General features: G+C 41.9%; 56 protein-coding genes, 2 tRNA genes and 2 pseudogenes (1 of these 60 running past the window's edge). 4 read left to right on the plus strand and 56 right to left on the minus strand.

Annotated features, from left to right (window positions below; all coding sequences use genetic code 11):
- Positions 1-101: 101 nt before the first annotated feature.
- The 5 genes from HMPREF2926_RS08830 to HMPREF2926_RS08850 all read right to left on the minus strand — a co-directional run bounded on the left by HMPREF2926_RS08830 (position 102) and on the right by HMPREF2926_RS08850 (position 6602).
- Complete coding sequence (locus HMPREF2926_RS08830; RefSeq protein ID WP_070587433.1) at positions 102-1028, minus strand: ATP-binding cassette domain-containing protein; 927 nt, start codon at positions 1026-1028, stop codon at positions 102-104.
- A 10-nt stretch (positions 1029-1038) separates the two neighbouring features.
- Complete coding sequence (locus HMPREF2926_RS08835; protein WP_003004369.1) at positions 1039-2106, minus strand: ABC transporter ATP-binding protein; 1068 nt, start codon at positions 2104-2106, stop codon at positions 1039-1041.
- Positions 2107-2117: 11 nt separating this feature from the next.
- Positions 2118-3044: an oligopeptide ABC transporter permease OppC gene (gene oppC, locus HMPREF2926_RS08840; protein WP_049475082.1), complete on the minus strand. Its 927-nt coding sequence runs from the start codon at positions 3042-3044 to the stop codon at positions 2118-2120.
- On the minus strand, positions 3044-4543 hold the full coding sequence (locus HMPREF2926_RS08845; protein WP_049475083.1) for an ABC transporter permease: 1500 nt from the start codon (positions 4541-4543) through the stop codon (positions 3044-3046). Before HMPREF2926_RS08845 ends, oppC begins: the two co-directional genes overlap by 1 nt.
- Before the next feature lie 73 nt (positions 4544-4616).
- Positions 4617-6602, minus strand: coding sequence for a peptide ABC transporter substrate-binding protein (locus tag HMPREF2926_RS08850; RefSeq protein ID WP_070465015.1), 1986 nt, complete (start codon positions 6600-6602; stop codon positions 4617-4619).
- Between the two features lie 205 nt (positions 6603-6807).
- Here HMPREF2926_RS08850 and HMPREF2926_RS08855 point away from each other — a divergent pair, with 205 nt between their 5' ends.
- Positions 6808-8049 carry a serine hydrolase gene (locus HMPREF2926_RS08855; RefSeq protein ID WP_049475085.1) on the plus strand — a complete coding sequence of 414 codons (1242 nt, stop codon included), beginning with the start codon at positions 6808-6810 and terminating at the stop codon, positions 8047-8049.
- A gap of 58 nt (positions 8050-8107) precedes the next feature.
- Here the strand turns inward: HMPREF2926_RS08855 and sufB are convergent, their stop codons facing one another.
- The 9 genes from sufB to HMPREF2926_RS08900 form a co-directional block, all read right to left on the minus strand.
- Complete coding sequence (sufB, locus tag HMPREF2926_RS08860) at positions 8108-9520, minus strand: Fe-S cluster assembly protein SufB (RefSeq protein ID WP_003010279.1); 1413 nt, start codon at positions 9518-9520, stop codon at positions 8108-8110.
- A gap of 32 nt (positions 9521-9552) precedes the next feature.
- Positions 9553-9987, minus strand: coding sequence for a Fe-S cluster assembly sulfur transfer protein SufU (gene sufU, locus HMPREF2926_RS08865; protein ID WP_003010276.1), 435 nt, complete (start codon positions 9985-9987; stop codon positions 9553-9555).
- On the minus strand, positions 9974-11200 hold the full coding sequence (locus tag HMPREF2926_RS08870) for a cysteine desulfurase (RefSeq protein WP_070587435.1): 1227 nt from the start codon (positions 11198-11200) through the stop codon (positions 9974-9976). Before HMPREF2926_RS08870 ends, sufU begins: the two co-directional genes overlap by 14 nt.
- 9 nt (positions 11201-11209) lie before the next feature.
- Positions 11210-12472 (minus strand): Fe-S cluster assembly protein SufD, encoded by a 1263-nt coding sequence (gene sufD / locus HMPREF2926_RS08875; protein ID WP_003004052.1) that lies wholly within the window; start codon positions 12470-12472, stop codon positions 11210-11212.
- 66 nt (positions 12473-12538) lie between these two features.
- Positions 12539-13309 carry a Fe-S cluster assembly ATPase SufC gene (gene sufC / locus HMPREF2926_RS08880; RefSeq protein WP_003004238.1) on the minus strand — a complete coding sequence of 257 codons (771 nt, stop codon included), beginning with the start codon at positions 13307-13309 and terminating at the stop codon, positions 12539-12541.
- Between the two features lie 131 nt (positions 13310-13440).
- Positions 13441-14598 (minus strand): glycosyltransferase family 4 protein, encoded by a 1158-nt coding sequence (locus tag HMPREF2926_RS08885; RefSeq protein ID WP_070587438.1) that lies wholly within the window; start codon positions 14596-14598, stop codon positions 13441-13443.
- A complete protein-coding gene (gene mecA, locus HMPREF2926_RS08890) occupies positions 14595-15332 on the minus strand; it encodes an adaptor protein MecA (RefSeq protein WP_070587441.1) in 738 nt (245 codons plus the stop codon). Before mecA ends, HMPREF2926_RS08885 begins: the two co-directional genes overlap by 4 nt.
- A 134-nt stretch (positions 15333-15466) precedes the next feature.
- Positions 15467-16303, minus strand: a complete 837-nt coding sequence (locus tag HMPREF2926_RS08895) for an undecaprenyl-diphosphate phosphatase (protein ID WP_070587444.1) — start codon at positions 16301-16303, stop codon at positions 15467-15469.
- 108 nt (positions 16304-16411) lie between these two features.
- Positions 16412-18319 (minus strand): DUF2207 domain-containing protein, encoded by a 1908-nt coding sequence (locus HMPREF2926_RS08900; protein ID WP_070587446.1) that lies wholly within the window; start codon positions 18317-18319, stop codon positions 16412-16414.
- Between the two features lie 117 nt (positions 18320-18436).
- Between HMPREF2926_RS08900 and HMPREF2926_RS08905 the strand changes: the two genes are divergently transcribed.
- Together HMPREF2926_RS08905 and HMPREF2926_RS08910 are read left to right on the plus strand one after the other, a co-directional pair.
- Entirely contained in the window at positions 18437-20011 is a 1575-nt protein-coding gene (locus HMPREF2926_RS08905) for an ABC transporter substrate-binding protein/permease (RefSeq protein ID WP_070587449.1), read from the plus strand.
- Positions 20011-20751 (plus strand): amino acid ABC transporter ATP-binding protein, encoded by a 741-nt coding sequence (locus HMPREF2926_RS08910; RefSeq protein ID WP_003010256.1) that lies wholly within the window; start codon positions 20011-20013, stop codon positions 20749-20751. The genes HMPREF2926_RS08905 and HMPREF2926_RS08910 overlap by 1 nt, the downstream gene beginning before the upstream one ends.
- A 120-nt stretch (positions 20752-20871) precedes the next feature.
- Here the strand turns inward: HMPREF2926_RS08910 and HMPREF2926_RS08915 are convergent, their stop codons facing one another.
- The 39 genes and pseudogenes from HMPREF2926_RS08915 to truA all read right to left on the minus strand — a co-directional run bounded on the left by HMPREF2926_RS08915 (position 20872) and on the right by truA (position 51812).
- Entirely contained in the window at positions 20872-21087 is a 216-nt protein-coding gene (locus HMPREF2926_RS08915; protein ID WP_003004771.1) for a capsule biosynthesis transcriptional regulator, read from the minus strand.
- Between the two features lie 108 nt (positions 21088-21195).
- Complete coding sequence (locus tag HMPREF2926_RS08920; protein WP_031576451.1) at positions 21196-22089, minus strand: SPFH domain-containing protein; 894 nt, start codon at positions 22087-22089, stop codon at positions 21196-21198.
- Positions 22090-22199: 110 nt separating this feature from the next.
- Positions 22200-23450, minus strand: coding sequence for a threonine ammonia-lyase IlvA (gene ilvA, locus HMPREF2926_RS08925; protein WP_049488677.1), 1251 nt, complete (start codon positions 23448-23450; stop codon positions 22200-22202).
- Between the two features lie 76 nt (positions 23451-23526).
- Positions 23527-24549 carry a ketol-acid reductoisomerase gene (gene ilvC, locus HMPREF2926_RS08930; protein WP_070587451.1) on the minus strand — a complete coding sequence of 341 codons (1023 nt, stop codon included), beginning with the start codon at positions 24547-24549 and terminating at the stop codon, positions 23527-23529.
- A gap of 68 nt (positions 24550-24617) precedes the next feature.
- A complete protein-coding gene (gene ilvN / locus HMPREF2926_RS08935; RefSeq protein WP_003010242.1) occupies positions 24618-25094 on the minus strand; it encodes an acetolactate synthase small subunit in 477 nt (158 codons plus the stop codon).
- Positions 25087-26787 carry an acetolactate synthase large subunit gene (locus HMPREF2926_RS08940; protein ID WP_070587454.1) on the minus strand — a complete coding sequence of 567 codons (1701 nt, stop codon included), beginning with the start codon at positions 26785-26787 and terminating at the stop codon, positions 25087-25089. Before HMPREF2926_RS08940 ends, ilvN begins: the two co-directional genes overlap by 8 nt.
- Before the next feature lie 188 nt (positions 26788-26975).
- Entirely contained in the window at positions 26976-27575 is a 600-nt protein-coding gene (locus tag HMPREF2926_RS08945) for a response regulator transcription factor (protein WP_049485788.1), read from the minus strand.
- Position 27576: 1 nt separating this feature from the next.
- Positions 27577-28674 carry a sensor histidine kinase gene (locus HMPREF2926_RS08950; protein ID WP_070587457.1) on the minus strand — a complete coding sequence of 366 codons (1098 nt, stop codon included), beginning with the start codon at positions 28672-28674 and terminating at the stop codon, positions 27577-27579.
- Complete coding sequence (locus HMPREF2926_RS08955) at positions 28671-29411, minus strand: ABC transporter permease (RefSeq protein ID WP_070587459.1); 741 nt, start codon at positions 29409-29411, stop codon at positions 28671-28673. The genes HMPREF2926_RS08950 and HMPREF2926_RS08955 overlap by 4 nt, the downstream gene beginning before the upstream one ends.
- Entirely contained in the window at positions 29380-30297 is a 918-nt protein-coding gene (locus HMPREF2926_RS08960) for an ABC transporter ATP-binding protein (RefSeq protein WP_070587462.1), read from the minus strand. Before HMPREF2926_RS08960 ends, HMPREF2926_RS08955 begins: the two co-directional genes overlap by 32 nt.
- A gap of 72 nt (positions 30298-30369) precedes the next feature.
- Entirely contained in the window at positions 30370-30561 is a 192-nt protein-coding gene (locus HMPREF2926_RS08965; RefSeq protein ID WP_070587464.1) for a hypothetical protein, read from the minus strand.
- 135 nt (positions 30562-30696) lie between these two features.
- Positions 30697-31251, minus strand: a complete 555-nt coding sequence (locus tag HMPREF2926_RS08970; protein ID WP_070587467.1) for an SP0191 family lipoprotein — start codon at positions 31249-31251, stop codon at positions 30697-30699.
- Between the two features lie 283 nt (positions 31252-31534).
- Positions 31535-33199, minus strand: a complete 1665-nt coding sequence (locus HMPREF2926_RS08975; RefSeq protein ID WP_070587469.1) for a DAK2 domain-containing protein — start codon at positions 33197-33199, stop codon at positions 31535-31537.
- A gap of 2 nt (positions 33200-33201) precedes the next feature.
- Positions 33202-33567: an Asp23/Gls24 family envelope stress response protein gene (locus HMPREF2926_RS08980; protein ID WP_003004393.1), complete on the minus strand. Its 366-nt coding sequence runs from the start codon at positions 33565-33567 to the stop codon at positions 33202-33204.
- A gap of 142 nt (positions 33568-33709) precedes the next feature.
- On the minus strand, positions 33710-33898 hold the full coding sequence (rpmB, locus tag HMPREF2926_RS08985) for a 50S ribosomal protein L28 (RefSeq protein WP_001140948.1): 189 nt from the start codon (positions 33896-33898) through the stop codon (positions 33710-33712).
- Positions 33899-34016: 118 nt separating this feature from the next.
- The gene (locus HMPREF2926_RS08990; protein ID WP_014712935.1) at positions 34017-34712 is read right to left on the minus strand and encodes a LiaF transmembrane domain-containing protein; all 696 of its coding nucleotides are present in this window, start codon (positions 34710-34712) and stop codon (positions 34017-34019) included.
- Positions 34713-34716: 4 nt separating this feature from the next.
- The gene (locus HMPREF2926_RS08995; RefSeq protein ID WP_003004160.1) at positions 34717-35163 is read right to left on the minus strand and encodes a LytTR family DNA-binding domain-containing protein; all 447 of its coding nucleotides are present in this window, start codon (positions 35161-35163) and stop codon (positions 34717-34719) included.
- A gap of 300 nt (positions 35164-35463) precedes the next feature.
- Entirely contained in the window at positions 35464-35775 is a 312-nt protein-coding gene (locus HMPREF2926_RS09000; protein WP_049471759.1) for a LiaF transmembrane domain-containing protein, read from the minus strand.
- Between the two features lie 200 nt (positions 35776-35975).
- Positions 35976-36048 (minus strand) — tRNA-Thr (locus HMPREF2926_RS09005).
- A 46-nt stretch (positions 36049-36094) separates the two neighbouring features.
- Positions 36095-36406, minus strand: a pseudogene (locus HMPREF2926_RS09010) (GNAT family N-acetyltransferase); the annotation flags it as partial.
- 21 nt (positions 36407-36427) lie between these two features.
- Positions 36428-37213, minus strand: coding sequence for an ABC transporter permease (locus HMPREF2926_RS09015; RefSeq protein WP_070587475.1), 786 nt, complete (start codon positions 37211-37213; stop codon positions 36428-36430).
- A gap of 1 nt (position 37214) precedes the next feature.
- Entirely contained in the window at positions 37215-38033 is an 819-nt protein-coding gene (locus HMPREF2926_RS09020; RefSeq protein ID WP_070587478.1) for an ABC transporter permease, read from the minus strand.
- 1 nt (position 38034) lies between these two features.
- The gene (locus HMPREF2926_RS09025) at positions 38035-39027 is read right to left on the minus strand and encodes an ABC transporter ATP-binding protein (protein WP_070587481.1); all 993 of its coding nucleotides are present in this window, start codon (positions 39025-39027) and stop codon (positions 38035-38037) included.
- Between the two features lie 380 nt (positions 39028-39407).
- Complete coding sequence (locus tag HMPREF2926_RS09030) at positions 39408-39815, minus strand: hypothetical protein (RefSeq protein ID WP_014712923.1); 408 nt, start codon at positions 39813-39815, stop codon at positions 39408-39410.
- A gap of 53 nt (positions 39816-39868) precedes the next feature.
- Positions 39869-40267, minus strand: coding sequence for a hypothetical protein (locus tag HMPREF2926_RS09035; protein WP_021154464.1), 399 nt, complete (start codon positions 40265-40267; stop codon positions 39869-39871).
- A 37-nt stretch (positions 40268-40304) separates the two neighbouring features.
- Positions 40305-40652, minus strand: coding sequence for a hypothetical protein (locus HMPREF2926_RS09040; RefSeq protein ID WP_021154463.1), 348 nt, complete (start codon positions 40650-40652; stop codon positions 40305-40307).
- A gap of 67 nt (positions 40653-40719) precedes the next feature.
- Positions 40720-41274 carry a histidine phosphatase family protein gene (locus HMPREF2926_RS09045; protein WP_021154462.1) on the minus strand — a complete coding sequence of 185 codons (555 nt, stop codon included), beginning with the start codon at positions 41272-41274 and terminating at the stop codon, positions 40720-40722.
- A 55-nt stretch (positions 41275-41329) separates the two neighbouring features.
- Positions 41330-42265, minus strand: a pseudogene (locus tag HMPREF2926_RS09050) (alpha/beta fold hydrolase).
- Between the two features lie 83 nt (positions 42266-42348).
- Positions 42349-43230, minus strand: a complete 882-nt coding sequence (locus tag HMPREF2926_RS09055) for a class II fructose-bisphosphate aldolase (protein WP_003004573.1) — start codon at positions 43228-43230, stop codon at positions 42349-42351.
- A gap of 344 nt (positions 43231-43574) precedes the next feature.
- Positions 43575-44027, minus strand: coding sequence for a hypothetical protein (locus tag HMPREF2926_RS09060; protein ID WP_070587483.1), 453 nt, complete (start codon positions 44025-44027; stop codon positions 43575-43577).
- A gap of 80 nt (positions 44028-44107) precedes the next feature.
- Positions 44108-44193: transfer RNA gene (locus HMPREF2926_RS09065), tRNA-Leu, on the minus strand.
- 124 nt (positions 44194-44317) lie between these two features.
- On the minus strand, positions 44318-45931 hold the full coding sequence (locus HMPREF2926_RS09070; RefSeq protein ID WP_070587485.1) for a CTP synthase: 1614 nt from the start codon (positions 45929-45931) through the stop codon (positions 44318-44320).
- A 173-nt stretch (positions 45932-46104) separates the two neighbouring features.
- Complete coding sequence (locus HMPREF2926_RS09075; RefSeq protein ID WP_070587488.1) at positions 46105-46800, minus strand: B3/B4 domain-containing protein; 696 nt, start codon at positions 46798-46800, stop codon at positions 46105-46107.
- Between the two features lie 261 nt (positions 46801-47061).
- Positions 47062-47646 (minus strand): DNA-directed RNA polymerase subunit delta, encoded by a 585-nt coding sequence (rpoE, locus tag HMPREF2926_RS09080; protein ID WP_021154455.1) that lies wholly within the window; start codon positions 47644-47646, stop codon positions 47062-47064.
- Positions 47647-47872: 226 nt separating this feature from the next.
- Complete coding sequence (gene tig / locus HMPREF2926_RS09085; protein ID WP_070587490.1) at positions 47873-49156, minus strand: trigger factor; 1284 nt, start codon at positions 49154-49156, stop codon at positions 47873-47875.
- 128 nt (positions 49157-49284) lie between these two features.
- Positions 49285-49848 (minus strand): TIGR01440 family protein, encoded by a 564-nt coding sequence (locus HMPREF2926_RS09090; RefSeq protein WP_003017993.1) that lies wholly within the window; start codon positions 49846-49848, stop codon positions 49285-49287.
- Between the two features lie 3 nt (positions 49849-49851).
- Positions 49852-50322 (minus strand): ECF transporter S component, encoded by a 471-nt coding sequence (locus HMPREF2926_RS09095; RefSeq protein ID WP_070587493.1) that lies wholly within the window; start codon positions 50320-50322, stop codon positions 49852-49854.
- Positions 50312-51073 carry a bifunctional hydroxymethylpyrimidine kinase/phosphomethylpyrimidine kinase gene (locus HMPREF2926_RS09100; protein ID WP_070587496.1) on the minus strand — a complete coding sequence of 254 codons (762 nt, stop codon included), beginning with the start codon at positions 51071-51073 and terminating at the stop codon, positions 50312-50314. The genes HMPREF2926_RS09095 and HMPREF2926_RS09100 overlap by 11 nt, the downstream gene beginning before the upstream one ends.
- The gene (gene truA / locus HMPREF2926_RS09105; protein ID WP_021154450.1) at positions 51066-51812 is read right to left on the minus strand and encodes a tRNA pseudouridine(38-40) synthase TruA; all 747 of its coding nucleotides are present in this window, start codon (positions 51810-51812) and stop codon (positions 51066-51068) included. The genes HMPREF2926_RS09100 and truA overlap by 8 nt, the downstream gene beginning before the upstream one ends.
- A gap of 37 nt (positions 51813-51849) precedes the next feature.
- Here truA and HMPREF2926_RS09110 point away from each other — a divergent pair, with 37 nt between their 5' ends.
- Positions 51850-52050, plus strand: a complete 201-nt coding sequence (locus HMPREF2926_RS09110; RefSeq protein WP_070587498.1) for a hypothetical protein — start codon at positions 51850-51852, stop codon at positions 52048-52050.
- A 52-nt stretch (positions 52051-52102) separates the two neighbouring features.
- On the opposite strand, the gene HMPREF2926_RS09115 is transcribed toward HMPREF2926_RS09110, so the two are convergent.
- The 3 genes from HMPREF2926_RS09115 to HMPREF2926_RS09125 form a co-directional block, all read right to left on the minus strand.
- Positions 52103-55639 carry a family 20 glycosylhydrolase gene (locus HMPREF2926_RS09115; protein ID WP_070587501.1) on the minus strand — a complete coding sequence of 1179 codons (3537 nt, stop codon included), beginning with the start codon at positions 55637-55639 and terminating at the stop codon, positions 52103-52105.
- 161 nt (positions 55640-55800) lie between these two features.
- Positions 55801-56934, minus strand: coding sequence for a molecular chaperone DnaJ (gene dnaJ, locus HMPREF2926_RS09120; RefSeq protein WP_003004734.1), 1134 nt, complete (start codon positions 56932-56934; stop codon positions 55801-55803).
- A 266-nt stretch (positions 56935-57200) separates the two neighbouring features.
- A protein-coding gene (locus tag HMPREF2926_RS09125; protein ID WP_070587504.1) for a DJ-1/PfpI family protein crosses the window boundary here: on the minus strand, positions 57201-57671 show its 3' portion. 162 nt of this gene lie beyond the right edge of the window; the window shows 471 of its 633 coding nt (coding positions 163-633); the start codon falls outside the window, past its right edge — the gene reads right to left on this strand; it ends in the stop codon at positions 57201-57203.

A 57671-nucleotide genomic window follows, 5' to 3' on the forward strand; every position in this document is an offset into this window, starting at 1 on the left:
TAGTATATCATGACCTCACCTTACTGTCAACACTTTTTTAAAAATTTTTTTATTTTTTTGAAAGTTTTTTTGAAAAAAATAAAATAGAGAGGGAATCCTCTCTATTTATATTCTTGTCTGTATTTGTTTTCTTCAGCTTTGTTAGCCCATACATAATGACCTGGTTTAATTTCAACCATTTGTGGTTTATCTTCAGAGTAATCATGTTGTTCTGGATCATAGATTTTTAGAACTTTTTTACGTTCTAGAATTGGATCTGGAATTGGGACTGCTGAAAGTAGGGATTGTGTGTATGGATGGATTGGGTGGTTAAATAGCTCTTCAGTTTCTGCCACTTCTACAATAACCCCTTTATAGATAACTGCAATACGGTCAGAAATGAAGCGTACAACTGACAAGTCATGGGCGATAAAGAGGTAGGTCAAGCCTAATTCTCTTTGGAATTTTTTCAAAAGGTTCAAAACTTGCGCACGTACTGAAACGTCAAGAGCTGAGATTGGTTCATCCGCAATGACAAATTCTGGTTCCATGACAAGTGCACGGGCAATACCGATCCGTTGACGTTGACCACCTGAGAATTCGTGAGGGTAACGTGTCAAATGTTCTGCAAGAAGTCCAACTTCATGCATAATATTTTTTACTTTTTCCTGACGTTCTTCTTCACTGTTAAACAAATGGTGGTTGATCAAACCTTCAGAGATAATATAATCAACTGTTGCACGTTCATTCAAACTTGCTGCTGGGTCTTGGAAGATCATTTGAATCTTACGGATCAACTCTGATTTTTCACTATGAGATTTTTTTCCGTTGATCTTGCGACCGTCATAAATAATTTCTCCAGCACTTGTATCATTCAAACCGATGATCGCACGTCCAATTGTTGTCTTCCCACTTCCTGATTCACCAACAAGAGAGAACGTTTCTCCCTTATTAATGAAAAAGTTGGCGTTTTTTACAGCAACGAATTTTTTACTTCCTTCACCGAAGGAAATTTCTAAATCTTTAATTTCAACTAATTTTTCAGTCATTTCCTTCCTCCTATTCTGTAATGTGAGTGAAGCCCATTTTTGAGCCAATCTTTTCGTGAAGGTTTTCGATTACTTCTGGTTTATGAACTGTTGGTGCATCTGGATGGAGCAACCATGTCTTCGCCCAGTGAGTATCGGTTACTTTGAAAGCAGGTGCCTCTTCTTCAAAATCAATCTGCATTGCATAGTCTGAACGAAGTGCGAAGGCATCTCCTTTGATTGGAGCATACAATGATGGCGGAGTCCCTGGAATAGAGTAAAGATCACCATCTGAGGTTGACAATTGAGGCAAGCTTGAAAGCAAGCTCCATGTGTATGGATGTTTTGGATCGTAGAAAATTTCTTCTACTTTACCAAACTCAACAATTTCTCCAGCATACATAACGGCTACTTTATCTGCAATACTTGCAACCACACCTAAGTCGTGGGTGATAAAGATAACTGTAAATTGGTATTCTTTTTGAAGGGATTTCAACAAATCAATGATTTGCGCTTGAATGGTTACGTCAAGGGCTGTTGTTGGTTCGTCACAGATTAAAATATCTGGACGGCAGGCCAAGGCGATGGCAATAACGATCCGTTGACGCATCCCACCTGAATATTGGAATGGATACTCATCAAAACGACGTTCAGCATCTGGAATTCCAACTTTCTCCATATAGTCCAAAGCCATTTCTTTGGCTTCTTTAGCTGTTTTCCCTTGGTGTTTGATAATGACTTCTGTAATTTGTGATCCAATTGTGTTGATTGGGTCCAAACTTGTCATTGGGTCTTGGAAAATTGTAGCGATCTTAGATCCACGAATATTTTCCCAATCTTTATTCGATTTCAAGTCTGTCAATTCTTGACCACGGTATTTAATCGAACCTTGGGCAATACGGCCGTTATCTTCTAACATTCCGGTGAACGTTTTTGTCAAAACTGATTTCCCTGAACCGGACTCACCAACCAAGGCAAGAACTTCACCTTCTACTAGCTCAAGCGATACGCCACGAATAGCTGTCAGTACGCGATCGCGCACGTCAAATTCCACTACGATATCTTGAGCAGATAAAATAATATTGTTATTTGATGTCATATCTACTCCTCCTATCTATGTGTACGTGGGTCGCTGGCATCGGCCAAGTTTTGTCCGACGATAAAGAATGACAAGGATACTAAAATCAAAACAGTAAGCGGAATCCAGAATAGGTAAGCATTTGTAGTTACGTTTTGAGAATAGTCAGAAATCAACCGTCCCAAACTTGGAACTGTGATTGGAAGACCAAGTCCGAAGAAGGAAAGGAAGGCTTCGTAAGAAATAAAGCTTGGAAGCAACTGTGATGTTTGTGTCACGATAACAGATACCAATTGAGGCAAAATGTTTTTCGTAACAATTTTCAACGTTGGTGTTCCTAATGTTCGGCTGGCAAGGTTGTACTCCAAATCACGGTAACGCATGATTTGGACACGAATGGTATAAGCAATTCCGATCCATCCGGTTAAGGACATGGCAAGAATCAAGTTCCAGAAACCAGATCCCATTGAGTAAGTCAAGACGATAACGATCAACATAAATGGAATGTTTGAAATAACGTTATAAACTTCCATCATGATACGGTCGATAGATTTTGAGATCCCCCAAATTCCACCTACGATGACTCCGACAACCACGTTAATAACAGTGGCGATGAAGGAAATGATAATTGAATTCCGAGCACCAAACCAAACTCCATCAAAGAGGGATTTACCGTTATTATCTGTACCAAATAGTGCTTTCCCACTTGGTGGATTCAAACGTGCTGAAAAGTCATTTACCTTACTTACGTCGTTGTAATCAAAATTTGAAAACATCGGGTAGACAAAACTCATCAAGAGAATCCCAATCAAAATAGCAAGCATAATGATCGTGGTTCTTTTTTTCAAGAATTGTCTGAATACAGATTTCCAGTATGAATACGCTGGAGCATCGATTACTTCAGAGGCAAAGTCATCGCGTTTTACAAACTGAAATTTATTTTTATCGATTGTAGCCATTATTTGCCTCCTTTCGTATTCGTTAATTTAATCCGTGGATCAAGCACTGTCATCAAGATATCACCTAACATGGCAGCAAAGATACCAAGTGATGTGAAGATGAAGACAAGTCCGATGACCATGGTGTTGTTTGATGCTTTAATAGAGTCAATCAACATTTTACCCATACCTGGGAAAGCGAAGACTGTTTCAGTAAGTGTTGCACCTGAGATAACTCCAATGATAGAACCTGGAATACCAGATACCAATGGAACCATCGCATTTTTGAAGATGTGTTTTCTTGAGATCTCACGTTCTGACAATCCTTTTGAACGAGCAAAACGGACGAAATCTTGCGAGTGGATATCGATCATGTAACGACGAATCCAAACTGCGATAAATGGCGCACTCAACAAACCAAGAATCAGAGATGGCAATACATATGAACGCCAATCCTGTGCTCCAAGTACTGGGAATGAGTCTGGAAGTCCAACAAATGAACCTGCTAGACGCACAATGTAAACAAGGGCAATAGTTGGAAGAGACATCATAAATGTCAAGGTTGCTGTTGAGATGCTATCAAACCATGAGTTCTTGAACAGAGCCATGTAAGACCCTAATGGGATCGCAATCAAGTAAGCAATCGCAATACCAATCAAACCAATGATTGAAGAAGATGCAATCATGGATGGATTCTCATAGTTGCTCAACGTTGCTGTATAAGCGTCCCCTTTACCAAATCGACTGATGTCTTGTGAGTCTGCCTTACTTGGTGATTTGTAGGTACGTGAGTAGATATCGATGGAAGATGTCTTTTTACCTGTTGGGAAGTTCACTTCACTCTTCTTAGTCGTTCCTTGTCCTTGGGTAATAACTTGAAGAACAGGGGTATTTGAATAAGTTGGATATGAATTTCCAAGGTTTAAGGTTACAAAGTTTTGGTGTACATATGGGAATTGACCATTAAAGTACAAGAGGTATTTGTGTTTCGTACCAGAACCTACTACTGACCAACCAATAGATGGATCATTTTCAATACGGATATAGCGTTTGAGGTTTGGATTTGAGGCATCTTTCACCCAACCTGGATGATCAAACTGAATCAAATTCGCATAGAAGCTGATGACACGTTCAAAAACCGGAATTTCACGCACCGCATAGAAAGACTTACTTTCCGGGAAACGTTTCAACTGCCAACCATGACCTAATTTTTCAATATATTTTTTGTAGATCTTTTCATTGGCATTTGTCGCATCAACCGTTACGGAAGAATCTTCTTTACTTGCTTTTTGTTGCAAGCTCTTTGAATCCATGTATTCCAAATAACCCATGCGATCGTAGACAGTATTTTCGTAGTTGATCTTCGAATCTTTTGTCTTCGCTACTTTATTGTAGTTGGGGTCATTTTTAAAGATGAGATTTCTCGGTGTTAGCGTATAGATAATCATGTAGGTTAATGTCGTGACGAGAAAGATCGACACTAACGAACGCAAAATACGCATAAAAACATATTTTTTCATATTTCATTCCTTTAATGTCCAAAAGAACTTTCTCCCCTAGAAGAGAAAGTTCTAATGAAAATCAATAATTTAATTATTTAACGTGTTTTTCAAGATCTTGTTGAGCTTTTTTGTTTGACTCAGCTTTTTCTTTTTGCCATTTCTTAAGGGCTTCATCGTATTGTTTCTTAGTAACCGGCTCATCTTGAACTTCAACGTATTTCAAGTATGTTGAACCTTTGTTACCTGTTTGTGATGATGGTTCAGAGAATGGAACTACCTTAGAAACAACTGTTGCAGCACCTGTACTTGACATCGTTGGAATAACAATCGCACTATCTGTCAACCAAGCTTGAGCTGCTGCGTATTTTTCATAACGTTTCACAACATCTTGTGTTTCGTTGTTTGCATCGTCAAGAAGTTTTGCAAACTCATCCAAACCTACAGCTTTTGCTGATGGGTTATCTACACCACCTGCAAAACCAAGGTAAACTTTTGTTTGGTCCTCAGAAGCTGGTTGAAGAGTATCAAGGTAAGTTGATGGATCATCATAGTCTGGGTTCCATCCTACCATTCCTTGAAGATCCCAGTCTGCGTCTGCAGCTGATGGCACATTCAAAGTAATATTCAACACTTCGTCTGAGTCCATCATTTGAAGATCAAGAACGACATTGTCTTTACCAAGAGTATCTTCCACAGTTTGTTTCAGAGATTGCATCCGTGAAACAAAGTTTGTAGAATTTTGTGCTACCGGTACATCAATATGAATTGGGAATTGAACACCATCTTTTTGAAGTTCAGCTTTGGCTTTTTCAAGTTGTGCTTTCGCTTTATCTTTGTTGTAAAGACCATCTTGACCATCTGCAAGGTTGATACCCTTCCATTGGTCTCCATAAGTAGTCAACTTATCTGCAACTACATTTCCGAAGTCTTTTCCATCTACTTGTACGAATGCAGGTGCAACATATGTATTACGGATAGCTGGTTTAGCAAATTCTTTACCATTGACTTGTGCTGAGTAGCTTTCACGGTTCAAGGCAAAAGTGACGGCCTGACGGAAATCTTTGTTCAAAATTGCTTTCTTAGTAGAAGATTTTTCAGCATCGGATTTCTTAGCAGTGTGTTTGTAAGATTGACGATCAAGGTTAAAGCCAAGAACTGCTACACCTGATCCTGCTGGTGTAGTAAAGATATCGTCTTTATATTTTTTCTCTACAGTTGCAAAGTTTGAACTTGCAGGGAAAAGGCGAGCTTTTGTATAAGCACCATCAGAGAATCCACGTGCCAATGAATCTTGGTCTGATCCATCGTAATAAGTATATTTTACTTCTTTCAGGTGAACGTTTTTCTTATCCCAGTAGTTGTCATTCTTTTCAAATACAACAGATGATTTTGAAGTGATTGATTTAAGAAGGAAAGGTCCGTTTGCAAGGATTGACTTCACATCGTTTGGTTGACCAAAATCATCTCCCTTACTCTTCAAGAACTCTGTGCTTATTGGGAACAAAATTCCGTTAGTCGTTTTAGAGTTCCAGAAAGTTTCAGGTTTGTTCAATGTGTATTGAAGTGTGTAATCATCAACCGCTTTGACACCAACTTGGCTGAAGTCTGTAGTTTTTCCTTGTACATAATCATCCAAGCCTTTGATTGAGCCTTGAACTAGTGGAAGTTCTTCTGATTTTTTATCAGCAGCGTGTTTCAAACCAGTCACGAAGTCTTTGGCAGTCACTTCGCCGTGTTCCTCACCATCCGCATCATACCATTTGACACCTTTACGAATCTTGTAGGTATAAGTCAAACCGTCTTTAGAAACAGACCAGTCTTCCGCAAGTGAAGGTACAAGGTTACCGTATTTATCATTTTCTAACAAACCGTCTACCACATTTGTAGTGATGTCATGGGTAGCAGCTTTAGAAGAAATTGTATAGTCCAAAGTTGTTGGATCTGAAGTGTAGACATAACCATAGTTTTTGTCTTCGCCTGAGCTTGCTTTGCTAGTATTTGAACTAGAACATGCAGCTAACAATCCAGCTGCAAGGAGTGTTACTCCGGCAACTGCGAATACTTTACCTTTTTTCATAGGAATTCTCCAATAGTTTTTTTAGATTTGTTTAAGATTATATCACAAGTAGAAAAAAAAGTAAACTAAATTTTCTGAATATTTGCTTCAACACCATCCAAAAACCTTGCTATGATTGACTTTTTAGCCTAATTGATGATTTTACGATTTTCCATTAATCATTTGTATGATACAATAGAGTGGACTAAGCAACGAGGAAACAACTGTGAAAAAATTCTTTCTTTCTTTTTTAACCTTCATCCTGCTGTTATGCAGTTTACCTTATCATGTCGTTCTAGCAGACGATCTAGATCTTCCTGCTCAAAGTGCTATTGCTGTTGAAGCTGATACAGGTAAAATCTTATATGAAAAGGATTCAGAGAAAAAGCGAGATGTGGGGGGACTATCTACACTCTTGACCACTTATCTGATTTTCGAAGCCATTCATGAAAAAAAACTTTCTCTAAAAGATCCTATCAAACTGTCTGAGAAAGCTCTAGCCTTAAATGATATCGAAGGTGCTGGTACTCTTCCTATGGAAGCGAACCAATATACAGTTGAACAGTTATTGACTGCTCTTTTAGTTGGAAATTCTAGCACTGCTGCCTTGGCCTTAGCTGAGAAAGTGGGTGGCTCTGAGAAAAGCTTCGTTGAAAAAATGAAGCAAAAACTTGCTGAATGGGGCATTCAATCTCCTCATTTAATCAATGCTACCGGATTAAATACTCAAACCATCAGTGGAGATCCTGGAGGGAAAGAAGACGAAAATCAATTGAGTGCTTATGATATTGCTGTTATTGCCAAGCACTTACTCCAGGATTTTCCTGAAGTGACCAAATATACTTCAAAGCCCACTGCTCTTTTTTCAAACACGCAGATTGAAAACCCCAATCTGATGCTAGAAGGCATGCCGAATTACCGTTCGGGAGTCGACGGCCTTCGGGTCAGCAACTCTACAAAAGGTGGCATCACCTTTGCTGCATCGACGACGCAAAATGGCATCCATATGATCACGGTTGTCCTAGGAGTTGAGGCAGTTGACGGTGATCCCTATGCACGCTTTGTGGCTACTTCTTCTCTGATGAACTACGTGGTACGGACCTTTGTTTCTTCCATTGTCGTTAAAGAAGGAGATCCCTACGGAAAAAGTAAGGCAACTGTCATGGATGGGAAATCCGAGACTGTTTTAGCTGTTGCAAAAAAAGACTTCTATATCGTTGAAAAACAAGGTAGTCAAGCAGAACCAAAAATTCAATTCAAGAGTGACCAAGAATCATTCCGAGCACCTGTCAAATCAGGCACAAATCTTGGAAAATTACACTACACTGATCCAGATAAAATCGGACGTGGCTACTTAGAAGATCAAGAGCCAACGGTCGATATGGTATCGGGAAGAACCATTGAGAAAAGCTTTTTCTTAAAGGTTTGGTGGAATGAATTTGTTCGTTATGTCAACGAAAAGCTATAAGCAAAAAAATCACAATGGAGTCAAATCCATTGTGATTTTATTTTGCTATTAAAACGAATTATCCTACAGATCCTTCCATTTCGTAGCTAATGAGTCGGTTTAACTCAACGGCGTATTCCATTGGAAGTTCTTTTGTAAAGGGCTCTACAAATCCCATGACAATCATTTCTGTCGCTTCTGATTCAGACAAACCACGACTCATCAAATAATACAGTTGTTCTTCTGAGATTTTTGAAACCTTGGCTTCGTGCTCCAAAGCAACTTGTGAGTTGTGGATTTCATTAAATGGAATCGTATCTGATGCAGATAAATCATCCATGATAATGGTGTCACACTCGATGTGAGAAACTGATTTCTTGGAATTTTTGTTAAAGGTAACTTGTCCACGGTAGTCTACCTTTCCGCCACCTTTCGCGATGGATTTAGATACGATAGACGAGCTAGTGTGAGGTGCATTGTGGATCATCTTGGCACCTGTATCTTGGTGTTGACCTGCATTCGCAAAGGCAATGGACAACATGGTCCCGCGCGCTCCTTCTCCATCTAGATAAACAGATGGGTACTTCATGGTTGTCTTCGCACCTAGGTTTCCATCGATCCACTCAACTGTAGCATCTTTTTGGGCTTTGGCCCGCTTGGTGACCAAGTTATAGACATTGTCAGACCAGTTTTGGATAGTCGTGTAGCGCATATAAGCACCATCCAAGGCAAAGATCTCAACAATCGCTGCATGGAGGCTATTGCTTGAGTAGGTCGGCGCTGTACAGCCTTCTACATAGTGGACACTTGCTCCCTCATCCACAATAATCAAAGTGCGCTCAAACTGACCTGTATTTTCATTGTTGATACGGAAGTAAGTTTGAAGTGGGACGTCTACTTTTACACCTTTTGGTACATAAATGAAGGTTCCACCAGACCAGACTGCTGAGTTAAGGGCAGCCAATTTGTTGTCCGTTGGTGGTACTAACTTCGCAAAATACTGTTTGAAAAGGTCTGGATATTCTTTTAGGGCAGAATCCGTATCGGTAAAGATAATCCCCAACTTTTCAAACTCTTCTTTCATATTGTGGTAAACCACTTCTGATTCATACTGAGCAGAAGCCCCCGCTAAGTAAGCACGTTCCGCTTCAGGAATCCCGATACGCTCAAAGGTTTCCTTGATTTTCTCTGGGACTTCGTCCCATGAACGGGCAGGTTTATCCGAAGGTTTTTGATAATAGATCAAATCATCAAAGTCAATTTCTGATAGATCGGCTCCCCAGGTTTGCATGGGCATCTTTTTGAAGGTTTCAAAAGATTTCAAACGGAATTCGAGCATCCATTCTGGTTCATTTTTTGCTGCAGACAATTCACGAATAACCGCTTCATTCAATCCCTTCCCGGTAGAGAGAATGGGTTGAACGTCATCGTGAAATCCAAATTTATATTCACCGAGATCAATTGGTTTCGGTTCGACTCTTTCTTCAGCCATAATTTCCTTTCTTTCTCTGTTTCTTCTTTTAATTATTTGCTACGTTCGATCGCTTTTTTGAGAGCATTCCAGGAGAGGGTCGCACATTTAATCCGTTGTGGGAATTTTGAGACTCCAGATAAGAAGGCTGCGTCTCCCAATTCCTCTTGGCGAGGATCTGACTGGCCTTGGACCATTTCTGAAAAGACCTGTGCCAATTCTTCGACTTCCTCTTTTGTTTTTCCCATTACAGCATCTGTCATCATACTAGCTGAAGCTGTTGAGATCGTACAACCTGAATTAACAAAGGCGATATCTTCCACCCTGTCATTCTCATCAAATTTCACACTTAACTGGATCACATCTCCACAAGTTGGATTGTTGAGTTGGATCTGATCAACATCTTCAATCTGCCCTTGATGATGGGGGTGTTTTGAATGATCGGCTACGACCGCCATGTACAGCGAATCTAATTTAGAAAGTGCCATTGAAAAACTCCTTTGCTTTGATCAATGCCTCAATTAATTTATCACAGTCCGCTTTGGTGTTGTAGATATAAAAACTTGCTCTCGTTGTCGCTGGAACTTGTAGGTATTGAAGGAGCGGTTGTGCACAGTGGTGACCTGCACGAACAGCAATCCCTTCATAATCTAATGCTGTTGCTAAGTCATGCGGATGGAGATCTCCTAGATTGAAGGAAATGACGCCAGAACGTTGGGCTAAGTCTTGGGAACCATAGATGGTCAAGCCTTCGATAGCCTGTAATTTTGGAAACACATAGGCAATCAATTCTTGCTCATGCGCTTCTACCTGGTCCATTCCCAACTCCTCTAAATAATCGATTGCTGCACCAAGTCCAATTGCACCCGCCATATTAGGTGTTCCAGCTTCAAATTTCCAAGGCAATTCCTTCCAAGAGGCAGATTGTTCATAAACAAAGTCAATCATCTCGCCCCCAAACTCGATCGGAGACATTTGCTCTAAGATTTCTTCCTTCCCATAGAGGACACCAATCCCTGTTGGTGCAGCCATCTTATGGCCAGAAAAAGCAAAGAAATCCGCATCTAAGCCTTGTACATCAATGGCCATATGAGGGGTTGATTGAGCCCCATCTACGACCATGATCGCTCCAACTTCATGAGCTAATCGAGCAATTTCCTTGATCGGATTGACCACCCCTAAGACATTCGAAGCATGGGTGATGGAGACAAATTTTGTCTTCTCACTAAGCTTGCTCTTTAAGTCCTGCATATCCAGCAAGCCATCTTTTAGATAGACATAGACCAGTTTTGCTCCTGTCTTCTTGCAGGCTTGTTGCCAAGGAATGATGTTGGAGTGATGTTCCATGATGGAAATCAGGACTTCATCCCCTTCCTTTAGGACTTCTTCTGCATAGCGGGCTACCCAGTTGAGTCCAGTCGTTGTCCCTCTTGTAAAGAGCACCTCCTTGGTTGATGAAGCATTGATAAATTTTCTGACTTTCTCACGCGCTGCCTCATAGGCTGCTGTCGCTCGTTCAGCCAAAGTATGGACTCCACGATGAACATTGGCGTTATCTTGCAAATAATAGTGATTAACGGCTTCAAGAACACGGTTAGGTTTTTGCGTCGTCGCTGCATTATCTAGATAAACCAAAGGCTCATCGTGAACTAGTTGATCGAGAATGGGAAAGTCTTGAGCAATCGTATTTTTATCTAGCATTGTTTCTCCTTAGCGTTGAGATAACTTTTCTTCAATGGTGGCAATCATTTCATCACGTACTTCTTTAACTGGGATTTCAACAATCACAGATCCCAAGAAACCACGCACCACTAAGCGTTCTGCTGTGTGTTGATCCAGACCACGACTCATGAGGTAATACATATCTTCTGGGTCCACTTGACCGATCGATGCAGCATGGCCAGCTGTGACATCATTTTCATCAATCAAGAGGATTGGGTTGGCATCTGAACGAGCTTGATCCGATAACATTAAGACACGGCTTTCTTGCTGAGCATCTGCTCCTTTAGCCCCCTTGATAATATGACCAATTCCGTTGAAGGTCAAGGTTCCTTTTTCAAGAATAACCCCGTGTTGCAAGATATTTCCGATCGAGTTGCAACCAAAGTTGGTCACGCGGGTGTCAATTCCTTGAACCTGACGACCGCTTGATAAAGCAACGACTTTCAAATCTGCATGACTTCCGTTTCCAACCAAGTCACTGTCAAAGTCTGCAACCACGTTACCTTCGTTCATAACACCGATAGCCCAATCAATGCTGGCATCCTGACCTAGTTTCCCACGTCGACTGATGTAAGCTGTGACATTTTCACCCAGACGGTCAATCGCCGCAAATTTCACTTGGGCACCTGAGCGGGCGATCACCTCAACCGTCACATTCGCAGTTGCTGTTGCTGAGCCTTCACCTTTTGATTCTAGGCGTTCCAAATAGCTAAACTTGCTGTTTTTGCCTGCGATAATCAAAATGTGCTTATTAAAAGGTACATCACTGTCGCTATCCTGGTAGAAAATACCTTCGATGGGTTCTGAAATTTCGACGTTATCTGGAACATATAGCACAGCCCCACTATTAAAATAAGCCGTGTGGTATGCTGCTAGTTTATCATCGTCGTATTTAACCGAAGACATAAAGTAGTCTTCCACTACCTGAGGAATTTCTTCTAGGGCAGTATGGAAATCTGTAAAAAGAACTCCTTGGTCTGCCAAGGCTTGTGGCACCTGTTCAAATACAGTTTGAGTTCCAACTTGAACCAATTTTAAGTTTGAATCGAGGGCTGTAAAATCGGGAACATTGGCAGAAGCCTCGCTTTCTGTGATCGTCCCATCTCCAAGATTCCAGCGGTGGAATTTGACACGCTCAATGGCTGGCAATTCCAACTGATCGATCTTGTCAAAAGCTTTTTTTCGTAAATCTTGCAGCCAGCTTGGCTCAGCATGCAGTTCCGAAAAGAGGGTAATATTTTCAATACTCATTTTTTTCTCCTAATAAAGATACTATCTGTTTGATTTTATGACAACATTAGATCACTTGTCATCAGGTTATAGTTCTTCTTTATAGTCGTAACCGAGTTCTTCTGCGAGTTGGGCATATCCTTCACGTTCCAAGCGTGCAGCCAATTCTGGTCCACCTGAAAGCACGACACGACCTTCCATCATCACATGAACAACGTCAGGAGTAATATAGTTCAACAAACGTTGGTAGTGGGTAATGATCATCGCTCCAAAACCTTCACCCCGCATTGCATTAACCCCTTTAGATACGACCTTAAGTGCATCGATATCCAAACCAGAGTCAATTTCGTCCAAAAGGGCAAATGTTGGCTCCAACATCAACAATTGAAGGATTTCATTGCGTTTTTTCTCACCACCAGAGAAGCCTTCGTTCAAATAGCGTTCTGCCATTTCTTCTTTCATGTTGAGCAGTTCCATCTTTTCATCCAATTTTTTGATGAAATCACGAATAGAGATCTTCTCGTCCTCTTCTTTACCAGCATTCATGGCTGCACGTAAAAATTCTGCATTGGTAATTCCTGGGATTTCTGAAGGGTACTGCATAGCAAGGAACAAGCCCATCCGTGCACGTTCGTCTACTTCCAATTCCAAGATGTTGACACCATCAAAGAGAATCTCCCCTTTGGTTACTTCATAATTCGGATTTCCCATAATGGCAGCTGACAGAGTAGATTTCCCTGTTCCGTTTGGTCCCATGATGGCTGCGATCTCACCAGTTTTTAGGGTCAGGTTTACACCTTTTAAAATTTCTTTGCCTTCAATTTCAACGTGAAGGTCTTTAATTTCTAATGTCGACATTGCATTCCCTTTCTTTTTGCCCTGAAGTTTTAAAGCCTCAAAAAGAGGACTTCTTCATCACAAAGTATTTTTTACCTTTCAAGTATATCAAAAAAAAGCCTAATTGGCTTTTCTTTTGATTAGAACTATTCTTATTTAGTTCGTTTTTTCCGTTTCTGTCGCACTTCTTCACGGTAAGAAAAATTTCCAATGTAACGTAGGACATTTAATAAGGGACTGTGGCTTGGCCCCAGAACCCCGATCAATTCTGCTAACAACTCCACTCCAAACAAAAGTCCTATCACGAGCAAAATGCCCCCAATTCGACTTGAAATATTGAGCAGTAGAGAAATCAAGGAAAAGATCATCGAGATCCCATAGATCACAAGTACTGTCCCTCGGTGCGTCAAGCCTAAAGAAAGCAGACGGTGATGTAGGTGATTGCGATCCGGTTTGTAAAATTTTTGACCAGACAAAGTCCGACGGATAATGGCTAAAAAGGTATCTGTAATCGGAACTCCGAGGATAATCATTGGCGTGACTACCGCAACAGCTGTCGCATTTTTCAATCCTTGCAAAGACAAGACAGAAATCATAAATCCGATAAACAGAGCACCGGTGTCTCCCAGATAAAGAATGGCTGGATGGTAGTTAAAGGGGAAAAATCCAGCGATTGCTGCAACTAAAACAAAAATGGTCATGGTCAAGAAGAGATTTGGAACTGGCAGAAAGAAATAGGAAACAATCCCCATTGTCACTAGAGAAATAATGGATACACCACTCACCAAACCATCTAATCCATCAATCAAATTGACCGCATTGGTAATAGAAATGATCCAAATCACTGTTAAAAGATATGATAACCACGGATCAAAATGAAGCAAAGGACCACCAAAGGGAATCTTGAAATCATTCAGCCTGAAATCGGTCAAAAACCAGACTATACTCGCTGCAAGAAGAATGCCAATCATCTTCTTTTTGGCTGACAATTCTTTCACATCATCGATCAAGCCTGTAAGAGCAATGATCCATCCTGCACCTACAACCGGCAAGGTATAAGAGAGATAACTTTTGATTGGTGCAGCATTAGATGTCAGCATAGGAATGAATACTAAGGTTGCGATCGAAAAGGCGATTACAATAGATAATCCACCAGCACTTGGCATGGGCTTGGTATTGATTCGTCGAGCATTAGGGTAATCAACTGCACCGATTTTAAATGATAATAAACGAACCAAAGGCGTCAACACAAGCGCAATCAAAAAGGTCCCGATCAATATCAGAATAAATTGCAGAGAAAAGGACATCATAAACTAGCAACTTTCTTTAAATTCTCTATCGCACCTGATACCATCAATAAATACCCATGCTCCTGTAAAACTGCCCGTGTCACTTCTGAATCATCCGCATACTCTCGAATAGTTGCGAGTAACCAAGTAGGATATTGGATAGGCTGATTCTCTGTATCAATTAGCACTGTCAAATAATATTCCGACCCCATCTTGTACAATTCAGAGGTATCTACTGGGTAAGTCACCGTTTTTGAAAAGGCAACTGCTTGTTGGATATTTGAAAAACGCAAAATGTAATAAATATACTGAGTCACTGGGGATTCAGGTGTCGGATCTTGTTCTCGATTGTCCCGCAACTCTTCTTGTTCCAAATGGTGAATGGCTTCTGCATCCCCTTTTGTCTTATCAGAGATCGTTTTTTCCAAGGTTTTGATAAATTCATCTGGCGTCATGCGCGACAACTCTTCCATATCAGGAAGATCTGACAAATCTTCAAAATCCAATTGTTGGTCAATTTTGGATTTGGTAACAAAAACATCCAATTTATCTGGTTTTGGCGTCACACGAAAACTCAGCATCCCGCTATCCAGGAAGCTTTCTGGCATTTCGAGTTCATCCAAAATGGCGTAGAAAAATTCTTCTGTTTTTTCTTGTGGGACAAGAAAATCAGCAATTTCCATCCCACGTTCTTCTAAGTCTTCTAGTTGAATCGTGATCTTAATTGTTGAATCACTAATTTGCTTCATCTTCATAGCATAACCTCATACTTCTAGTCTTACTATTATACTAAAAAATTGGATAGAATTCAAAAAAAGGATGCATAGAAAAGAGGTCGGGACAAAAGTCTCCAACCTCGAAAATAATTTGATCGAGTTCAAGCCTTCTCTTAGAAAATAACACGGAAGAGTCCGTACAATAACAAGACGGAACCAAGAACGATCCGGTATTTCCCAAAGACGGTGAAATCATGATTTTTCACATAATCTGTCAAGAAGCGGATGGCGTACATGCTGACCACAAAGGCCACTCCCATCGCTACCAGTAGAATAAAGAGTTGCCCCAGTGCTAGTGAATGCCCTCCAAGAGCGAATTTTCCAACCTTTAAGAGGCTAGCCCCAAACATAGCTGGGATCCCCAAATAAAAGGTAAATTCTGTCACTACTGGACGGCTAACACCATTGATCAAGCCACCTACAATCGTAGCACCTGAACGGCTTGTTCCTGGAAATAGCGATAAAACTTGGAAGAGTCCGATATAAAGAGCTGTTCGATAAGGTAGCTTATGCAATTCCGTTACTGCTGGCTCAACTTGTTCCCGTCTTTCCAGATAGATAAAGGCAATCCCGTAGGTGATCAACATAATCGCAACGGAAATCGAATTGTGGAAATGCGCCTCAAACCAATCATCTAATTTAAAAACAAAGACAAGTGGGAGGGTTGCAACCGCAACTTTTGCCCATAATTGCCAAGTTCGACGTACTTCTAGTGGAGATTTACCAGGTTTGAAGGGATATAATTTATCGAAATAAATCACCACAACCGCTAGGATTGCACCCAATTGGATCACGACATTGAACATCTCCATAAAGGCCGGATCTTGATTTTTAAACTGCACAAAATCCTGTAACAGAATCAAGTGACCTGTACTTGAGATCGGTAACCATTCTGTAATCCCCTCGACAATCCCAAAAAGAACCGCCTTGATTAATTCGATCAGAAACATCTTTTTCTCCTAAACTTACATTTGCTCTATTATATCATAAATCTATGGACTGGACCAGGCCTTCTAAACTAGAAGGGAAAGAGCGACCAATACCATTCTCAGCGCTGCTTAGAAGGCACCAAAGCCTCCTCCGCCTCCACCACCGGAGAAACCTCCTCCACTACCAGAGGAAACTGTGAAATGACTAGCTGTCGATGCTGTCGATCCATAAGTAGACATGGCATGACTTGAGTGGGTCACATCATGATAGAACGGAGTATAAACGAAGGCGTTTAAGGCTTGATTTTCTAAATGAATATTCCGAAGCTTCATGACCTTTGTGACCTGATCAGCTACACCATACAAGGCCGCATAGACCAATAAGCGATTCCATAGGACCAGAGACTGCAACTCTGCATCGTTGAGGTGGGCAATCCCTTTCATCATCCGACCAAAACTATCCCAGTAATAGCGTTGCTCAGCACCCGCAAGATTGACAACCCCATCTCGTAGGCAGGCTTTAAAGACACCATTGAAGCGCACTGGCATAAACCAAAGTATGAGGATCCCTATCAAACAAGGAACAGAGAACCACCCCATCCCAAAGATAGCAAAGATTTCTGCTCCAAGAGCGATAAACCAAGCAGCCCAACCAAAGAAGAGACTTCGTCTAGCTTGCGCTTCTTCTTTTGCTTCTAAAGGGCGATAGTAGCTTGGCAAATGGAGATCTTCCACCTTGCGATGAACATCTCGGGCCACTTGGTTGACAGCCGTATCAAAGCGGCCCTGAGCCCAACTTCCTAGTGAACGAATGGCATCTTGATCTGCTTTTTTGGCATGTTTGTATACATCATCACTAAATTTATAATTCTCAAAGAGACGGTTAACAGGACAGGAAACTTGATCCCCAAAAGCCATATTCATAAAGGAGCGTTCAAAATCATCCACATGTCCATGAGACTTTCTCGTCAAAACGACTTCATTTCCTTGTTGCTCGTAGACAATCACTCCACGGTCCATCAGATCCAGCAAAGTAGCTTGAAGCATTTTTTCAAATGTAAACACCGGCGGAGTCGCCTTCTCTTTATTAGTCGGGGAGGCCTCGTCTAATTCAGCTGAATAAACAACCGAGCTCATGACAAGAGGTGCAATATCCTGTGGAATTTCATAAAGACGAGTATCGGTCGGATAGGTCACACCAGGCCAAATCATTTTTTTGAACCGATTGCGACCCAAGAGAGAAAGAAGCCAGAGTGCAATAATGAAGGCTGGCAAGATCCAGTTCCAAAACATGCGTGTCCAGTATTTTTCCTGTTCAATTTTAGCTTGGTTCTTGTGAAATTCATCCAATTTGGTCAATCCTGTATTTCGACCAGAATCATACAAAGTAGTTAGGTCTGACTTCAACCAGTAACCATACAACTCCACAGCCTTTCCTTTGCCTAGGTTATAGAAGGTGGCAGAATAGATTCCATCTTCTTTCTTTACAGTCACATCCGGTCCCATAAAGGCTGTATGGATATACAGTTCCGATTGGGCATTAGCTGGTGCAAACTTAGGGATGACACGAAACTGAACTTCATCCACCTTCTGATCACCATCTGTGATCGGTTTCCAGTTCAACTCCAAGATATCCTTGTGTGAATAGAGGAGATTTTTTAATTTCCATGTAACTTTAATTTTGACAGTATCTGTCGCTACACCACTGTTATAAATTTTCACTCGGTAGCCATCACCTAGATTCGTAATCTCGGGTTCTCTTTGAAGATCACGACCTTCCACCTCAACCTTTGGCGGTATCTCAATTGCAAAGCCTTGTGGCATGTTGCCCGCAGTTCCTAGGCTAACATACTGCCCTCTATAAGAATCTTTGAAATAATAAACCAGTTCTTCCTCATAGGTGGCGTCGTCCCAGGTGTCCAAGGTCAAGGTTCCACCATAGTAAAGTACATCATAAGATGGACTAGATGCATGGACATTCTGACTGACAAAAAGGCAGGCCAGAAAGGCGAAAAAAACATACAAATACTTTTTCATTTGATCACGCTCCTTTGTATTATTATAGCATTTTTTAAATAAAAAGAGGACCATGTTTGAAATGCAGCCTTTTTTACTGTACAATAGGAGAAGTTAAAATAAGGAAGAGGAGAAAACATGAAAAAAACAATCATTGGGGTCTTTGTCGGAATAGTAACTTTTCTGTTAATTTTTCTGGCGATCACTCACCCTGTAAAAGAAGAGGGTTATCTGCGCATTGGTATGGAGGCTGCCTATGCACCTTTTAACTGGACTCAAAAAGACGATTCAAATGGGGCTGTTAAGATTGATGGTACGAATCAATATGCCAATGGATATGATGTTCAAATCGCCAAAAAGGTAGCAGAGAAACTTGGAAAAAAACCACTAATTGTCAAAACATCTTGGAATGGATTAATCCCAGCTTTATCATCTGGAAAAATTGATATGATCATTGCAGGGATGAGTCCTACCGCAGAACGAAAAAAAGAAATAGCTTTCTCTAACAGCTACTATACCAGCGAGCCAGTTATGCTCGTTCGCAAAGATGGAAAATATGCAAATGCTACTACCTTAGATGACTTTAAAGATGCAAAGGTCACCTCTCAACAAGGTGTCTACCTATATAATCTTATTTCACAACTAAAAGGTTCTAAAAAAGTAACTGCTATGGGCGACTTTGCCCAAATGCGCCAAGCTTTAGAATCTGGTGTCATCGATGCCTATGTTTCAGAACGTCCCGAAGCATTGACAGCTGAATCTGCCAATTCAAATTTTAAAATGATTCAATTCAAAAATGGTTTTAAAGTTGGCGAAGAAGATGCCGCGATCGCTATCGGTATGAAAAAAGGTGATAGCCGGATTGACAAAGTCAATGCTGCTTTAGCAAACATTCCCACTAAAGAACAGGTCAAACTAATGGACGACATGGTGACAAAACAACCTGTTTCAACAGATACTACTGAGAGTAAAGAATCGTTCTTTGACCAAGTTGTAAACATCTTAAAAGAAAGTAGTCCACAGTTCTTACGTGGAACCGGAATGACCCTCTTGATTTCTATGACTGGGACAATTGCTGGTTTGATTATTGGGTTATTGATTGGAGTTTACCGGACGGCTCCAAAAGCAAAAAATAAAGTCCTTGCTGGATTCCAAACTGCCTTTGGTTGGTTCTTGAACGTCTATATTGAAATCTTCCGTGGGACACCTATGATTGTACAATCTATGGTTATTTACTACGGAACAGCTCAAGCCTTTGGTATTTCAATCGACCGGACTCTCGCTGCCATCGTCATCGTATCTATCAACACAGGTGCCTACATGAGTGAAATTGTTCGTGGTGGGATCTACGCTGTGGATAAGGGGCAATTTGAAGCAGCTACGGCACTGGGAATGACCCATGGACAAACCATGCGCAAGGTCGTCCTTCCACAGGTTGTTCGCAATATCTTGCCAGCAACAGGGAATGAATTTGTTATTAACATCAAGGATACATCTGTTTTGAATGTTATCTCTGTAGTTGAACTGTACTTCACAGGAAATACGGTTGCAACACAGAACTTCAAATACTTCCCAACCTTTACGATCATCGCTGTGATTTACTTCGTTCTCACCTTTACTATCACACGAATCCTTCGCTACATCGAACGTCGCTTAGATTCTGATACTTATACTACAGGTGCCAATCAAATGCAAGTCAATGAGGTGAAATAATGGCAGAAAAAATTCTTGAAATCCAACATTTAAAAAAATCTTATGGTCAAAATGAGGTTTTGAAAGATATTTCCCTTACGGTTGAAAAAGGAGAGGTGATCTCCATCATCGGGAGCTCTGGTAGCGGAAAATCAACCTTCCTTCGCTCCATCAATCTTCTGGAGACTCCTACAGCTGGAGAGATTCTCTATCGTGGGCAAAATGTTCTTGATCCTGAGTATGATCTTACCCACTACCGTGAGAAATTGGGGATGGTTTTCCAAAGTTTTAATCTCTTCGAAAATTTAAACGTCTTGGAAAATACCATCGTTGCACAAACGACCGTCCTCAAGCGTGATCGTGAAACTGCAGAGAAAGTTGCCAAAGAAAACCTTGAAAAAGTCGGTATGGGATCTCAATATTGGGCTGCCCGTCCGAAACAACTTTCAGGTGGTCAAAAGCAACGGGTCGCCATCGCACGTGCCCTCTCAATGGATCCTGATGCCATTCTCTTCGATGAACCAACTTCTGCCCTAGACCCAGAAATGGTTGGGGAAGTCTTGAAAATCATGCAGGACCTTGCAAAAGAAGGACTCACCATGATTGTCGTCACCCACGAAATGGAATTTGCCCGCGATGTCTCTAGCCGGGTCATCTTCATGGACAAGGGTGTCATCGCTGAGCAAGGAGATCCAAAAGAAATCTTTAGCAATCCAAAAGAAGAACGGACCAAGGAATTCCTTCAACGCTTCTTACATTAATTTCTTGAAACAGTTTGCTTACCAGTATGGACGCAAGCTGTTTTTTTGTACCGCTTCTGCTTTTGAGGCATCGAAAAAAACCAGAGAGCAAACTCTCTGGTTTTCAATTGGAACAACAAATTAATCTTCGAATTTTTGATGATTTTTGTCATAAAAATCAATCAATCCAAGTGCAGTTTCAAACGAGATATTCTTCACTTTTGCACGTCCTTGAGCCAAGGCAATGATAGACATTTCACGGGCATTTGTTTCTTTGCTGATACGATACCCAGTAATTTTCTTATCACGTACCCATCCAACAACTGATTCTACTTTTTCAAAGTTCGATTTAGCCATGATCTTTCTCCTATATTATTATTTCCAATACTAATATAAATTTTTTTGCACATTTTGTCAACTAAAATCGCTGAAAATACGAACCTTTTTTAAAAAATGATAAAAAGTTTACTTTGCTTTCAAGGCAGATAATATTTGTGTACGAATGTTTTCGACACCATCTGGGTTTGCTGGTAGGAAAATCGTATTATTCCCTTCTTTATCCGCAAAATTATTTAAGGTATCTAAGTACTGGTTGGTTAAGAGAATAGACATGATTTGCTCTTCGGTCAAGTCTACATTCGCACCTTTTAACTCTTTAATAGAGTCTGCCAATCCATCGACAATGGCCTTCCGTTGCTCGGCAATACCAACCCCGTGCAAACGGTCTTTTTCCGCCTCTGCTTCGGCAGCGGTAACGATCTTAATCTTGTCTGCTTCTGCCAATTCCTGAGCTGCCACGCGTTTTCTTTGCGCTGCATTGATCTCGTTCATGGATTGTTTCACTTCGGCATCTGGCTCAACTTTGGTGATCAAGGTTTTAACAATAATATATCCATAAGTTGACATTTCTTCTGCTACTTGTTTTTGAACTTCAAGAGCGATTTCATCTTTTTTCTCAAATAATTCATCCAAGGTCAACTTAGGCACAGAAGAACGCAAAGCATCTTCAATGTATGATTTAATCTGTGATTCTGGACGCATGAGTTTGTAGTAGGCATCCTTTACGTTGCTTTCGTTCACTCGGTATTGCGTCGCCACATTCATGGTAACGAATACGTTATCCTGAGTTTTTGTTTCAACCACGATCTCACTCTGCAAGACGCGCAATTGAACTCGTGCTGCAATTTTATCGATGCCAAAAGGCGCTCTCATATGAATGCCACTATCGCTAATTTTTTGATAACGTCCGAAACGCTCGATGATGGCAACTGATTGTTGCTTGACCACATATAGTGAGCTAATCACAATGAATCCTGCAACCATTAGCAAGAATAAAATAAAGATAAAAAATCCAGACATAAAAAGTTCCTCCTTTTAATTTACGCATATCATATCACAAGTCTTCATAAAAAAGCAATATATTCCATAAAAATATATTGCTTAAATAATCGATTATTTCTGCATGATACTCAGACCAGCATATTATAGAGTGTTTCATTTCCGTTCAAGTTAATGAAAGACGGATCAAAACGCTCGATACGGTTGACCAAGCCTGCATAGTCATGTTTATTGGCCAAAGTAACCCCAATCAAGACAGGGCCAGTCCCCTTACTAGCACGCTTGATGTATTCAAAACGTGTGATATCATCATTTGGTCCTAAGATATCATTTACAAATTCGCGAAGAGCTCCTGGACGTTGTGGGAAGTTGACGATAAAGTAGTGTTTTACTCCATCGTAGATCAAAGCCCGTTCTTCCATCTCAGGCATACGGTTGATGTCATTATTCCCACCTGAGATAATACAACAAATGGTTTTCCCCTTGATGTATTCGCGCAAGATTTCAAGGGAGGCCACACTAGCTGCTCCTGCTGGTTCAGCTACGATCCCTTGTTTGGAATAAAGATCAATCAAGGTCTCTGAAATCAAGCCTTCATCGACTCCAACCAAAGTTTCCACATGCTGGCGGGTCACTTCATAAGTCAATTGTCCCACTTTTTGCACAGCAATCCCGTCTGCAAACTTATCGATTTCTGGTAATTTGACGGGACCACCTGCTTCAAAAGCAGCCTTCATGGAGCGGGCTCCTTCAGCCTCTACCCCAATGACCTCAATCCGAGGCTCCGTTTCTTTGATATAGGTAGAAACACCTGAAATGAGGCCTCCTCCACCAACAGGAACAAGGACAGCATCAAAGGCAATCGATTCTTTTCGAGCTTCCTCAAGAATTTCATAGGCCACTGTTCCTTGGCCAGCCTGTACGTGTGGATCATCAAACGGGTCAATAAAGGTTCGTTTTTCTGCAAGAGTAAATTCTTGAGCTGCCTTAGCTGACGCGTCAAAGGTATCCCCCACCAACTTAATAGTTACGTAATCCCCACCAAAGAATCGGACTTGGCCGATCTTTTGTTGCGGTGTTGTGATCGGCATGAAGATGGTTGCTGGAATCTTCATTTCATTACAAGTATAAGCAACCCCTTGCGCATGGTTTCCCGCAGAAGCACACACTACCCCACGCTCACGCTCTTCTTTCGAGAGTTGAGAAATTGCAAAATACGCTCCACGAATCTTAAACGAACGAACACGTTGGGCGTTTTCTTTTTTCAAATAAATCTTTGCCCCATATTTTTCAGATAAATAGTGGTCGTATTCAAGGGGCGTATTGACAACGACTCCACTTAATATTTTATGGGCCTTGGCCACATCTTTTGCTGTTATCATTTCATACCTCTGTTGCTGTGTATTGATCAAAAAAGCAAGCTAGGGTGTCCCAACTTGCTTAGTCTTCTACAGACAATTAGTTGTAGATTTTGAAGGCGTCATCGTCGTTTTGACCAACGAATGGCATTGCTTTACGCAATTCAGCACCAACTTTTTCAATTTCAAGTTCTTCAGCTTGTTTGCGGAAGGCTTTCAAACGTGGGAAACCAGCATCGTGGTCTTCAACGAATTCACGTGCAAATTTACCTGATTGGATATCAGCAAGGGCAGCTTTCATGTTTTCTTTTACTTCTGGACCGATAACACGAGGACCAGTTACAAAATCACCAAATTCTGCAGTATTTGAACATGATTGACGCATTTTCTTGAAGCCACCTTCGTAGATCAAGTCAACGATCAATTTCATTTCATGAAGGACTTCGAAGTAAGCCAATTCAGGTGCATAACCAGCTTCTGTCAAAACTTCAAATCCAGCTTCGATCAAGCTTGTCAAACCACCCATAAGAACAGCTTGTTCACCAAACAAATCTTCTTCTGTTTCTTCTTTGAAGGTTGTTGAAAGGAGACCAACACGTGCTGAACCAACACCTTTTGCCCAGTCCATTGCGATGTCTTTCGCGTTACCAGTAGCATCTTGGTAGACAGCGTAAAGTGCTGGTACACCAAATCCTTCAGTGTAAGTACGACGTACCAAGTGACCTGGTCCTTTTGGTGCAACCATGAAGACATCTACGTCTTCAGGAGCTTTGATGTAACCAAAGTGGATATTGAAACCATGGGCAAAACCAAGAGCTTTACCAGCGCTCAAGTTTGGAGCGATTTCATCTTTGTAGATATCTTTTTGGATTTCGTCTGGTGCCAAGATCATGATGACATCAGCCAATTTAGTTGCTTCTGCAACTGGGTAAGCTTCAAATCCATCTTCTTTTGCTTTATCGAATGATTTACCAGGACGCACACCGATGATGACATCGTGACCTGAATCACGCAAGTTTTGTGCGTGAGCATGACCTTGTGAACCATAACCGATTACGGCGATTTTTTTACCATCAAGTGCTGGTACTTTAACGTCTTTTTCGTATTCCATTTGAACTGCCATAAGTAAAATCTCTTTTCTATTTTATTATTTGCCTTTTTAAGGCGGGGTTAACAATGTTAAGGCGAGAATTAATCTCGAGTAAATCCGGTTGCACCGGTGCGGGCGATGTTTTTAATCCCATAAGGTCGAATAACACGAATGAGGGCTTCGCTCTTTTCTGCATTTCCCGTCATTTGAACGGTGATAGAGCTTGGAGCTACATCGACCACGGTCGCACGGAAAGGTTGGATAATGGCCAAGATTTCTGCTCGCTTCTCAGCAGGTGCAGAAACTTTCACCAGGATCACTTCGCGCTCCAAGTGTGGTTTATCAGTGATATCCCGGACACGGATCACATCCACTTGGCGGTTGAGCTGTTTGATGATTTGCTCTACTTCATCATGCGAAGCAACATCAATGATAATGGTAATCCGCGATACATTAGGGTTTTCTGTTGCGCCAACAGAGATGCTTTCGATATTGACTTGACGTCTCGACAAGACTCCAGTAAAGCGGTTCAGAACACCTGAGCGGTTTTGAAGTTTGGCTGTTAACATTCTACGCATTAAACTTCACCCCCAACATCTCATGATTACTCTTACCAGCTGGTACCATCGGCAAGACATGCTCTTTCCGAGAAATGTCTACTTCGATGAACATTGGTACATCTTCTGTGATGACTTCCAAATCCTTCTCCAGAGTTTCAGGATTATCAAATTTATAATTCTTGATCCCGTAAGCTTGCGCCATCAATTGGAAATCCGGAAGGCTATCAAAGACTGACTCTGACGTCCGACCATCATAGAAGGCTTCTTGCCATTGACGGACCATCCCAAGCGAGTGGTTGTTGAGCATAACGACCTTGATCGGAACCTTATAAATATTTAAGATCGCCAATTCTTGGTTGGTCATTTGGAAACCACCATCTCCGACAAAGAGAACAACTTCTTTATCTGGATTGGCAATTTTCGCTCCGATAGCTGCAGGAACACCGAATCCCATCGTTCCTAGACCACCAGATGTTACCAATTGGCGCTCATTTTGGTAAGGATAGTATTGAGCTGCCCACATTTGGTGTTGTCCAACGTCTGTGACGACAATAGCGTCCCCCTTGGTCAACTCTCCGATGCGTTCGATCACAGCTTGTGGTTGCACAACCCGTTCTTTCTTGTCGTATGAACGAACCCGGTTCTTATCTTGGGTCACCTTTTCAATCCATTTTTCTGTGTTGTTATGAACCGTTGGCTCTGCTAGCAACTGTTGCAAGGCTTTCTTTGCATCGCCAACAACAGGAATGTCGACAGCAATGATCTTCCCAATCTCTGCAGGATCAATGTCAATATGGGCAACCTTAGCATTTTTAGCGAAAGTCTTTGGATTCCCTGTCAAACGGTCATCAAATCGACAACCAACACTGATCATGAAATCTGTCTCTGTCATAGCGATATTGGCCGCGAAGGATCCGTGCATTCCTCCCATCCCTAGGAAAAGAGGATGACTGGTCGCAATCGTTCCTTGACCTAACAGACTGGTCACTACTGGAATCTGATAGCGCTCTGCTAGAGCAATCAACTCTTTTGCAGCTCCAGCGTAACTCACCCCACCACCAGCAAGAAGAACTGGTTTTTTAGCCTTACTCAATTGCTTCAAAATCTTTTTGATCTGCAATTCATTGGGTTCAATGGTAGGCTGGTAGCTTGGAAGCTTCACACTTGGTTCATAGATAAAATCTGTCTCTAAAGCAGACACATCCTTTGGAAGGTCAATTACCACCGGACCAGGGCGTCCAGTCGTCGCAATATGGACAGCTTCTGTGATAATTCGCGGAATATCTGCCGTCTCACGTACTTGATAGTTGTACTTGGTAATGGGCGTGGTAATTCCCACGATATCCGCTTCTTGAAAGGCGTCTTTCCCGATCCCAGCACGATTGACTTGACCAGTGAAGACTAATAGGGGAACGCTATCGCTCATGGCATCTGCAATCCCTGTAATGGCATTGGTAGCCCCCGGTCCACTAGTGACGACTGCGACACCCAGCTTTCCAGTTGATTTAGCGTAGCCTTCAGCCTCATGCAAGCATCCTTGTTCATGACGACCCAAGATATGCTGGATACCCTCAAAGCTATAGATGGCATCGTATAAAGGCAAAACCGCTCCACCAGGATAACCAAAAATCGTGTCAATGCCCAAATCACGCAGGGTTTCAAGAACGAGCTCTGAACCGGTTTTTGCAGTTTCTAAGGTAATTTTCTCCATGTCTCTCCTTTCCAGTACTTTGTATATCAAATTAGCATGCTACTATCATACCATTTTTAGAAAATATTTCAAGGAAAAATAGTAAATTTTCTGAATTTTCTATCCAAATCCGAATAATGAGAGTTTTTCTAAAAATGCTAGGTCTATCAGAAAAAAAGTCCCTAGGAACTCCTAGAAACTTTTCTTCCTTATAACCAACCCTTTTCTTGGGCAATTTTTGCTGCCTCAGTCCGGTTTTCCGCATCCAATTTGGTCAGAATGGTTGACATATAATTGCGGATGGTCCCGTTTGAGAGGAATAAGCGATCAGCAATTTCTTGGTTAGAAGCCCCTTTTGCGACTTCTTTTAAAACTGCCTTTTCTTGAGGGCTTAGAGGATTGGGATGGGTCAAAATCCCTTCCATTAATTCAGGCGAATATTCTTTTTGCCCTGCTAATACTGCATGAAGAGTCGCCATTAAATCTGTGATGCGACGTTCTTTCAAGACATAGGCATCAACTCCAGCCTTGAGGGCCCGCTCGAAATAGCCCGGCCGCTTAAAGGTGGTAACGATGACAACCTTGAGCTGGGGTTGTTGGCTTTTGGCCCATTCCAACACTTCTAGCCCTGTTTTGATGGGCATTTCGATATCTAAAATCGCAATATCGACTGGATGTGTTTCGAGTAAACGAATGGCCTCTTGTCCATCGCCAGCCTGCAAGACATCTTCCACATCCTCTTGCAGGAGCAAGAGCTGGCAGAGCGCATCGCGCAACATACTTTGGTCTTCAGCAACTAATAAGCGCATCTTATTTCCTTTCTTGATAGGGGATCCGTATTTCTATCCGGGTCGGCTTGTGTTGATGACTGATCTCCAGCTCTCCTCCCAACAAGGCAATCCGTTCGCGAATCGAGTGCAGGTCTTTGTCAGAGACCTTGTCAAAGCCGATGCCATTATCTTCTGCGACCATTTCTACACCTGTTTCGGTGGAGCGATAAGAGAGAAGGGCCTGCGTCGCTTTAGCGTGTTTGATCATATTAGTGGCTAATTCCAGGGATACCATAGCCAGAGCAGATTCTAGAATCGGCGAGATGCTAGCAGTATCAAGCTCGTTTTGAATCTCCACTTTGATTTGAGCTACTTCCAGCATTTGCTTGACGGTTTCTAGCTCTCTTGCCAGGGTTCGCTGCTTCAGGTTCTCGACAATCTCTCGGACTTGGTGCATGGACTCTTGACTGATGGCTTGAATCTCTTGCACCTGTTCCTGGGCCTTCTCAACCTGACCCAATGCCAAGAATTGATCAGCTAGGTCCGCCTTGACACTGAGCATGGCAAAGGTGTGTCCTAGACTGTCATGCAGATCACGGCCAATCCGATGGCGCTCGTTTTCTGCCAGTAAGAGATTGATCTGGGCATTTTGCTTGGCATGGTCAGCTTTCAACTCTTCCATCATCTCCATCCGGACCATACTAAAGGTCATGATCGCGATAAACAAAGAGACGATCAGGACAAAAAGCCAATCATTTTCTCTCATCTCCCTATTAAATAACAAGGCTCCCAAAAGGATCAGTTGTGATAAAAAGGCCGTCCAAAGAAAGGGAGAGCGAAAATTGTGGACTCTAAAACGATAAACTAAAATATTGCTTAGATAATAGTAAAACCAACAAAAGCCTGTCCCAACATATAAGGTATTTCCACCTATGTAAGCCAATAGATAAATCCAAAAAATCCAGGTCAGTGTCCTATTTTCAACAATGAGGATTCCTAGATAGCTCATCATAAAGAAGATGGCTAAAAAGAAATGCCACCAGGGAATCTGCCCTAAGAAAATAGAAGCAAAGGGAAAGACCATAAAGATTAGGCCTACGTAAAACATATGGTGAATATGTTTGAGTTTTTCAATCATGAACGAACCTCAGAATGACGACGATAGACGATAACAAGGGCAAACAAGACCAGGGTAAACAAAGTTAAATAGACACTCGCAAAGACATTGACCTGCCCCTTGTTTAAAAAGGTCTTGATCAGTTCCATCAATTGATAGGTTGGTAAGCATTTGCCGATAGCTTGCATCCATTCTGGAAAGAGGCTAATGGGCATCCAAAGACCACCCATGACAGCCAGCCCCATGTAAAGGAGATTGCCCACAACAGACATCAATTGACTGGAAGGAAGCAGGGTCAAAACCAGACCGAGAGCCACAAAAGCTAGACTTCCTAGGATGAGAATAAAGGCTGCTAAGACCCAATCCTGTAGGGACATATTCACATGCCGCACCACATGGCCCACGGTAAAGACAACTACAATCGATAGGAGAAAATCGACAAAGAGACCCACAACCTTTATTAGATAATATTCTACCATAGATACGGGGGTATGGCGCAAGACTTTTTGCCAATTATTGAGTCGATCGGTTTCAAGAACGGTTGGAAAAGAAAAGATAGCCGTAGACATCATAGAAAATGCCGTCATAGAAAGGAGATAATCCCTCATAAAGTGAGCGGGTGCCCCTGGTGTGTCCTGGTACATCCCTGAAAAGAAGAGATAAAAGGCCGTGGGCATCCCAATTGATAACAAGTAATAAATGGCTTGGCGTCTAGTCAAATGCCACTCAACCACGCCGAGAGCTTTCATGCGTTTCATCTTCTCTACCTACTTCCTTTGTATTTTCAAAAATAGAATCCAATAAACTTCTATTGGTTACCTCGATCTCTTGGATCGAACATCCTTCTTCCTGCAATCGCCTCCACAAACGATTGGCATCGCCTGTCACAACCTGAAGGGCATCGGGTTTAATGATTACTTCACCAATACCTTCCATCTCTGCTACTAGAGCTTGGTAGCGCAAAGGCAAGGTGAAATGTTTTTCTACCTCTTCGCTTCTCATAGCGAGAGGTGTCGTATCCCGAAGCAAATGGCCCTGGTGCAAGACCAAAATTCGATCAGCCGTGTGCTCTACTTCCTCGATGTAATGCGAAGAATAGACAATGGTCACACCCTCTTCCTTTAAATGCCCGACGATCTCCCAGAAGCGTTGGCGAGTAGACGTATCCATTCCCGCAGTTGGCTCATCCAGAAACAGAAGACTAGGACGACCAATCAAGGTCAACACAAAGGATAGGAGACGCTTTTGCCCTCCAGACAACTTACTGGCTAATTGCTTCTTTTGTTCTGGAGTAAAACACAATAAATCATCGATGTCATTGACCGTTAAAGGGTTGGGATAAATAGAGCTAAAGAAGTTGATCAGTTCCTGCACGGTTAACTTTTGAACGATAGCATTCTCTTGAGGGAGATAAGAGACACTAGCCTTTAATCGAGGATGACCAGGAGCCTTCCCCTCTACTTCAACGATTCCAGAAGTCACCTTCCTATCTCCCAGAAGACAGTTCATCAAGGTTGTTTTCCCAGCTCCGTTTGGCCCGATCAAGGCCAGACAATCCCCTTGTTCAACCACAAAAGAAAGATCTTCTAAAATGACTTTTCCTTTGATACTTTTTTTCAAGTTCTCAACTCTAATGACGCTCATGATACTCTCCTTTCAAGCAGGCTTGGCCATCTGGAATGATGACAAAGACGACCAAGGTCACTCCCGTTTTGTTCATTGCTCCATTTCCTTTTTAACAACCTTGAGCATTTTCAATCCTTCTTGAACCGCCCAGCTCATGATGCCAAGCCCAGCAAATAATTCCCAAGGAAAATGGTAATAGAGACTATCATCCTTTGAAAAGATCAAATAAACGACCATCCCAACCACTGTCAACGTAAACACCTTAAACAACCATTGTTTCATTTTTTCTTACCTCTTACTTTCTGACTTTATTATATGAAAAGAAAGAAGAGGCAACTAGATGATTTTGTCACTCGCTCACATGACAAATGTCACTAAAAAAAGCCGAGTGACTTCACTCGACTTTTTCTATTCTTCTTACTGGCCTTCTTCTTTCATGCCATGCAGTTTCAAGGCCTTGACCAAGGCATCTGCCTTCATGTTTTTCAAATCATTGAGACCAGCATCTTTGAAGTAAGAAATTTCTTCTAGAGACTTGGCGTCAATTTGGTTGATGTCAATCACACTGGTTGAGAGCAATTTCTTTTCTGGTGTGACTGTGTATTCCAAACTAAAACCGGGAACGGTTTTTAGTTTCTTATAGTCTTCATTTTGCTCCAGTAAAGCTTGAATGGCTGCTGTGAGCTCTTCAGGTGACTTTTCTGCTGCGATGGTCCCAAGTTGTTGGGGCAGATTGGCTGTCACTTCGATACGAAGGTTTTCAACCTTATCTCCCTTTGATTTGATGATATCCCGGTGTTTTGTTCCATTGATATCTCCTACTAAGGTCGTGGTTTTTTCTTCATTTTTTACTTCTTTTTTAACAGTGGAACTGCTAGATGAGCTAGCGGTTGTAGTTTTCTTCGTTTGGGATTGCGAACAACCAGTCAATACCAAAATGGCTAGCCCAAGGGTTACAAAAAATTTCTTCATTTTTACAACTCTCCTTTCACATACTGATACCAGTATAACATATCGCATCTTTCTTGTCTAAAAACTCCACTGCTCAAACCATTTCCCCCTCTTTTCAAGCTCTTCAATTTGAATAAAAATCTGATGAATATGAGACTTTTTGCAGAAACTCCTTTTTCTCACGAATAAAGCCTCAGTGGACGGTTCACTTCAGTCTCAATCCCTCTGAATCACGCCGATTTCATAGGAATCTCCTCGGTTTTCTATATACAAAAAAAGGTTCCGAAAGGAACCTTCTGTTCAATTATTCTACACTAAACAAGTATGGGTAGACTGGTTGGCCACCTTGGTGGATTTCCACTTCTACATCCTCATACTTCTCAGCAAGGGCTTGGGCCAATTCATTTGCCAACTCCTCACTGCCATCTTCACCGACATAGATGGTCACAATTTCACTGTCTTCATCCAACATATGAGCGAATGTTTCTTCCAAGGTTTCCATCATATCTGGATTTGAAACAACGATTTTGCCATCGACCATTCCAAGATTATCATTTTCATGGATTTCAAGCCCATCAATAGTGGTATCGCGAACTGCTGTCGTTACACTACCAGACACAACATCGCCCAATGAAGCGCTCATGCGTTCGTAGTTTTCTTCAATCGATTTGCTGTCATCAAAGGCAAGAAGACTAGTCAATCCTTGAGGGATGGTCTTAGTCTCTACGACTGCTGCAGGTTGATCAATCACTTCTGCTGCAGATTGAGCAGCCATCAAGATATTTTTGTTGTTTGGCAAGATAATGATGTTGCGCGCATTCAACTCTTCAACCGCTTTGACAAAGTCTTCTGTTGATGGGTTCATGGTTTGACCACCAGAGATGATGTAATCAACTCCTTGCGCTTTAAAGATATCAGCCAATCCGTCACCAGCAACTACTGCGATGATGGCATATTCTTTTTCTTCAACTGGTTTGGCTTGGCGCTCTTCTTTTTCAACTTGCGCTTCGTGTTGGTTGCGCATGTTGTCGACTTTCACCTTGACCAAGCTTCCGTACTTAAGACCTTCTTGCATGACAAGACCTGGATCTTCTGTATGGACGTGAACTTTGACAATCTCATCGTCATTCACCACCAATAGGGAATCCCCAAGGTTGTTCAGATAGTTACGGAATTCATCGTAATCGAAGTCTTTGACATAGGTTGGACCTTGTTTCAAAGCGACCATGATTTCTGTACAGTAACCAAACTTGATGTCTTCAGTAGCCACATGGCCAGCGACTGACTTGTGGTGTTCTGCATTGATCATTTCTGACATGGTTGCAGGTGTTGCTTGGAACTCTTCAGAAGCGATGAATTCACCTGTCAAAGCTGATAAGAATCCTTCATAGATGAAGACCAAACCTTGACCACCAGAGTCTACCACGCCAACTTCTTTCAAGACCGGCAACATATCTGGAGTCTTCGCAAGAGCAGTTTTAGCTCCTTCAAGAGCTGCACGCATGACTTCTACTGCATCGTTGGTAGATTCTGCTTTTTTCTTAGCCCCGATGGCTGCTCCACGAGAAACCGTCAAAATGGTTCCTTCAACCGGCTTCATAACGGCTTTATAAGCAACTTCTACCCCAGATTGGAAGGCTGCTGCAAGTGCTGCTCCATCCAATTCTTCTTTGTCTTTGACACTTTGAGAAAATCCGCGGAACAATTGAGAAGTGATGACTCCTGAGTTCCCACGCGCACCCATCAAGAGACCTTTAGCGAAGATCCCTGCCGCTTCTCCAACAGTTGATGCAGAACGGTCAGATACTTCTTTAGCCCCATTTTCGATGGTCATTCCCATATTGGTTCCTGTGTCCCCGTCTGGTACAGGAAAGACGTTCAAAGAGTTTACATATTCCGCTTGTTTATTTAAGCGCGTAGCCCCCGCTTGAACCATTTCTTGAAATAAACTTGTAGTAATATTAGCCACGATTATTCTCCCACAATCTTGATATTTTGAATATAGACATTCACAGTATCCGTAGTGATTCCAAGTTGATTTTCCAAACTAAATTTCACACGTTCTTGAATATTTTTTGAGACTTCGCTAATCTTTGTTCCATAGCTCAAAACAGTGTAAACATCAACTGCGATAGTTCCTGCTTCCGTTGTTTTGACAACAACACCTTTAGAGAAGTTTTCTTTCCCTAGGAGGGCTTGGAAATTATCTTTGATCGCATTTTTGCTGGCCATTCCAACCACACCGAAGATCTCAGTAGCGGCACCGCCTACAACAGTTGCGATAACCTCATCAGTCAATTCAATTTGACCGTCCTTTGTATTGATTTTTACTGTCATAATTTCTACCTCAAAAGTATTTTATATTCTATTTTACCATAAAAGAGATCAGCTGTAAAAGGGTAGGGATTATTCTTCTCCCGCTGTGACAGCTGTCTCTAGAGAAAAAGAAAAGAACCTCTATGAGGTTCTATATTCTTTATTAAACGCGTTCTACTTTACCAGATTTCAATGCACGAGCTGAAGCCCAAACTTTTTTAGGTTTACCATCGATAAGGACAGTTACTTTTTGAAGGTTTGGTTTTACGGCACGTTTTGTTTGGTTCATAGCGTGTGAACGGTTGTTACCTGATACAGTCTTACGACCTGTGAAATAACATACTTTAGCCATTTCTGTGTTTCCTCCTATTAGATCTAATATAACGGATGTGCTAGCACCACATACCGTACTATATTACCAAAAAAAATCTCTCTTGGCAAGCTTTTGGCCAAAGTTTTTCATTTCCGACTTAAGAAAACGAATTCGCTCCGACATAGATAATTTCCAGATTTCCTAAGGAAACATCGCCCGTAATGTAGAAATCCTTGCTAGTAAGAGCACTTGGATTTTCCTGATGTTGGATCGCTGAGAGGGAATTATCCACATTTACATGGACACGCCAATCACTTGGTACATAGAGACTCAAACTTCCAAGGGAAACATCGACAACAAACTGGGCTGACGGACCTTCGATGCGGCAATTGTCAAAATAAACCGAAGCTTCTCCCATACTCACATCTGCACTTCCGTGGGTGAAGTGTTGGTCATTGAGATACTTTGTCACTGTTGAAAAAGTGACATCGATGTCATTGCCATCCGACTTACTCATGGATCCAGCAGAATAGGAAGCTAGGCGGGCTTTTGTTTTCTTAGAGGGTTTGAACAAAATGTTGAGCCCAATCACAGCGAGAATTGAAGAAAGGATGACAACTGAATTGGACACCGGAAGGAAATGGTATTGCCCATTGAGACAAAAGAGGGCTAAAAGTCCATAGATGAAGCCCCAACCAAAATGGCGTTTCAAGAAACTAGAGAGGGACAGGACAGCAAGCAAGGTGACCCAAGCCAAGGTCCAGATGCTGATGTCCCATTTTACAAAATAGCCCTGTAAAAGGATTAAGGCTGCTAAAAGGATTAAGAATACTCCGATTAATTTTTTTCTCATGATATTACCTCATTTCATTTAGTCGTTCTTTTAAGAGTTGATAGTAGCGTCTAGATACGTGAACCTGCTTATGGGTCTGGTAGAAATTGACCGTGCTAGTCCCTGAAAAAGACTTTTCCAGAGAGTAGATCTGCTTGGCGTTGACAATAGTGGATTTGGAAATCCGACAAAAGGCGATGGGAAGCAGCTCCTCCAACTCATAGAGCTTTTGCTTGACCTCATAGGCCTCGTCCTTGGTGTGACCAAAAATCTTCTCCCCGTCCGTCTCAAAAAAGAGGATCGATGCCACATCCAGAAAATACTCACTTCGATCCTTGTAAAAGGCCAAAGGAGCAACCTTTTGTTCGAGGATTCTCTCTTGCAGCTGGGTCAACTCCGGGGTCAAGCGCGGAGCTCGAATCAAGATCTCAGGCTCGTCCATAGATGGATCCAATTCGATTCTAACTTTCATAAAACTCCTTTCCCAACGTTTTGATAGTACCATTATAACAGCTGTTGAAAACAAAACAAGGGCTTTTCAGTAAGTGGTACGTTTTCCCCATCAAGAGGTCATTTTTGAGAAGTAAAAAAGAGAGTGGGACAGAAATCGGTAATTCGTTAGAATTCGATTTCGTCGTCCCACCTCCGCACAGTTGAGTAGGGCTGTAAAAGCTGATGAAATCAGCGTAGTAGAGCCCACTCAACCACTGCGTCTTGCTCAACAATCCAAAAATAATTGAGAGGCTAGGATTTTTATCCCAGCCTCCTTTCTTTATTTATTGCTTTCCTTATCCGGTAAAAGAAAACTAAGACCTACGCAAGCGAGCACACCTGCTGTGATGACCAGACCATTTGAAACCGGCAGGACATCGTAAATCGCATTTGCGATCATAAATGCGATCAAGGCGCAGATAACACTTGCCTTGTAATCTTTTTTCAAGAGATTTTCAAGTGTAAAGAATGCAAATAAGAGAACAGGAAATAGGGGCCAGATGTTCACATCGAGCTTTGGAAAACCAACCATTCCCATTGTGACAACCGCAAGAGCAACCAAAATAAATCCAAGTCCAAGTAGTTTTTTCATCATCATATACCTCTTTTTCAATAGTTGGAAGGGGGCCTTCCTTTGATGATTCTATGATAGCAGAAAGCCCATATTGTAGACAAGGACTTTTGACTAAGCGGTCAAAAATGGCGCCTATGCGGTCAAAAAAAGAGCGAGACAGAACGAATCGGTTATCACCATCATTCGTCGTCTCGCTCCTTCAAAGCCGTTTCTTCCTATGCCGATTGCAGGGATCGAACCTGTGACCTACGCGTTACGAGTGCGTTGCTCTACCAACTGAGCTAAATCGGCGATTACCTTCTTAGTATAGCACTCTGAGAGCGGATGTCAAGCACTTTTAGTTGATCTTTTTAATCAAAATCTGACAAGGATTTTTAAGATCCCATAGTTGAGGAAAAATCTCTAATTTTTTAAAACCAATACTGCGATAAAAGACATTTGTTCGGTCATAATCTTTATTTGAACCTTCTGCTACTGTTTTCACTTGTAGGTAGTCCACTTGTTTGACTGCTTCTCTTTCTATAGTCGTAATGAATTTCCTTCCAATCCCTTGACCTTGGAATGATTTTTTCACGCCTAGACAGTCAATTTCCGCACAATCTTCACTCGAATATGATAAACTTATAAACCCTACTACATCACTTTCTTGATTTTAGTCTTACTTTAGCTCTTACGAACCAGCACTTTCGTACGCATCTAACCCCCTGTCCCAAAGTTTTAAAGAGATGCAAAAGAAGATAAGAGAAATCAGAATCAAACCACCGATATTAAAGAGCCCATTCTTACCCTGCAAGAAATAGCTGGCAGGATAGTAGGCCGTAAAGGCGAAAGGTACAATAAAGCTAATTAACCAACGAAGGAGCGAATTGTAAATGGAAATCGGGTACTTGGCAAAATCATTAAACATATAGAAAATGTAAATCATAGCACCTGACTGCTTGGTCCAAAAAGCGATGCTGGCTGTTGCAATTTTCAAGGAAGTATAAATCAAGGTCGCAAAAGGAATACAAACTAGAAAAATCAGGAATTTTGGAAGCGTCCAAGCAATGCTTGATACTGTTGTTCCCAATAGAATGCAACCGACCAAAAGTTCCCCCAAGGCATCAATCTGAAAGGTCTCAACCAGAATATGAAAGAGAGGGTTGATAGGACGAGTCAGATACTTGTCAAACTCCCCTTTTCGAACTAGCCGTTGACCTAAAGCCCAGAGATTGTCAAAAAAGAGATGATCTAATCCCTTTGGAATTAAGGAAAATCCATAGATAAAGGCAATCTCTTGAAAGGTCCAACCTTCTAGCGAGGGGATGTGTTGAAAGATGACATTGAGAAACAAGAGGTTCAGGCCTTGAGTCAGAAAGACTCCCAACACACCAACCACAAAATCTACCTTGTATTCCATGATTTGCTTGATGTACTGTCTGATAAAAATCAGATGCATGCGTTGATATTTTTTCATACTAACCTCCCTGAATGGTGATAAATGACTGGACTCGTTTCCAAATCAACTGAGACAAGCCCACCATCACTATAAGCCAGAAAAGCTGAAGCAAAAGTGCTTGAAGAATCTGACTAGCATCGTATTTCCCAACAATAATCATGACCGGAGTGTAAATTAAGGATGAGAAAGGTAAGAAGGACAGAATATCTGAAATGACCTTTGGAAAGAAAGCCAAGGGAATCAAACTTCCAGACATAAAGGCCACTATGGAAGTCTTGAGTAGATTGGAACCCCAAAGATTTTTAAAGACAAATGCTGAAAATCCAAAGCAGATATTAAAGAAAAAATTAATCAGATAAGCCAGAGTTAAGCTAAAGAGATAAAGGACAGTTAATCCCAGCACTTCTACAATATCTTGCCCAGATAAGATTTTCATCAAAACAATGACACTTAAAAATGGCAGTCCAACAGAGATAAAAATCAACCACTTGGAGCCAAGTTCGGTGAAAAGGTAAGAGGCCGCAAAATGTACTGGTCTCAGCAAACGCATGATAATGGAGCCATCCTTAACCTCATCTCCAATCATAAAGGAGCTATCAGACCTGGTCAAAAGATTGGTCACAAAACTCATGATGATGTAGAAAGTGATATCTGCCATACTGAAGCCCTGAATCAAAGGCTCCTGGGAGGAGTCAAAGACTGCCTTCCAGAGATAAAAGGCCACAAAAGCCCCCATGACATCACCAATCCGATAGAGAATAAAGTTGACTCGATAGGAAATCAACTCCTGAATTCCTGCATTGATAAAGGGTTTATAACGTCTCCACAATTTGACCATCTTAGAGCTCCTTTCGATAGAAGCGACGGATAATATCTTCAATATCTGTATCTACCATCTTCAAATCACGGACTTCAAAATCAGATAAGGTTTGCTTGATAATATCGGCCGACTGGTAGCGGGAACTATTGAATTCAATATTGAGAGTATTTCCTTGTCTATCAATGGACATATCAGGCAGGCCTTCATAGTGAGAAAGGAGATGACTTTGACCTGGCACCAGTTCAAAGGAAAGAGTCTTCATCTTGCCAAAGGTCTCCTTGAGCTGGCTAACCGTTCCATCAAAAATCTCTTGCCCCTTATCAATCATAAAAATCCGATCACAGAGTTGCTCAATATCACTCAAATCATGAGTAGTCAAGAGAATAGTTGTCTCTTCCTCCTGATTGATCTGGGTGATAGCACGGCGAATGTTGTCCTTGACCGACACATCCAAACCAATAGTCGGTTCATCTAAAAAGAGAACTTTGGGATTGTGAAGCAAGGAAGCCGCAATATCCGCCCGCATCCGTTGCCCAAGTGAAAGAGTCCGCACAGGATCCTTGATAAATTCCTTCAAATCCAAAACTTCATTCAAAAAGTCCATGCGCTTATGGAAAAGCGAGTCTGGCACATCGTAAATCTCCTTCAAGACCGTGTAGGTCTCTTGCAGTGCCAAATCCCACCATAGCTGGGTGCGTTGTCCGAAAACGACTCCAATATCCTTGACATAATCTTGGCGATTGTCCTGCGGAATCTTGCCGTTAATCCGACAAAAACCAGATGTCGGTTTTAAAATCCCTGTCAGCATTTTGATGGTGGTTGACTTCCCAGCACCATTTGCCCCGATAAATCCTAAAATCTGCCCTTTTGGAACTTCAAAAGTTAAATCCTTGACCGCTTCAAAGGTCTGCTTTTCAGGATGAATAAAGGAGCGCAAAGCTCCCTTTAATCCCGGCTCCTTAACTGTCTTTACAAAATTTTTCTGAAGATGTTCCACTTCTATCATTGCCATATCTATCTCCCTATCGTAAGAAGCAACATTGTATTTTTGATTACAAAAATTCTAAATCCTTACTTTCTACACCTTCTCAATATTATTACAGAAGGCTTTATACCAACCTATTATAATCCAATAAAAAAAGGAATGCAAGCGTTTGCTTATTGATTATGAAATGAGAAATTTTTCTCTTAAAATAATACTTTTAAGCAAAAATTCTGGTTTCATCGTTTCCTTAAAATACCAAAAAAACTGCCTTCTTTTTCAACATAAGGAAAGAAAGCCCTAATAACACCCTTTTATAGTGCAAATGTCTACGGAAAACAAGTGTTAATTTATATCGAAAATTTTTATCCCTAAGAAAAGATAAAAAGGTGATGCTGCATCACCTCCCTCTACCAAGTTAAGTCTTCAATCATGCTTCTTACTTGTGAATCAAGAGTCTTATCCTTCTTCAGTTCTCCAACCAAAGTCTGAATCTGCCGGACTAGATTTGGATCATTGTCATTATAGCATCGATGAAGCATCCAGATGTTATGCACAGTTGGACTTTTTAGAACTGACTCCATCAATAATTCCTCATAGCCTTGATGATAAAATCGCTCCACAAAGTGAACCAACTCACCTGGAGCTCCAAAATCTACTTCTGGATGCTTGGAAATAAAGTCTAAGACGGGGTCAACCAAATCAAAGGGTTGAGGGTAAGCCTCCATGGCATCTACAATCTCGTCTGCCAACTCAAATTCTTGGTCTTCAGTAATTGCATCATGCAAAGCAACTAACATATCATCTTTAGTAAGCATCTGATTCTCCTTTTCAACTTTTCCATATCATTATTCGTTTTTGAACTTCTTCTTCACTCATCAAACCTTGTTCGTAAGTAGTTTTCCAACTCCTTTTGGGATAAATCACTAGGAAGTTCAAACACATACTCATAACCTTCATCACAAAAGGAAACTTTCTCTTCAGGTGGAAACCATTTCCGAAGCCAGATGATATAGGAGGCATAATCTTGTAACCTGTTCGTTGAATCAAAGTAATCAATCACAAAAACATTTTTCTTGCTACTCAGTGAACTTTCCAAAGTAAGCTGAGGACTTTGATAATCCCAAGAAAGCGAGTAAGCTTTTTCAGGATTCGTCCTTTCTCTGATCAAAATACCTGGAAATTTTTCTCTCAAAGCAGTACAAAAGGCTTGTAAATCTAGGAATATGGGGTCTTTACTCTCAATAAAGACAAAATCAGCAGTACTCATCAGTCTCTCTCCTTCTTTTTAAAACTGAAAACAGACCTTAACCATCAATGGCAAAATTCTCCAGACTCTCAAATGCCTGCCCCTGATAGTCAAAAGAAAAGATATGAATATCATCAAAAGTTTGATCGCAGAAAGTAACGGTTTGTCTTTCTGGCTCGATGATGGGTTTACCCAATTTTTCAGTAGCTTCTTCATCTGTCAAATACCCGTAAAATTCTTGTAAATGAGGCAGTATAAAAGTAAGAATACGAAACCTATTTTTATGGTAATTGGCTGCAAGCAACTGAGCCTTCGTCTCAAAACTCCCACTTGGTTTTTCTTCCCAAGCTACAAGAACATTATCTACTTCATGAACGTAGGCTTGCAAGGACTGATCGAATATCATGGCTATTTTTCCTTCTATTCTATTTACAATAACAGAAAATAAAAATCACAAAGATTGAGCTAAATGGTTACCTAAAAGTATCTGGCATAATTCTTTTCACACTCTCATCTTTGTCAACTAGAAAGCAATCTGGAAAAGTCATCTGTTCCCATTTTTTATGATCAAAACTTGAATCAAAATGATTGATTAAGATTCCTAGCAAATTTCCATGAGAACTCAGTAAAATTGTTTTATCTGAATACCTTTCTTCCAAGTCCGCAAATAAATCTAAAATTCTATTTAATGCTTCTCGATTGGACTCGCCTCCAATAAGAGATTTATCTGGATTTTGCCATAAATATTTAATACTGTCTTCAAACTCAGAATCTTTTATAAAGGTTGAAGATAATTTTCGCTCTCGTAACCGATTATCAAGAACTATTTTATCAAATTGAATTGGCGAGCTATTAACCGTTTCAAATGCTCGTTTATAAGGACTAGAAAAATAATAATCAATATTAAAAGAATTCAAAAACTCTAACTGGTCAAGAGATGAAAATCCTTTTTCTGACAAAGTTCTATTAAAATCATCACTTGAAAATCTTGAATGAGCATGTCTAAGTAAAATATAAGTGTTCTTCATAAAATGTCACCTCTCAATTATTGGCATCAATTCAAAATAACTTTCTAAATCACAGTTACTCTGTTAAAAATCCTTCAATTCGAGAAACAAGTTCATTATTTTTATAATGATAGAGGTCGTGAGGCGCATCCATATAGACGACTTGAACATTAGACTGGTCGCTTGCAAATCTCTCTGCATAATGCTACCACTCTGATTGGCTAAAGGTCGTGCCTTCACCGTTAGAAACCAGGAGTAAGGCTGGAATTTTCGGATTGATGCTAGATGGAACTTTCTTGGCATTTTCCTTTGCCAAACGGGATTCATGAAGCATGGCTTGTGACATCAACTGCTTATATGCTAGTAATTTATATTGTTGTCGTTCAGTTTCAGTCAGAGTTGGATTTTTTATATAAAAGGACTCAGGGAAATAGCGTAATAAGCCAATCTTACTGCTCCAATAAGCCACAGTAAGCAAGGCCTGATTATCCTTTAAATCTTCATAACTCGCTGGCAAGGCCCAATCCAGACCAATCAAAGCCTTCACTTCATTTGGATATTTCTCTTGCCAAGCAAGACTCTCTAAACTAGCCATAGAATGCGAAATAATCACATAAGGACCTGAAACATGAGCTTACGCCAAAGCTTGACGGGTCTCAGAAAGGACCTCCATCACATCTCTTGAACGATCACTATCTTCACTAAAACCATATCCTGCCCGCTCTACAACGACTACTTTGTATTTTTTGGATAGGGAATCTGTTAGATTCTTAAAGTCTAATATAGGTGAAGCAATACCTGCACCTGAAAGAAATACTATCGTTTCAGATCCTTCACCTTTAATGTATACATTCATTTGATGTCCATTGACTACAACCTTCTTACCTATAGGCATGAGAAGCTTACTTTCTTTTTGCAAACTAAGTTGGTGAAAACCAAATGTACCTCCTAGAAAAAGGATAAGAACAACAAAAATGATCCAGCTAAACTTTTTAAATTTTTTCATAGGCATATTGTACAAAAATTAAATCCCGGAAGCAACTTTTCCCAAACAAAAAAACAAGATCCACATGGGACCTTGTTTTCCTGTTTTTATTAAGCTTTGCCTTCTGAACCGAATACGTCGATACGTTCTTCAACAGCTGCTGTAATTGCTTCGAAACCTGGTTTCAAGAATTTACGTGGGTCGAAGAGTTTCTTCTTGTCGTATTCTGCTTCGTTTGCATCGTATTCACGTACGAATTGACGAGTAGCATTTGCAAATGCGATTTGGCATTCAGTGTTAACGTTAACTTTTGCAACACCAAGTTTGATAGCTGCTTGGATTTGATCGTCAGGGATACCTGATCCACCGTGCAATACGATTGGGAATCCTGGAACAGCTTCAGTCAATTTTTGCAAGTGGTCAAGGTGAAGACCTTTCCAGTTTGCTGGGTAAGGACCGTGGATGTTACCGATACCTGCAGCCAAGAAGTCGATTCCTGTAGCAACCATTGCTTTAGCATCTTCGATTGGTGCCAATTCACCGTCACCGATGATACCGTCTTCTTCACCACCGATAGTACCAACTTCAGCTTCTACTGAGATACCTTTAGCATGAGCTTTTTCAACGACATCTTTCGCCAATTTAAGGTTTTCTTCAACTGGAAGGTGTGAACCGTCAAACATGATTGAAGTGTAACCAGCTTCGATACATTCAAGAGCATCGTCGTAGTGACCATGGTCAAGGTGAATAGCAACTGGTACAGTGATACCCATTGATTCTACAAGGTTTTCAATAAGGGCTTTACATACTTTGTAACCACCCATGTATTTAGCAGCACCCATAGAAGTTTGGATAAGTACTGGAGCTTTCTTAGCTTCTGCTGCACGCAAGATAGCTTGAGTCCACTCAAGGTTGTTTGTGTTAAATCCACCAACTGCATAACCGTTGTCACGAGCTGCTTGGACAAATTTTTCTGCTGAAACGATTGCCATTTGTCATAGGCCTCCTATAAATTTTTGTGGGATTGATCCCACTTACATTGTTTATTTTATCACTTTTTAGATGAAATTGCTAGCTTTTCCTGTGTCTTTAAGCACTTTCTTATGATAATTAGGGCGGAATCTCCTATCTCCTAAGGCTTTCACCCTAGCAAATAAGGAAAAGAGGCTGGGACAAAAGTCCTAGCCTCTTAATTATTTTTGGATTGTCTAGCAAGACGCAGTGGTTGAGTAGGCTCTACTACGCTGATTTCATCAGCTTTTACAGCCCTACTCAACTGTGCGGAGGTGGGACGACGAAATCGAATTCTAACGAATGACCGATTTCTGTCTCACTCTCAATTCTCTTCTTTAAAATTTTTTAGCGAAAGGAGAAAGGCGATCCCGCAGATCACAAGGAGTGCTGCTACAACCCATTGAGAATAGAAATAAGCAGCAAATAATTGACTGTCGGTGAACATTTTTCCAAAAAGCCCGTTTAGCACTCCCTCAAGAAAGGGAATATACTCACACACAGCAAGGATTGACGCAAGAAAGAGAATACTGCCCGCTATCAAGAAAAGATTGGGAATCCACTTTTTAATCCTTTTCTCTTTTCTGAGAAAATACTTAGAAGCAATCGCTGCTAGAAAAACGAGGACATTCCATATGTTTAAGGCGATAAAATATCTAAAAGTATCCTTGTATGCGCCTATCGCCATAGCTAAAATCAGGATAGGACCGAAAAAATTAATGGCACTTCCCAATAGTGCAAAGAGGCCATCGACCAAAACCAGATACTTCTTCTTCATTTTCTCACCTCATCTCACACCTATTCTACCACAAAGAAATTTAAAAACAAAAAAAGATAGCCAAAGCTATCTTGATCCGATGCGGAGAGAGGGACTTGAACCCTCACGACCTAAAGCGGTCACAGGATCCTTAGTCCTGCGCGTCTGCCAATTCCGCCATCCCCGCGATTGAGTACTTTACTAGTATATCAATCAACAACTTTTTTGTCAAGATTTTTTTCAAACTTTTTTCAGGGTTTGTCATTTTTTCACAAAAAGGGAGCAGGTCTATAGACCTGCTCCCTTGATTTTTATTTGCTATCGTGGTTTTCAACTGCCGCTGTGATGAAGGCTGTGTAAAGTCCTTCTGGGCGGTTTGGACGGCTTGACAATTCTGGGTGGTATTGGCAAGCAACAAAGAATTTGTTTTCTGGGATTTCAACGATTTCGACCAAACGGTTGTCTGGTGAAACGCCTGAGAAGACAAAACCTGCTTCTTCAAACTGTTCACGGAAAACATTGTTAAACTCATAACGGTGACGGTGGCGACGTTGTACCACTTCTTGATTATCATAGGCAGCGGCTGCTTTTGATCCTCGTTTGAGTTTAGATGGGTAAAGACCGAGACGGAGCGTTCCTCCCATGTCTTCCACATCAATTTGGTCCCGCATGATATCGATAATTGGATACTTGGTTTCTGGATCCAATTCGGATGAATTGGCCCCTTCCAAGCCTAAAACGTGACGGGCAAATTCGATACAGGTTAACTGCATACCCAAGCAGACACCCAACATTGGGACGTCTTGTTCACGCGCATACTTGATGGCTTGAATTTTTCCTTCTGTTCCCCGTTGACCAAAACCACCTGGGACGATGATCCCATCCGCATCTCCAAGGAGTTCTGCCACATTTTCAGCTGTCACATCATTGGCATTGACCCAATTAATCTTGACCTCTGCATCATTGGCATACCCTGAGTGCTTCAAGGCCTCAACGACAGAAATGTAGGCATCTTGCAATTCTACGTATTTTCCAACCAAGGAAATCTTGACCTGCTTCTTGAGGTTCATGACCTTGTCGACCATCGCAGACCATTCTGTCATATCTGCTGCAGGAACATTCAATTTCAAATGGTCACAAACGATTTGGTCCATATTTTGCGCTTGCAAGTTCAATGGGATTTGGTACAAGTGTTCCACATCAAGTGACTCGATGACAGCTTCTGGTGCCACATCACAGAATTGAGCCAACTTGTTCTTAATTCCTTGACCAGCTGGTTTTTCTGTACGGATGACCAACATATTTGGTTGAATCCCAAGACCACGCAATTCTTTCACAGAGTGTTGGGTCGGTTTGGTTTTCATTTCTCCCGCAGCCTTCAAATAAGGAAGAAGAGTGGTGTGGATGTACATAACGTTTTCAGCACCAACATCTGCCTTCATTTGACGAAGAGCTTCAAGGAATGGAAGGGACTCAATGTCTCCAACTGTTCCCCCGACTTCTGTGATGATGACATCTGAATCCGTCGTCGTCGCTGCTCGTTTGATCTTTTCTTTCAAAGCATCTGTGATATGAGGAATAACCTGTACAGTCGCGCCCAAGTATTCTCCGCGACGTTCCTTGCGAAGGACTTCGCTATAAATTTTCCCTGTTGTCACATTTGAGTACTTATTCAGATTGATATCAATGAAGCGTTCATAGTGACCAAGGTCCAAGTCTGTCTCTGCGCCATCGTCTGTGACAAATACTTCCCCGTGTTGGTAAGGGCTCATCGTCCCTGGATCAATATTGATATAAGGGTCAAATTTTTGGATGGTCACTTTCAATCCACGATTTTTAAGCAAGCGACCAAGACTTGCTGCGACAATCCCTTTCCCGATGGATGATACGACACCACCCGTGACAAAAATATATTTTGTTGACATGTGCTTTCCTCTTCTTCTATTGTTGTAGAGGCCATTCCTCTTTGCAGAAAAAACAAAAATAGCTCCCTAATCCTTAGGGAGCTCCGACCTCAAAATGAGGTGCCCGAACAATATCTTACCGCAAATGGTCTACTTTGTCAAATTGAAAATTTCATGAAAATATTTTTCGCTGTTTACACGACCTTTTCCACTCCATTTTGTGTGACGAGAAATTTCTCAAATTGAAGTTGAGACATGCAAAGAGCAAGATCCTTGTGGATTCGTTCTAGCGCTTCTAAACGCATCTCGACTGATGTCTCGGTATTTCCTTGGATGACAAAGAGGGCGTTTTGCGTAGTCTCCTCAAATTTGTAATGGTCACTATCGCGTACATCCAACCAAGCCAAAACTCCTTTTTGATCCCGGTAGACAGGATCTGTCGATGCGACATGTTTTTCACTAGAAAGGATCGGGAGGAAGAGATCTTCTCTTTGACTCACTGTAAATTCAATCGGTCCCTCAATCTTATCTAGGTCATGTCCTCCGATCGCGAGAAAAGACTTCAGAAATTCGACATTATAGATATCGATGATGCTATTGATCTGAGGAAGAGCACCTCGATGTTGGATGTTTCGGATAAGAGCTAGGACTGTTGGTGGATTTTTCTTGATGCTACGCCCTACTTTTTGCAAAAGGTCTGTATACCCTTTGATAACAGGAGATGCCACTACTTCTTCTGTCTGACATTGGAGCGCCCATTGTTCAACTTCTTTCTTCTTTTCAAGAAAAGAAGGGGGCAAAACTGCTTGGGGATCCACATTTCTAGCAATTCCGACCACAACCGTATCAATACCAAGATCTACTAAACTTTGATCTAAACGAAAGTCCATCTGGAACACCTCCTATTGGGAAACCTTACACGTTTATCATATACCATTTCGCCACTTTTTTCAATGCAAACAAAAAGAGAGTGGGACAGAAATCGGTAATTCGTTAGAATTCGATTTCGTCGTCCCACCTCCGCACAGTTGAGTAGGGCTGTAAAAGCTGATGAAATCAGCGTAGTAGAGCCCACTCAACCACTGCGTCTTGCTCAACAATCCAAAAACAATTGAGAGGCTAGGACTTTTGTCCCCGCCTCTTCTTATGTTTTATTCTTCTTCCTCGTCTTCAGAATCCTCTTCTTCGTCGTCTTCTTCGCTTAATTCAACTTCCTCACCCAAATCATCTGGTACGATTTCATTGATTTCAGCATCGTAAGCTTCGACTTCACTCTTTTCATCGTCTGGATTTTCTTCATCATATGAAAGAGCTGGATCTGCTTCGTAAACTTCTTCATCTTCTGGATCGTCGTCGTTGTAGTCGATCGCATCCTCGTCTCCATCCATGAAGGCATTGACACGTTTTTTCTTCCGTTTCTTAGGAGCTTCATCTTCGTCTGTTTCTTCAAGAGCGATGATTTCTTCGTCAACTTCATCGATGGCATACCATGAACGAAGACCCCATTTGTTATCTCCAAGTGGGATAAAGCTTCCATCTACATTCAATTCTGTGTAGAACAATGGGAGGGCTTCACGGATCTCGCTGTTTGATTTTTCAAGGTAATTTTGAATTTCATTTACAAGATCGCTAAAGTACATTTCATGGTCACGTCCGCGTAATTCCAAAATCGCACGCGCCACTTCAATCATAGAAAGTTCACTTTTTTCTTGTCCAGCAAATACTTCTAATTCCAAGGGTAAATCTCCTTATGTTTCATTTCCTAAATGGAGAAGGATCCGGTCTTCAACCTCATCCTATCCTCAATGATAGATTGAAAACTTCTCGTCACTAAATCTATCACGCATTTTATCGTTACACTCTATTGTACGATAAATTTCCCCTTTCGTCAAAGGAAAATTCCAGGATTCTCCACGAAATCAGAAAAAAGAAGAGCCGTGAGGCTCTTCTTTTTAATCTCAATTATTTTACTTTTGCTGTGCTTGTGATTACGTTCACTGCTTTCTTCACTGTGATGTCATGTTTCAACATTTCTGGTGAAAGAAGGTTGCGAACTTGTTCAACTGGCATGTTGTAATCTGCTGCCAATTGTTCGATTTCAGCGTTGATTTCTTCTTCAGTTGCTTCGAAGCCTTCTGCTTTCGCTACTGCTTCAACCACAAGGTTTGTCTTCGTACGGCTTTCAGCTTCTGCTTCGTATTGTTTGTGAAGATCTTCTTGAGTTGTTCCAGTGATTTGGAAGTACATTTCAGGTGAGATACCTTGACGTTGCATGTTTCCAAGGAACTCGTTGATTGAACGGTGTACTTCTTCGTGGATCATTTCTTCTGGAAGGTCAACGATTTCAGCGTTTTCAACTGCTAGATCGATTGTTGCTGCTTCTACTGCATCGTTGTATGCTTCTTCTTTAGCTGCTGCCAATTCTTTGCGGTATTTTTCTTTCAATTCGTCAAGAGTTTCAACTTCTTCGTCGATGTCTTTTGCCAATTCATCGTCAAGAGCTGGTACTTCTTTTGCTTTTACTTCGTGGATAGTTGTCACGAATTTCGCTTCTTTACCTGCAAGGTCAGCTGCTTGGTAGTCTTCTGGGAAGGTTACGATCACGTCAACTGTTTCACCAGCAGAGTGTCCAACCAATTGGTCTTCGAAACCTGGGATGAATTGACCTGAACCAAGTCCAAGTGAGAAGTTGTCACCTTTACCACCGTCGAATTCAACACCGTCGATAGAACCTACGAAGTCGATCACAACTGTGTCACCTTCTGCTGCAGCACCTTCTTTAACAACCAATTCAGCCAAGTTGTTGCGTTCGCGTTCGATACGAGCATCCACATCAGCGTCTGTTACTTCTTTAGAAACTTCTACTGATACTTCAAGGTCTTTGTAAGCACCCAATTTTACTTCAGGTTTTGTGACAACAGCTGCTGTCAATGTCCAGTCTTGACCTTTTTCCATAGATACAACATCGAAAGTTGGTTGTGCTACAACTTCGATTCCAGCTTCTTTAACAGCTGCTTCATATGCTGCTGGAAGAAGATCGTTCAAAGCATCTTGGTAAAGTGCTTCTTCACCAAAACGTTGGTTGAAGATTGGACGTGGAATATGACCTTTACGGAATCCAGGTACGTTCAAAGTTTTCTTAACTGACTCAAACACACGGTCCAAAGCAGGTTTGATTTGCTCTTGGCTGATTGTGAAAGTCAATACACCGTGGTTAGTTTCTTTGTTTTCAAATGATACAGACATTCTGTCTCTCCTTAAAATAATATAGTCATTCCTTATAATTTTACCACAAAACTTTGAAATTGCAAGTTTTAAAACGTTTTTGCCTCTCTTTTCATCCAAAAAAACTAGCCCTTTAAAGCTAGTTCTGATTATGATTTTCGGATGGGATCATCGAGGTAGAGAGCACGGGCACCGCCGATCAATTTTGGCCGACTGGCGAGGGCTGTGACATGGGCTCCACCTAGTTCACGCAAGATAGGGCGAATCGGAACTTGCACGTGTTTGACATGCATCCCTACTGAGGTATCTCCGATGTCTAACCCGGCTTGAGCTGTGATAAATTCCACTTCAACAGGATCCTTAAAATACTTGAAAGCTGCGAGTTGTCCAGCACCTCCTGCATGGAGACTCGGAAGGACATTGACGATTTCTAGCTCCTTTTTATCTGCCAATTCTCTTTCGACCACCAAGGCGCGATTGAGATGCTCACATCCTTGTACCGCCAGATAAATCCCTCTTGGATTCAACTCATCTAGCAAGGTCTGGACAATAGCTTCGGCAATGTCAATGTTGGAGGCTTTTCCAATTCGCCCTCCTGCAACTTCGCTTGAAGACATCCCGAGGACTAGAATCTGTCCTTGGCGGAGACGGCTTTTTTCCAAGACATCTACCAGGATTTCTTTTGTATCCTTCTTCAGTTGCTCCAGATCCATGAATTAGCTTCCTTTCTTTTGAAATGCATAATAGACAACATAGCCTAAAGCCATTCCAACAAAATTCTGAGCGAGGTTATTCGGAATGTCCGAGATAGCAACACCCCAGCCATTGCCTAAAAAGAGAGCAGAAGCTAGTGCGTAACCGCCTACCATGACGACTGTTGCAAGGAGCAAGCCTAGGTAACGAGCTTTGCCCTTGAAGCCAGCGAAATAGCCTTGGCCTCCGTGAAAGAGGAGGCTAAAGAACATCCACTGAGGATAGCCTGAAATCAGATCCAATAAGAAGGCTCCGACACCGCCTACAATAGCACCTTCCTTGCGTCCAAAATAGAAGGCTGTGAAATAGGCACCAAGATCTAGCAGGGTGACGATCCCTGTAGGAGTTGGAAGTTTGGTATAGTAGCCAAGTACAACTGTCAAGGCTGTCAAAATAGAGAGGCGGGCAATGAGTTGAGTTCGATTAGATGTCATATTGTACTACTCCATACTGGTCTGAATGTTGAATCGCTTGGAAAACAAAGTCTTTAGAGGCTTTAACAGCTTCAAGTGGTGATTTCCCTTTTACCAACTGGCTGGAAATGCTAGACGCAAAGGTACAACCTGCTCCTGTATTGTTCTTTTCCAAGACTGGCTCTTCAATGACGGTGAAGTCCGTCCCATCATAAAAGACATCGATGGCCTTTTCTTTGTTGAGACGATTGCCCCCTTTGACCACGACATTCGCTGCTCCTAATTCGTGGAGCTTGCGCGCTGCCTCCTTCATATCGTCGAGCGATTGAATCTTGCTTTGGGTCAAGATCTCAGCTTCTGGTAAGTTTGGCGTGATGATAGTCACATAAGGGAAGAACTTGATCAATTCGTCTCGAAGGGCTGATACTTCCACGTCATGTGTTTCCTTGCAGACCAAGACGGGGTCTAGTACTACGGGGATCTCAGAATGGGCTTTGACATAGTCCAAGGCTAAGTCTGCCACTTCAACATTTGGCAAAAGGCCGAGTTTAATAGCAGAAAAAGGAACATCCTTGAGAGAGTTGAGCTGTTGCGCAAAGGTCGTCGGATCCACCGGAATCACTTCAAAACCGTGCTCCGTCATAGCGGTCAAACAAGTCACCGCTACAAAACCATGCTGTTTGTTAGTCGTATAAGTTGCAAGGTCTGCATGAAGACCCCCTCCACTAAAAATATCATTTCCTGAAATAGCTAGAATCAATTCATTACTCATAACGGATCTCCTTTAAATATAAGCCATTTGGCGCTGCTGTAGGACCTGCTAGATTGCGGTCCTTCTTTTCTAAAATTAGATCGATCTGCTCGATCGGCATCCGATCATTTCCAATCTTCAACAAAGTTCCCACCATATTGCGGATTTGCTTGTAGAGAAAGCCATTGCCCGAAAAGGTAAAGACAAGGCGATGATGTTCTGCATCCTCGACCAAGCGAGCCTCTGTAATCGTACGAACCTTATCTTCCACGCTGGTTCCTGAAGCTGTGAAACCGGTGAAATCATGGGTTCCCTCCAACTTTTGGATGGCTGCTTGCATCTTTTCCACATCCAAAGGATAAGGATAGTGGGTGGCATAGTGGCGCATCATGGGGTTCTTGGGACGACCATAATCCACGATAAATTCATAGGTCTTGCTGTGCTTCTTGTAGCGTGAGTGAAAGTCATCTGCTACTTGCTCCACTCGGATGAAATCAATATCCTCTGGGGTTTGGGTATCGAGGGCAAAGCGAAGCTTCTCCTCGTCCCGCGCTTGGGGGAGATCAAAATGAATCACCTGGCCAAGAGCATGGACACCGGAATCCGTTCGCCCCGCTCCATGAACGGTAACAGGGGTTCCTTGATTGAGGCGCGTCAAGGTCTTCTCGATTTCTTCTTGCACACTACGGGCATGCGGTTGGCGTTGAAACCCTGCAAACAAGGTCCCGTCATATGAAATGGTTGCTTTGTATCGTGTCATGGTTTTATTTTAGCAGGATATAGAAGGGGTTACAAGAGTGAAAAATTCAAACTGTCCGGGTACAGTTTTGCAAGTACAAAAAGAGGCTGGGACAAAAGTCCTAGCCTCTCAATTGATTTTTGAATTGTCGAGCAAGACGCAGTGGTTGAGTGGGCTCTACTACGCTGATTTCATCAGCTTTTACAGCCCTACTCAACTGTGCGGAGGTGGGACGACGAAATCGAATTCTAACGAATGACCGATTTCTGTCTCACTCTCCTAACTTCGACCTGTTACAAATCTACTAGGTCTCAGTCTCTTTTTTTATTTTTCAAGTCCATTCCTGCTGCTCCTAAGATCGCTCCTAGTAAAGCGAGTCCCAGAGCAGATTCCACTCCTGTTTCTGGAAGTTGCTTGTCAGAGTTTACTGCTTCTGAACCAACCTCTTTTTCCACAGCTACTGGAATTGGCGTTGGGGTATTTTCTGGTGCTACTGGTTGATCCTTCGCGATCACATGAGGTGTTGACTGATCTGGAACCATTTTGTTGGCAAGTAAGTCTGATTTCACTGGTGCTTCTACGGAAGGGCTTGCTGGAGTCACAACCTCTTTGGTACCGACTTCAACAATTTCTGCAACTGGCTCTGTTGCAACTTCTGTAGCGATCACTTTTCGAATTTGATCAAGTGCCGAAACCTCTACATACTCAAGACCTTGCCCTTTAACTCCAGCCTGGATCACTTTGCGTTCTCCTTTAGCGAGATCTGGATTGGTGCGTTCCACAAGGTCAAAATCAAGTTCTTTTTCTACGATTTCAAGACTTGGTTTGTCTTCCACTAGGGCTTTGACGTCATTTTCAGCCAAGCTACCCACTTGTGTAATTGGCTTGAGCCCTGCAAGGGCTTGGGTCAGAGCAGCCATTTCTTGATCCACCTGATCTTGATGAGCACGACTCACATTCCAATTCAAGCTATCTAAGACTTTCGCAAGGGCTGCGCGAGATTCTGGTGTGTATATGTCTAGATCTGTTGGCACCGTAGCAACTGCTTTTCTAAGAGCAGTGAAGTCTGCCTTGAAATAGTCCTTGTTGTGGTTGGCAAAAGCTTCCATAACCTGGAAGACTTCTTCTTCCTTGTATTCATTGGCCGGCTCATCAGCCCAAATTCCCAACATACTTCCGGATGTCGGTAATTTGACATCAGGGTACTTGGTTGAAGCTAACTGTTCAAACGGAACAGTTTCTGTATTTTGAATAGCTTTTTCGAGCGGATAACTTTGATCACCTTTGTGGCCCAAAACATAGTACCAGTCTCCGTTGGTATTAAGGAATTTATACCCCTTATCTGCCAAATACTGTGGAGATGCGAGGTTATAGCCCCACCATCCTTTAGACCAGTATGAAATCAAGACGTCCTTGTCAAAGGCAACATCATCTTCATCTCCATAATAGAAGCCATCGTTAAAGGCCATTGGCTGCAAGCCTTTTTCACGCGCCATGGCTGCAAGACTATTGGAATACTCCGCAAATTTACCATAGAGGTCATACCACTTGAGGTAGTACCAACCTTGCGCACTGGTAGCATCATTGGCATATTCATCTGTTCCGTAGTTAAAGATCTTAGACTTGTCTTTGAAGTAATCCATGTACTTGCCAATTAAGGCTTTGGTAAAGTTGACTGCTGCTTCATTGGTCAAATCCATGGTTGTTTTTGAAACCGTATCAAAGCTGGCTTGTGGATTTTCAATGCCCAATTTTTCCATGGCAACCAACAAAGCATCCATGTGTCCAGGACTATTGACTGCCGCAATCAAGCCGATTCCTTTAGCAGTCGCATAAGCATGGAGTTCATCCATTTCTGCTTGAGTCAAGGCTTGACCATTTGGATCATCGTAATAGGCCTTGGTGCCTTCTAAAATGGCCTTTTTTACATCATCACTGGCATAGGTTTTGCCATTGGCTTCCACCGTCATGTCATCGAGGACGAAGCGCATGCCATCGTTTCCAACAAGGAGGTGCAAGTCAGAATAACCCAGCTCACTGGCCTTATCGACGATCCGTTTCAACTGATCCAGTGAGAAGTATTTGCGGCCTGCATCGATCGAGATGACCTTCTTCATGGCGAGTTTTTCTGCTGCTTCTTTTGCAGCAACTTCTTTCGCGTAGATTTCCGTATACACCAAAGCATCTTGAGCTGCTTTGAGATGGTCGATCAAAGTTTTGGCCTCTGCTCGAGTCGTGTCTGTTCCTGCCCCTTCTAATGCTTTTTTAGCTGCCGCAAAAGCTACTAGAGATTCCGGTGTATAGTGATCCAAATCAGTTGGAGCTTCTGAAAGAGCTTTTCCGACGACTTCAGGATCTGCAACAAAGTAGTCCGCATTCTTGTCCGCGAAGGCATGCATGAGCTTAAAGAGAAGGTCTTTTTTGTAGGTTGCGGATGGCGTATCTGCCCAAGCAGCTACCATGCCACCGATGAAAGGTACCTTAGCCCCATCATTTTTTTGAACCACATCAATCGCTGACTTGAAAATTCCTTCGAGACCTTGATCGAGGTTGTACCAACCAGATCCAGCCTTGTCCCGTCCAAGCACATAATACCAAGCATCATTGGTATTAAGAATCTGATGACCTAGTTCAGACAAGAGTTTTGAAGAAGCGACATCATATCCGTTCCAGCCACCTGTCCAGTAGGAGACAATGATATCCTTGTCAAAAGTGCCATAGGAAGTATCGCCATTGTAGTAGATTCCATCATTGAAGGCCATTGGTTTCATCTTGTGTTTTTTCACAAGAGCTGCTAGATCATTGGCGTATTGAATGAATTTTTCATAGCCTTTTTCTGGATAGCCTTCACCTGGCCAATGCTTGCTGGCTTGGAGAACCTGCCAACCATGGGCATCTGTGGCATCGTTAGCATATTCATCCAAACCAATGTTAAAAATGTCTGCCTTGCCGCTGAAATAAGCCGCATACTTGTCTACCAAAGCCTTGGTGAAGTCTAAGGCTTTTTGGTTGTCCAAATCAACTGTCCGAGCTGATTTTTTAGTGCCAAAGTAATTAAAGTGAGGATTTTCGATCCCCAATTGTTCCATGGCTGTCAGAATCGCATCCATGTGACCTGGACTATTAATGGTTGGGATGACACCTACTTTCTTCGATTTGGCGTAGGCCAAAATATCATCCATTTGAGCCTGGGTCAAGGCTGTCCCGTTCGGATCATCGTAATAAGCCTTCGTCCCTTTTTCAACTGCATCTGTCACGGCTTGGCTAGAATAAGAAGTATCTCCCACTTTCAAAGACATGTCATCCAGCACAAAGCGCAAACCATCATTTCCGACTAGAAGATGCAAGTCTGTATAGCCCGTCTTACTAGCTTCATCAATGATTTCCTTGATTTGGTCTGGTGAGAAGTACTTGCGACCGGCATCGATCGAAACAATCTTTTTCTTGGCTAATTTTTCTTCTTGGTCAGGATCTTTAGCAGGCGTTTCCGTCGCTGCTGTCGCTGGTTGAGCTGCCACATCCGACTCTGCGACAAAACTTGCTTCTTCGCGAATCAAACGGTCAATATCTGATACCCGCAATTCACGATCAGGCAGTGTCGGTTGACTTTGATCGACGATTGGGGCAGGAGCCGTTGGTTTTTCTACTGTTGGCTGAGAAGCTTCCTCATTAAGAGAAATCGTTGACTCACCCTCGCTTGGCTGAGTTGATACTGTCGTTGCAGGACTGTCTGTAACGCTCGGCGTATCTGCTGCTACAACATTCGCGCCAGCAAAAAATCCTATGAGCACCGAAGCAGCTCCTACTGCATACTTGCGAATCGCATAACGTGGTTGATGTGATTTCATCAGGACCTCCTAAATTGTCTTTGTAATCGTTTTCTTAAATTTACCACGATATCTTAATAAATTCAATGAGGGTCCTCATTATTCTTTAATTAGGAGAGGAAGTTCTTGGATTCGATCCAAAATAAAACGAGCTCCTTACTCAAAAAGAAACTCGTTCATTTTTATAAATCATCTAAAGCATCTTTGACCTTGTCAAAGAACCCTTTTTTCTTTGGGTTGACCTTCAAATCACTTGCTTCCGCAAAGGCTTGAAGGGCTTCTTTTTGCTTGTCATTTAAACCAGTTGGGGTGACGACATTGACAGATACATATTGATCCCCCATAGCACCACCACGCAAGCTTGGAGCCCCTTTTCCACGGAGGCGGAATTTCTTACCGGTTTGGGTTCCTTCAGGAATGACCAAATCGACATCTCCGTGAACAGTTGGCACATGGACCGTATCTCCAAGAGCTGCTTGAACAAAGTTCAAGTCTAACTTGTAATAGATGGTTGAACCATCACGTTCGAAACGATCGCTCGGCTCAACATTGACAACAACATACAAGTCCCCGTATGGTCCACCGTTAAAGCCAGCTTCTCCTTGACCAGCTAAGCGGATTTGTTGACCTGTTTCAACTCCTGCAGGAATCTTGACGTTCACGCTATGAGCTTGTTTTTCATGACCTGTTCCACGACAAGTCGTACATGGATCTTTGATTTCTTGACCACGACCATGACAGACATCACAGGTCACTTGACGGCGCATCATCCCAAGAGGGGTTTGCGTATCCACATTGATGACTCCAGAACCATGACAGCGTCCACAGGTCACCGGACTAGTGCCTGGCTTAGCTCCAGAACCATGACAGGTATGACAGCTAGCTTCCCGATGGTACTTGACTTCTTTTTCCGCACCAAAAATCGCTTCTTCAAACTTGAGATTGACGCGGTATTGGAGGTCATCCCCTTGACGAGGAGCATTCGGATTACGGCTTGCACCACCACCAAAGAAGCTAGAGAAGATGTCTTCAAAACCACCAAAACCAGCACCATCAAAGCCACCAAAACCACCTGCTCCGCCACCGAAGCCACCATTGGCACCCGCAGCACCATATTGGTCATAAGCAGCCCGTTTTTGCTCGTCACTCAAAGTCTCATAAGCTTCTTGAACTTCCTTGTACTTTTCCTCAGCACCAGGCTCCTTGTTGATATCTGGGTGATATTTTTTAGATAATTTCCGATAGGCTTTCTTGATCTCATCCTGAGATGCATTCTTTGAAACGCCCAAACGGTCATAAAATTCAGTATTGTTCATACAAGATACTAAGAGCGAACAGAAAGCGACTGAAATTTAGGAAACCGACAAGAAATCCTGATTTCTTAGGCGGTTTATCTAATTTCCAAGCTTTCCGCTCGAGTTCAATTCCCCGAACGCTCTTTGTTCCTTTCTATTGATGTTGTGAATCAAACCACGATTTAGGTCGGGTTCAGTTCCTTTCTTTTATATTGAATTAGAAACTTTGGAACCCGTGTTCAGTTACGAACACTCTTTGTTCCTTTCTATAATTTTCATGTAAATCTTTAGAGGCTGTTTTCTATACTTCGCTTCACTTGATCAAAGTCTTGGTCCGATAGAGTAAATATCAAATCCTCTTCTGAGTAGTCGTTTCGTTCTTTAAAATAGTTGTCCGTATTAGCTGCCAAGCCTAAACTTAGAATCACTTTTCTTGCAAACTCTTGATGGGCAAAACCGATAGCCGTAATGATCTGTTTATCTTGCACAACCAGTTTGGGTTGGAAATTTTCACGTGGAAGAAATTCAAAATAGTCAAAGAAGTTTTGCCAAATTCCACCTGTAAATTTCGTGTCCTTCAACAGACCTGCTTTCGCTAATAAAAGAGGCGCTGAAGAAATGGCTGCAATGAGGATATCTTGCTCACCAAGGTCCCTCAAAAATGAAATCAATTTCTCATCCTGTAGGGCAGGTCCTATGTTGACCATTCCTGGCAAAATCACACAAGAATACTCTTCTATACAGATTTGATCTAGTGT

Origin of the sequence: Streptococcus sp. HMSC078D09 (genome assembly GCF_001813675.1) — a bacterium.
In the GTDB taxonomy this organism is placed as follows: Bacteria; Bacillota; Bacilli; order Lactobacillales; family Streptococcaceae; genus Streptococcus.

What these genes read in the sequence shown, in the direction of transcription:
- HMPREF2926_RS08960 (WP_070587462.1), bottom strand. Translation starts at nt 30,297, where the DNA reads ATGAGCGTCATTAGAGTTGAGAACTTGAAAAAAAGTATCAAAGGAAAA.
- HMPREF2926_RS09055 (WP_003004573.1), bottom strand. Translation starts at nt 43,230, where the DNA reads ATGGCAATCGTTTCAGCAGAAAAATTTGTCCAAGCAGCTCGTGACAAC.
- HMPREF2926_RS08895 (WP_070587444.1), bottom strand. Translation starts at nt 16,303, where the DNA reads ATGTTTCTGATCGAATTAATCAAGGCGGTTCTTTTTGGGATTGTCGAG.
- ilvA (WP_049488677.1), bottom strand. Translation starts at nt 23,450, where the DNA reads ATGATAACAGCAAAAGATGTGGCCAAGGCCCATAAAATATTAAGTGGA.
- HMPREF2926_RS08995 (WP_003004160.1), bottom strand. Translation starts at nt 35,163, where the DNA reads ATGAAAGTTAGAATCGAATTGGATCCATCTATGGACGAGCCTGAGATC.
- HMPREF2926_RS08910 (WP_003010256.1), top strand. Translation starts at nt 20,011, where the DNA reads ATGGCAGAAAAAATTCTTGAAATCCAACATTTAAAAAAATCTTATGGT.
- HMPREF2926_RS09015 (WP_070587475.1), bottom strand. Translation starts at nt 37,213, where the DNA reads ATGAAAAAATATCAACGCATGCATCTGATTTTTATCAGACAGTACATC.
- HMPREF2926_RS09060 (WP_070587483.1), bottom strand. Translation starts at nt 44,027, where the DNA reads ATGAAGAAGAAGTATCTGGTTTTGGTCGATGGCCTCTTTGCACTATTG.
- HMPREF2926_RS08830 (WP_070587433.1), bottom strand. Translation starts at nt 1,028, where the DNA reads ATGACTGAAAAATTAGTTGAAATTAAAGATTTAGAAATTTCCTTCGGT.
- sufC (WP_003004238.1), bottom strand. Translation starts at nt 13,309, where the DNA reads ATGTCGACATTAGAAATTAAAGACCTTCACGTTGAAATTGAAGGCAAA.
- mecA (WP_070587441.1), bottom strand. Translation starts at nt 15,332, where the DNA reads ATGAAGATGAAGCAAATTAGTGATTCAACAATTAAGATCACGATTCAA.
- HMPREF2926_RS08900 (WP_070587446.1), bottom strand. Translation starts at nt 18,319, where the DNA reads ATGAAAAAGTATTTGTATGTTTTTTTCGCCTTTCTGGCCTGCCTTTTT.
- HMPREF2926_RS09095 (WP_070587493.1), bottom strand. Translation starts at nt 50,322, where the DNA reads ATGACATCTAATCGAACTCAACTCATTGCCCGCCTCTCTATTTTGACA.
- HMPREF2926_RS09000 (WP_049471759.1), bottom strand. Translation starts at nt 35,775, where the DNA reads ATGAAAAAACTACTTGGACTTGGATTTATTTTGGTTGCTCTTGCGGTT.
- ilvN (WP_003010242.1), bottom strand. Translation starts at nt 25,094, where the DNA reads ATGCGTAGAATGTTAACAGCCAAACTTCAAAACCGCTCAGGTGTTCTG.
- HMPREF2926_RS09090 (WP_003017993.1), bottom strand. Translation starts at nt 49,848, where the DNA reads ATGGATCTGGAGCAACTGAAGAAGGATACAAAAGAAATCCTGGTAGAT.
- HMPREF2926_RS08955 (WP_070587459.1), bottom strand. Translation starts at nt 29,411, where the DNA reads ATGAAACGCATGAAAGCTCTCGGCGTGGTTGAGTGGCATTTGACTAGA.
- HMPREF2926_RS09075 (WP_070587488.1), bottom strand. Translation starts at nt 46,800, where the DNA reads ATGGACTTTCGTTTAGATCAAAGTTTAGTAGATCTTGGTATTGATACG.
- HMPREF2926_RS08920 (WP_031576451.1), bottom strand. Translation starts at nt 22,089, where the DNA reads ATGTCTGGATTTTTTATCTTTATTTTATTCTTGCTAATGGTTGCAGGA.
- HMPREF2926_RS09035 (WP_021154464.1), bottom strand. Translation starts at nt 40,267, where the DNA reads ATGAGTACTGCTGATTTTGTCTTTATTGAGAGTAAAGACCCCATATTC.
- oppC (WP_049475082.1), bottom strand. Translation starts at nt 3,044, where the DNA reads ATGGCTACAATCGATAAAAATAAATTTCAGTTTGTAAAACGCGATGAC.
- HMPREF2926_RS08845 (WP_049475083.1), bottom strand. Translation starts at nt 4,543, where the DNA reads ATGAAAAAATATGTTTTTATGCGTATTTTGCGTTCGTTAGTGTCGATC.
- sufB (WP_003010279.1), bottom strand. Translation starts at nt 9,520, where the DNA reads ATGGCTGAAGAAAGAGTCGAACCGAAACCAATTGATCTCGGTGAATAT.
- dnaJ (WP_003004734.1), bottom strand. Translation starts at nt 56,934, where the DNA reads ATGAACAATACTGAATTTTATGACCGTTTGGGCGTTTCAAAGAATGCA.
- HMPREF2926_RS09025 (WP_070587481.1), bottom strand. Translation starts at nt 39,027, where the DNA reads ATGGCAATGATAGAAGTGGAACATCTTCAGAAAAATTTTGTAAAGACA.
- HMPREF2926_RS08990 (WP_014712935.1), bottom strand. Translation starts at nt 34,712, where the DNA reads ATGAGAAAAAAATTAATCGGAGTATTCTTAATCCTTTTAGCAGCCTTA.
- HMPREF2926_RS09115 (WP_070587501.1), bottom strand. Translation starts at nt 55,639, where the DNA reads ATGAAATCACATCAACCACGTTATGCGATTCGCAAGTATGCAGTAGGA.
- HMPREF2926_RS08885 (WP_070587438.1), bottom strand. Translation starts at nt 14,598, where the DNA reads ATGATGTCCTTTTCTCTGCAATTTATTCTGATATTGATCGGGACCTTT.
- HMPREF2926_RS09045 (WP_021154462.1), bottom strand. Translation starts at nt 41,274, where the DNA reads ATGAAGAACACTTATATTTTACTTAGACATGCTCATTCAAGATTTTCA.
- HMPREF2926_RS08980 (WP_003004393.1), bottom strand. Translation starts at nt 33,567, where the DNA reads ATGACAGTAAAAATCAATACAAAGGACGGTCAAATTGAATTGACTGAT.
- HMPREF2926_RS09020 (WP_070587478.1), bottom strand. Translation starts at nt 38,033, where the DNA reads ATGGTCAAATTGTGGAGACGTTATAAACCCTTTATCAATGCAGGAATT.
- HMPREF2926_RS08870 (WP_070587435.1), bottom strand. Translation starts at nt 11,200, where the DNA reads ATGCTAGATAAAAATACGATTGCTCAAGACTTTCCCATTCTCGATCAA.
- HMPREF2926_RS08950 (WP_070587457.1), bottom strand. Translation starts at nt 28,674, where the DNA reads ATGATTGAAAAACTCAAACATATTCACCATATGTTTTACGTAGGCCTA.
- HMPREF2926_RS08940 (WP_070587454.1), bottom strand. Translation starts at nt 26,787, where the DNA reads ATGGAGAAAATTACCTTAGAAACTGCAAAAACCGGTTCAGAGCTCGTT.
- HMPREF2926_RS09030 (WP_014712923.1), bottom strand. Translation starts at nt 39,815, where the DNA reads ATGCTTACTAAAGATGATATGTTAGTTGCTTTGCATGATGCAATTACT.
- sufU (WP_003010276.1), bottom strand. Translation starts at nt 9,987, where the DNA reads ATGGCACTTTCTAAATTAGATTCGCTGTACATGGCGGTCGTAGCCGAT.
- rpmB (WP_001140948.1), bottom strand. Translation starts at nt 33,898, where the DNA reads ATGGCTAAAGTATGTTATTTCACAGGTCGTAAGACTGTATCAGGTAAC.
- HMPREF2926_RS09070 (WP_070587485.1), bottom strand. Translation starts at nt 45,931, where the DNA reads ATGTCAACAAAATATATTTTTGTCACGGGTGGTGTCGTATCATCCATC.
- HMPREF2926_RS08835 (WP_003004369.1), bottom strand. Translation starts at nt 2,106, where the DNA reads ATGACATCAAATAACAATATTATTTTATCTGCTCAAGATATCGTAGTG.
- HMPREF2926_RS08965 (WP_070587464.1), bottom strand. Translation starts at nt 30,561, where the DNA reads ATGAAACAATGGTTGTTTAAGGTGTTTACGTTGACAGTGGTTGGGATG.
- HMPREF2926_RS08905 (WP_070587449.1), top strand. Translation starts at nt 18,437, where the DNA reads ATGAAAAAAACAATCATTGGGGTCTTTGTCGGAATAGTAACTTTTCTG.
- HMPREF2926_RS08945 (WP_049485788.1), bottom strand. Translation starts at nt 27,575, where the DNA reads ATGCGCTTATTAGTTGCTGAAGACCAAAGTATGTTGCGCGATGCGCTC.
- truA (WP_021154450.1), bottom strand. Translation starts at nt 51,812, where the DNA reads ATGACACGATACAAAGCAACCATTTCATATGACGGGACCTTGTTTGCA.
- HMPREF2926_RS09100 (WP_070587496.1), bottom strand. Translation starts at nt 51,073, where the DNA reads ATGAGTAATGAATTGATTCTAGCTATTTCAGGAAATGATATTTTTAGT.
- tig (WP_070587490.1), bottom strand. Translation starts at nt 49,156, where the DNA reads ATGTCTGTATCATTTGAAAACAAAGAAACTAACCACGGTGTATTGACT.
- HMPREF2926_RS09040 (WP_021154463.1), bottom strand. Translation starts at nt 40,652, where the DNA reads ATGATATTCGATCAGTCCTTGCAAGCCTACGTTCATGAAGTAGATAAT.
- HMPREF2926_RS08850 (WP_070465015.1), bottom strand. Translation starts at nt 6,602, where the DNA reads ATGAAAAAAGGTAAAGTATTCGCAGTTGCCGGAGTAACACTCCTTGCA.
- HMPREF2926_RS08915 (WP_003004771.1), bottom strand. Translation starts at nt 21,087, where the DNA reads ATGGCTAAATCGAACTTTGAAAAAGTAGAATCAGTTGTTGGATGGGTA.
- ilvC (WP_070587451.1), bottom strand. Translation starts at nt 24,549, where the DNA reads ATGGCAGTTCAAATGGAATACGAAAAAGACGTTAAAGTACCAGCACTT.
- sufD (WP_003004052.1), bottom strand. Translation starts at nt 12,472, where the DNA reads ATGAGTATTGAAAATATTACCCTCTTTTCGGAACTGCATGCTGAGCCA.
- HMPREF2926_RS08970 (WP_070587467.1), bottom strand. Translation starts at nt 31,251, where the DNA reads ATGAAGAAATTTTTTGTAACCCTTGGGCTAGCCATTTTGGTATTGACT.